Below are 50,202 nucleotides of genomic sequence, written 5' to 3' on the forward strand. Positions count from 1 at the left end.
TTTTCTGAGCATATTCCGCGCGTATTTAGGAAACGATTGGAAGCCATCGGCCGTGCTCTTGGACTTCCCGAAAGTTCCTGGGTTTGTCGAGGCAGAAGACACTTACGCTTGTCCTGTAATCTGGAACGCCACCCGCCTTGGGGTTGAGTTTGAAGCTTCGGCTTTGAGCTCCGAAGCCGCGCCCAAAAAACTTAGCGGAGGCTCGACAACTGTCGGAGATATTTCACGCGAACGATTGGGCGGCCCACCTCAAACACTTAGAGGACAAGTCGAGGAGGTGGTTTGGCAACAACTTCATCGGGAGGAAATGTCGATTGATGCCACCGCGCGTTCGCTCGATCTTGGCGTTCGCACACTACAACGGAAGTTAGCAAGCGAAGGGGTTCGTTTTCGCGAAATCGTCAACGATGTTAGGGTAGCAAGGGCCGAGGAACTCCTAACGGATACGCGCGAGGCAGTCTCCAGTATCTCCTCCATGCTAGGATATGAAACCGCAAACAATTTCAGCCGTGCATTTAGGAAGTTGACGGGACTGGCGCCCTCTGACTATCGCAAGATGAACTCCGACCATAGTTGACTTGTGGGTCGCGAGACCAGTCTTCGAATTCCTGCTTTGTCCGCATAGCAGTCATTTATGCCTTGTACAGCGATTGTCTACTTGAGCCCAAAGAGTCAAATGCTGCATCTTGCTTAAATGTCAGTTCCCAGGCGCAAAACCAAAGACGGGTTTGTCCTAGGTAGAAGCGACGCAAACAATCTGATCGAGGTTGATTTGACAGTAGAATTGCAGAACCTGATGCTAGGACAGCGAAATTAGGAGTGTTTGTATGTCCTTCAAACAACAGTGCCAGGAGGTGTTCGACCACTATGTCGCCTGCTACCGACAAGGGGACGCCAATGGATGCGCTTCCGTGTTTGCAGCGCAAGCAGAGATGTACTCTCCCTTCGGCCCACCTTCCATTGGAAGGCAAGCTATTGAAGACACACATGCAGAGTGGGTCGCGGAAGGTGGAGAAGACAAAAAAATCAATGTCTCTAGTGCAGGTCGAGACGGCGAACTCGGCTGGTGTCTTGCAGAATTTAGCGAAGGCACGACAGGTGAAGGCGTTTCGCTGAATGTGCTTGAGCGACAACCAGATGGTCGATGGCTAATCACCCTATGCAGCCTTAATGAGACGCATCCCTAGAATTTAAACAGCTTGCTGCCGTCTGTTCCCATGCGTCGAATTGCCGATGTTAAATAGTTTTTATCTAAACCAACCGAGCCGAGCTAAATTGAAAGGAATCTACCATAGCCTCGCAATTGAGTTGTTTTGTTCGGTTTTGGGTTGAATTGTTCCAAGAATAACGCACTTTTGGCTGAGTTATGGTGCGTTCAAGTTGATCAAGCCACTGTACGACAATCGACAATTGAGCGCGTATAGTGAACCGTGCAATCTTATGGGAAAATCGTGCAAACCTATGCGCAAATGCTGTGCAAAATTATGGGCGAAGACACCCAGATTTTCTGAATAAAATCAATGATAAGAATGCAGCGTTATGCGCGTCCCTACAATTTTTGTGTAGGATCGCCCAAATTCCTGTTTTGACCCAAAGCTCTGACTAAATTGCCCAAAGTTCTATTGGCGATGCAATCAAGAATTGAAATTTTTAGTTTCTTGAGTGCGAACTCAACTTTTAGGCGATAGCGAATGCGTGGCGGCTGCGGCATCCTCTGATTTGAAATCTCCAATAGGCCCACTGATCGCGGCAACAAATCACCGCGGCCAGTTGGGCACTGTACCTATCGAACCCTGAGGTGACCCTTTGGCAGTCAACGGTCGGCTTCGGATGACTGCACGACTTGGGTCTGATTTGGCAACTAGGTCCAATGCTATGGCTAAATTCTACCGTGCGCACCTGAAGCAGTTTGTGTCTGATAACATCGACGGATGGGCAGCACGCTTGGGCGTTGTACCCACGGAAACTAGGATTCTCAAAAGATGAAAACCCGGTGGGGAGCTGTAAACCTGCCACAGGCCGCATCCTACTGAACCTCGAACTTGCCAAGAAGCTGTCTAACCCCCATGTTGTGGGCCATTTCGGACTAGAGTTTCGGGGACTGGTGGGCTTTGTAAGGGTGGAGAGTTGCTTAAGTTTGACGCTGAAACAACGAAATTACTAGAAACCGCCTATCAGGGAGCCGAATTGACGCGGCGACGACAGGTGTCATTTGATGCGCTGTGCCCTTCTCCCGGTGAAACTATTTTGGACATCGGATGTGGCAACGGGCTGTTGACAGCAGAGTTGGCTCGCGCAGTTGGCTCGGATGGCTGTGTCATCGGGATCGACCCAAGCACTGACATGACAGCGGCCGCTAAAGAACGATGCAGCGACTACGCAAACGTGGAGTTTCGTGCTGGTGCTGCAAATAGCTTGCCCATTGAGGATGAGAGTGCTGACAAAGCGGTCTCGGTACAAGTCTTTGAGTACATCGAAGACGTAGACGGTGCGTTGGCTGACACGCTGCGGTGCGTCAAACCCGGCGGGCGGCTTGTCATCAGTGATCTGCACTTTGGTAGCTTGATTTGGTTCAGCGATGAGCCCGACAGAATGCAAAAGATGCTGACTTCCTGGAACCAGCACTTTGTGAGTGGTTCCCTCCCGGAAAGACTGCCCGCACTGATAAAGGCTCGCGGCGACCATGTGGAAGATGTCTTGTCGTTCACTATGACAGATCACCAGCTAAAGCCTGATGGCCTCGCAATCATGATGATGCACCTCATGAAGCAATACGCTGTCGCAAATGACTATGTTGATCCCGCAGTTGCGCAATCGTGGTTTGACGAACAGTTCAGCCTTGCAAAAGTTGGACGCTTCTTCTTTTCGATGACCCAATTTGTCGTCGTGGCGCGTAGAAAAGGGTGATCGAGCGAAGTAACTCGGCCTAGGTTCTTCCGCAGGCTTCCTGAAAGTCGCGGTTGAAGAGACCCCCATTGGTGTCACAGTCGCCCCAATTGGTGCTGCAAATCTTTTGTCCATACTTAATTGTCGTCGGTGATGCCCCAAGGAAGTGCCAGACGTGCAGGCATTGATCAGACGTTCGAACGACCGCAGCGATAGGTGTGATGACAGAAGGTCTCGTGTTGCTACTTACTCTATGGCGACAACACAGGTGCGTGGCTGTCACTTCCAGCTTGCAGCTGCATTTTGGTGCGATCTAATCGCCTTATTCGGCCGATTGTCACCAAGTGTTGTCAGAACTTTCCTGGATACAGGTTCATCATGTTCTGCACGTCAAGCTCACTCGAAAACGCATCGGGATTACTCCAGATCACGTCATTAATATAGTCGCGTTCCGCGTGAAGATCGTTGGCTGTAGGCCGCAGCTTCCGGGTTTCGGGGAAGGCTCTTTTGGTCCAACCGAACAGTCCACCAAATACGGCCCAGAGGCTGGGTGACATTGTATGGGAAGCCATCTCATGGTCCTTTCCGAGTTAATTGCGCTGTCGCAACAACAGTAACTGTTCTCCCGTTTTTCTGGTATCCGGCACAAAATTGTGCTGTTCTACAAAAATGAAGAACGGGTTCCGAAATTGGTCGGATATTCGTGTGTTCCTCTCTGTCTTCAGAGAAGGGTCGACGCTTGCGGCCTCTAGAAAGCTAAAGGTCTCCCAACCAACGGTTGCCCGACGCATTGATGTTCTCGAAAGAGAAACAGGCTTGACGCTTTTTGAGCGCGGTACGCACGGGTTCAAACCGACCCCAGAAGCCCTTCGCCTCGTTCCCCTCGCCGAAGCAATCGAGACTTCAGTCCTTGAATTTGCCGATTGCGCGAAAGAATTGACGTCGACACAACCCATCCGTATCACCGCTTACTCAGCAAACTTCTCTGCACGCATGATTGAAATCGTAAACGAGTTTTCCGCCGACAATCAGGATGTCGCATTCGAGTTTTTGTCCAGCGTTCGGGCGCTGGACCTGATGGCGGGCGAGGCCGACATTGCTTTGCGCCTTGCAAGAACTGAACCTGATCCTGACCTGATCTGTCGTAAGATCAGCACGGCCCGCTGGTCTTTGTTCGGCAGCAGAAATTACGCGGACAAATTTGGCTTACCGGGGTCAACGAATGATCTGGCCGGGCATCAGTTTGTTACCTTTCAGCGGGACGATGTACCAAATGTATTCCACGAATGGTTGACCAATCACGTGGAGCCGGACCAGATCGTCATGTCTTTCACTGAACTGGAGCTAATGCATGCGGCGATCAGGTCAGGGCAAGGCCTTGGGATCAGCAATGTCAAGCTGGTGGAAACAGACATGTCTTTTATCCGATGTTTCGACGAAATCCCCGAACTTGCGGTGCCGCACCTAATGCTCATTTCGCCGGAAGCCTATCGTCGGCCAGAGGTTAGAGCCTTCGTTAAGTTCTTCGCACCTCGCTATGCGGCAATCTACAAGTAGTTATTTAGGCAAAAAAGGATTGAGAACACGCGAACAAGCTAGTTTGCATGTACGCCACGACCGCAATTGCGAATAGAAGCCTTATGTGGCGAGCCCAAGGATACTTTTGAAGATGACAAAGGGAGGTCGAATTGATCGCCGCGCCCAAGTCGCTGTAAACCGCCTTAACTCCGACATGCCATCACGTGGTGCATGACCAGGTTAAGAACTTCAACATCGTTCTGGTTAAATGTCTGGTATCGGAATTTGACCGTTCCCCGGTCTGGCTTCGAACGTGATGGTGTAATTGCCTCAACCGTGACTCGCACGCTGATCGTGTCACCGGAATACACCGGAGCCAGCCACCGCACCTCGTCCATACCATGTCCACCCAGATTGGTGCCGGTAAGTACACCAGTGTCGCGGAACAACCTGAAAGTAAGCGCAATTGTCTGAAATCCACTGGCGATGAGACCGCCGAAAATCGACTCTGCGGCAGCCACTTTGTTAACGTGGAAGGGCTGCGGGTCATGAACCAGTGCGAAGTCAATAATCGCTCCCTCGGTCAGCGTAACGCCACCGGTTTCGAAGGTTCTGCCAACCGACAAATCGTCGATGTATTTTCCGCTGGCCATGGCAAAAGTATAGTTTGATGCACACTCAACCGTCAACGCGGAGCCACGGTCGGCAGCCACTAATGCCGCATTGTCATTCGACCATGGTAAAGATCGTAATTGAGAACTGAGCCAGTGGTCGTTGACCTATGCCGTGGCGACAAAAAGGTGCGCTTCTTGCGGTACGTGCAATACGCCTTCTTTGTCATATCTAGACAAAGCGTCTGCAACCTCTTCCACGACCTTGTTGGTGACGTCGGCACCTGCATCCCTAAGATCAGTTTCGATTGGCAGCGCCAGGATCTGCGCACGAAGATCAATAAATCTTCGCTCTAGTACCAACGGCTCGTGACGAGCTATCTTGAAGCCTGCATCGACCAACAAGTTCGATATGAGGTCCCCATCTCGAAACGAAAAAGGCGCTCTGGCCTTGACTGCGGCATCTGTTCCAACATGCCGTTCGAGAGCTTTTGAAAGCGCTCCATTGAAGGGCGACACAGCGCGCCAACATGTCAAAAATAGCTGACCGTCATTGCGCAAGATCCTATGAACTTCTTGCAACGCGGCGGATTTGTCAGGGAAGAACTGAAGCCCCTGTTGTATGAAGGCATAGTCAAACGTAGCCTTTCCAAAAGGTAACTCGGTAACATCTGCTGCATACCACTCGAGCACATGACGACAATCCGGCTGATTGGACTGCGCGACCTCAATCATGGTTTCGTTCAGATCTACGCCAACAACCCGGCCTTCGCCGGTCAGTTTCCTTGCTATCTCTCGCGTCAAAGCCCCGGTGCCGCATGCAATGTCGATGACACAAGCGCCGCTTCGAAGCTGAACCTTCTGCATGGTTGCTTCAGCCAATGGGCCAAACATCGCAGGCACGCTGTGGTTGTTGTACTTTTGCGCAGCTTCTTTGGTCAGCCGGAAATTGTCCGTCATCAAAAATATCCTCCTAGCAACGCGTCAATAATTGGATCACCCAAAGTGACCCAAAATCGTAGTCTCACGAGGTTTCAACCGGAAGGCTCTCATCGGCGCTCCATTCAGCCCAGGAACCATCATAGAGGCGCGACTTGTCGAACCCCATGTGGCGAAGCGCAAGGAGACCGCAAGAGGCGGCAATACCGCGACCGCAATACGCGATAACCTCGTCGTCGGTTTGAATTCCCTTGTCCTGATAGTGCTGAAGGAGGCGGAGGCGATCTGCCAACCTGAATGAGCCTCGTTCCTTTAGTTTCGCTGCCCGCTCAGCAATGGGTGTGTGTGCCAAATCCGGATCGATGTTCGATATCGCCGGTATGTTAACTGCACCGGGGATATGTCTCGAGCGACCTCCCCATGTGTGAACACCGTCGCCTCGGAAGAGGTCGTTTGGCAGAAAGTCCACAACTCTGACCTCAGGCATTCCTATCGCGTCCAGAACGTCAGTTTTGCTGGCAATCCAATTGCTCTGCACCTTGGGAGCGAAGTCGCCAGGCTCAACGGATGGATCGCCAGTTTCAGTGGGTCGACCTTCGAGTTTCCATTGCTGCAAGCCGCCGTCCAAGACCTGCACATTTTCATGGCCATAGTGCGAAAGTGCCCACCAAAGACGCGCTGAAGCCAACGGAAGCCCGGAATCATCGTAGACCAAGACATGACTGTCGTTGGAAACACCCAACTCGCGCATCTTTTTCCCAAAATCCTCTGGCCCGAGCATCATATCGGGAACGTTCTGATTGCTGTCTGCAAGCTCCGTCGACATGCCTACATACACGGCGCCGGGAATGTGCTCGGCTTGGAACTCGCTCCTATCGTCATAGGCCAAGCCTTTGCCGTTTTCCTCCCTAAACTTCCAGCGAACATCAATGATGCGTAGTTTCGGGTCAGTCAGGTTATCTGCCAACCAAGCCGTATCAATGAGCGGGCGAGTTTGGGTTGTCATACCTACGTTCTCCTCTAACCGGACGCGGGCCGGGCCGTATGGAATAATCCCCAAAATTGCTTTCGGAGTCCAATTTTAGGAAATTGGGATTTGATGAAGCAACTATGGTTTGAATGGCATTTCGATGATTTCATGAGACTTCTGAAAGAAACGGATGCTGAAATCAGGGCGCCTCGCAACGTCGATTTCCTTTGACTCGTTTATGGCTAGGCATGCTCATATAGCTCACTGACGGACAGGTTTGGTACAGATAGTGGAAGGTTTGGATGCTTGAAGATCGGTACGGAAGCCCGCTAACGACCACATCACAAGCTGCGCGAGACGCCTACGTTGAAGGCATCGACCGTTTTCTGGGTGCTTTTGATGATGTTGAAGAAGCTTACCGTTCTGCAATGCAGGCAGATGATAGTTTTGCCATGCCCCATGTTGGGCTTGCGCGATACCTTGTTACCGTCGGGCGTGGACAAGATGCAAAGCGTGAAATAGCCGTCGCAAAGGAACTGTCGCATGGCGTCAGCTCGCGCGAAGCCGCCCAGATCGACATTATCAGCGATCTCATTGAGGGGCGTGCACCGCAGGCTTACAGGCGCATCCGGGATCACGTCGCTGACCATCCACGAGATATTTTGCTTGCTCAGACCTGTACCAGCGTATTTGGCTTAATAGGGTTTTCAGGTCAGGCTGGACGCGAGGCGGAGCAGCTTGCGTACACGACCATGTTAAAGCCACACTATGGCGACGACTGGTGGTTTCTCTGTCAGCATGCATTTGCCCAGATGGAGGCCGGACAGATTGGCCCGGCCGCGGAAAACATCGAGTGCGCACTTGAGTTGAAGCCAGACAGCGCACACACTGCACATGTCAGGGCCCATCTCTACTATGAGAACGGTGAGACGGACGCTGGCTACGCTTATCTGCGCGAGTTTTGGCAAGACTATCCCTCCACAGCGTATCTGCACTGCCATCTCAGTTGGCACGTCGCTCTGTGGGCGCTTGAGAGCGGCGATGTGGCGGGTATGTGGAAGCTGTTCGATGATTATGTTTCCCCCGACCGACCTCCTGCGCCACCACTGAACGTTCTGACTGATAGTGTGGCAATTGTTCACCGCGCCTTTTTGGCTGGCGAGCAAATTCCCCAGGAGCGTTGGCAACAACTCAGCGACTATGCTGTTGAGTTCTTTCCTTCACCTGGCTTGGCTTTTGCGGATGTTCACGCTGCTCTTGCGCATGCGATGGCTGGAAACAGAGAGCGTCTGGAATCAACCATTGACGGCGCAAACGGACCCGCAGGCCCCACCGTTGTTTCTGTCGCAGGCGCATTCCGTGCGTTGGCGGATGGAAATGCGGATGAAGCGATTGAGAAATTCGTAAGTGTCATGTCTGAGCACGAACGCCTTGGTGGTAGCCGGGCGCAACGCGACATTATTGAGTTTTCATTGGCGCATGCGCTGGCAATTTCGGGACAATCGAATGAAGCTCAACGCATTCTCAACATGCATCGACCGCATACCTCTCACGACCATGCAGTTGCCACGCTAGAAGAATAGGGTCCCCCGTATTTTTGACGCCCGCAATGAGCGCAAATTACAGGTTTTCAACGCCACTTTGAACGTAAGCTGTGGCACGACGCTACTAGGTCCCAAAAGTGTTAGTTGGCGGAAAAGAACAATCTGACTGCTGACATCAGCTTTCTCAAATGCCCGTCTTAGGTGTGCAAGCGGTGATTGTGGTCTTGTCGGCGGGCTACTGTGGAGGGATTGGACCGCCCGTCACTCACGCGGCCGACAAGTTGATCAGTTGCCAAGAAGAGTGCTTCGATCAAATGGGGCTCATATAAGTCGGGTCTATGCCTTAGGTCGGCTTTGATGTCGCCAGTATCGAGAAACAGCCCATTGTGGTAAACTCCTCCCTTTAATTAGGGGGTTATTGTGATGGAATACTATGATCTCGGTCGCTACAGCCGAAAGATCACAACCTCGTCGGACGAAGCCCAGCTTTGGTTTGATCGTGGTTTGGCTTGGACTTACGCGTACAACCACGAAGAAGCGATTGTATGCTTTCAGAATGCCGTGGCTGCGGATCCAAATTGCGCAATGGCGCACTGGGGCATCGCATATTGTATTGGGCCGAACTACAACAAGCCCTGGGAAACATTCGAAGAAGACGAGAAGCCTGACTGTATCGCCTTGGCGAAAGCGTCAATCGAGGCTGCTGCCTCGTTAAAGGACCGGCTGACGCCTGTTGAACGCGCGCTAATCGATGCCATTCCAGCGCGTTATCCATCCTCGTCGGATATTGAGGATTTCAGCCCGTGGAATGACGCCTTCGCTGATGCGATGCGAAAGGTTCACACCGAATTCGATCAGGACCTGGACGTGTCTGCGATTCTGGCCGAGTCGCTCATGAACCGGACACCCTGGCAACTTTGGGATTTGCCGACCGGAAAGCCCGCCGAAGGGGCCGATACGCTCGAGGCAATATCCGTGCTCGAAAATGCGTTCGATACACTTTCCGGAGCATGGGAGCACGCAGGACTATTGCACATGTACATTCACCTTATGGAAATGTCGCCCCACCCCGAACGGGCACTGCGTCAGGGCGATGTGCTCAGCACGCTGGTGCCCGAGGCCGGGCATTTGTTGCACATGCCGACCCATATCGACGTGTTGTGCGGAGACTATATGAACGTGGTACTGCGCAATCACAAAGCCATATTGGCAGATCGCAAGTATCTGAAGCGCGAAGGCCCTGACAATTTCTATTCCGTCTATCGGTGCCACAACTATCACTTTAAAATATACGGTGCGATGTTCTTGGGGCAACCATCGGCAGCAATCGAAGCTGCCGATGAGCTGATCGACACCTTGCCGTCAGACACTCTTCAGCCGATGGCGGACTGGTTTGAAGGCTTCATTCCAATGAAGCAACATGTGCTGATCAGGTTTGGTCGCTGGCAGGATATTCTCAATCAGGATCTGCCAGAGGATGAAGAGCTTTACAGCGTGACCATTGCCATGATGCGGTATGCAAGGACGGTTGCCTTGGCCAACCTACACAGGGTCGCCGAAGCCGAGAGTGAAAAAGCCAAGTTCTATGATGCTCTGGCCAGAGTTCCTGAGACCCGAATGCTGTTCAACAACACATGCCGGGACATTTTGAAGGTCGCTGAGCAAATGATGCTGGGTGAGTTGGCCTATCACACAGGAGAGCACGAAACGGCCTTTGACCACCTGCGAAAGTCAGTCGAGATCGACGACAACTTACCATACGACGAGCCCTGGGGCTGGATGCAACCCACCCGTCATGCGCTGGGTGCTCTTCTTCTTGAACAAGGCCAGATGGAGGAAGCCGAATCTGTTTACCGTGCAGACCTTGGCCTGGATGCAACGCTTAGCCGGGCCTGTCAGCATCCGGGCAACGTCTGGAGCCTGCATGGTTTGCACGAATGTCTCACCCGGCGCGGTGAAACGGTCGAAGCCGCCCATATTAAGCTACAACTGGACAAGGCCGCTGCCCGCGCCGAGGTGCCGATAAAGGCGTCGTGTTATTGCAGGCAGAAGGCTTTGGCCGCCGAGTAATCTCGGATCAACAGCAATGGCTGGGGCATTTGCGAGGCCCGCTTCTGCCGTTGATCGGGACTTGTTTAACTTCGTTGATGGCAACCGTCTGGGCGACCAGAAGACTGCCAAGCATCGCTTGGATGCCGTTTTGCGGTAAATCAGCCGCATGGTAGCATAGCGTAAGATTTGCAGTCGGGGGGCAACATGGTCTTAACATTCGCACAAATGGAAGCTCAGGAAATATCCAAAGCAAATCCGATTTCAGCAACTGACGCGCTGGCAGTACTGATCGAAGACCCCAACGCACTTGTGGTGGACGTGAGGGATAGCGCTGAAACGGCGGCCACAGGTATCAGCCCCAGAGCCATTCCGGCTCCAGGTCGAGCCGTCGCTTGGATGGCAGTCCTTGAAAGTGAATACAGATCTCAAGAGTTACAGGATCGTGGAAGGCGAATTTTCACCACTTGTGGCGGAACTCCAAGCTACGGAGGCGCGGCAGCGGCAAATGTATTGGCTGCTATGGGTTTTCAAAACGTGCAGTTCATCGATGGAGGGATGGCGGCTCTGATCGCTGCCGGCTCCTCCACAGAGCAGCCTTAAGAAACGGCGAAACCAACGGTCTTGAGCAAACAGAGCAGGGGGGGGAATTAGATACGTCTCAGCTTCCAGAGTTGTGTCTCGATACGACTTGCGACTGAGATATAAGCCAGTTGACGAACACCTTAGCCTCGGGACGCTGAAATTCTGCTTGAGTCTGGATGTAATAGACGCCGAAGAGTGGCTCAGAGAACAACTCAATCATCCGACCAGATGACAGATCGTCCTCGAAAAAAGCTCGGGCAGAATACGTGATACCGTCACCCCGGCGAACCGCAGTCATGATCAGGTTCCCAGGCATGTGATTTATGGTCAATGGCTCGGGAGGTACGACCCCATGATAGGTGAGCCAGTCGGCCGCCTCGTTGGTGCCTAGTTCCTGCAACCAGGGCAGCTTCGTTAATGAGGCCGGGTCACGCAGATCTTGGCCTTCCACCAGTGAAGGTGCTCCGATCACGACCATGTCGGATACAAGGACAGTATCCTCTTCTTTTCTTGGCATGCGTCTATCGTGATACCGAATGGCGACATCGATACCACCTGGCTTAATCTGAACCAGTTCAGAAGTTGGGTTCAGCATCAAAGTGATCTCTGGATGTTGTTGTTGAAACTCTGCCATTCTCGGCAATAGCCACTCCACCGCGAATGCTGGTGACATGGTCACTTGAACGGGACGGTGTGCTGCATGTTCCGCCAGTCGTTCGACACCCCTTCCGATAATTTCAAAGCCGATACCCAGTTCACGTGAAAGAATGATGCCTGGCTCTGTCAATTCAATGCTGCGCCCACGTCTGGCAACGAGAGCTACACCCAAATGTCTTTCCAACGATTTCACCTGCTGGCTGACAGCCGCTTGGGTCACGTTCAAGCGTTCAGCCGCCACTGTGTAACTCCCTGCTTCCGCAACTGCTGAGAAAGCGCGCAAAGCGTTCATCGGGGGAAGGTGCAACCAATCCATACTGTAGATTTTCTATTGTTTAGTCAGACTATTTGAGTCGCATGATATCGGCATTCTTGACATTATTCACAGTGTAATCTGCGCTTCTATTATAAAATATTGGAGCGGATACTTTAGTGCCCATGTCAACCTAGCCGCATGCCAGGAGATTTTGATACGATGGAAAAACTTCAAGGTGGATGTTACTGTGGTGCTGTTCGATACCAGATCGCGACACCACCTGTCTGGTCGGGACATTGCCATTGTCGTTCATGCCAAATGGCCCTTGGTGGCGCCTTTGCAACTTGGGCTAAGGTAGCCGCCGAAGACTTCGCCGTTATCAAAGGCGAAATCCAACACATGGAGAAAACTCCGGGTATTCGTCGCGGGTTTTGTCGGGACTGTGGAACGACGTTGACCTATGCCGCCCTAAATGAAGTTGAGGGCCAAGACTGGAGCGCTGACGCTTGGTTTTCTGCTGTAACGTTGGACGACCCATCGATTGCGAAACCCAAGGCCCACGTCTTCGTGTCACATCAGCAGCCATGGATAAAACTCGACGACGGTCTGCCGACGTTTCTTGAGTTCTAACCAACTTTCCGAGCGCACGGAGGAGAAAGCGATGAACACTGCATACTCATATGCCTGCAAGGATTGCGAGGGCATGGAGGCCTGCCCAGGCAAAGTGGTTGCAGCGACTAAGGACGAAGTATGGAAACTCATGGAACTGCACGCGGTAGTCGCCCATGGAGAAGATCCTAGTTCGTGGGACGCCGATACTCGAGAATATCTGGAAACACTGATAAAGCCCGCGTGATCAAATAAATTAGGCTTCAAATTCCTGCGGATACGCGCCACAGCTCACATCGCCAGCAATTCCTGATGAATTGCGACCATTGCCCAGGTGTCGCGCGTGCAATACGCCACAAGATCAGCATATACCTTAGGGCTGCAGCCGGACGCACCTGCGGACTGCCGTTGAAGACAAGTATTCGGAGCGCCTTTAATGCCGAAAATAGGCAGTTATTTTAGGTGATTAACGACCGGATACGAGAAGATCAGAGGCTATTGAGCCGATGCTTTTCGAGTATCCCGCAAAGCATAGCCTGTGCTTGCAGCCTGTGTTCTCGATGACGTTCACGGGCGGCATCTGGACGACCTTCACTGATCGCTTGAAAAACAACCCGGTGATCTTCATTAGATTTAACGGGCAGGGGCCTGATGAACAACGTCGTTGCGCGCGCGCGACGTACCTGGTCGCTCATCATGGCGACAATCGCTTCGACTCGTTTGTTGCCGCCTAACCGAACGAGCTCCTGGTGAAACAACTCGTCGGCCTCGGCCCAGGCTTCAAGGTCTTCGGCTTCGATGGCTTGGTCCATCTTTGCAATTGATCCGGCAAGTACCGCCAGTTCATCTTCGCAGTAGCCCGCTTCGGCAGCGCGCTGTGCTGCGAGACTCTCGAGTTCCGTTAGGATGTCGTAGATTTCGCGCATATCATCTGATGAAACAGGCAGTATCCGAACGCCCTTTCGGGGCCGCATTTCAAGCAACCCTTTACTTTCCAACATCAGCGCAGCTTCCCGTATCGGGGTGCGGGACATGCCAAGGGTTTCGGCGAGTTCCGATTCCAGATGATCAGTTCCGGCCGCAAGTTCGCCGGACAGGATCATCTGTCGCAAATCCCTGACAGCGCGTTGCGTATTAGAAAGAGTTTTTGCGTCCTGATCCTTCACGGGGTCTCCAGGTTGATTTTTCGTCCTTCCGCAGCTGAGAGATAGATATTCTCTTCAATGCGGATCACATCCAAATATTCTCGGGCCGTGTTTTCCAGCGGCGTGCCCCGTAGAAGGCCCGAAATGACGTGACTTTGCAAGGCGTGGACGCAGTCTCCTCCAAATCCATCATGATCGCTTGGAGGTAGAATCTGCTGTCGCTCCTGTTTTCCAAAACCGCGGAGTTCTACTGAACCATCGCCATTAAGAACCAGTGATCCTTCCGTTCCTTCGATGAGCGCTTCGCCCATGGTCTGACGCAGGTTTTTGGCGCTGTGGTCAAGGCATCTGTTGCCATCGAACAGAGCATTCAAACCGTTGGGGTGGTCAAACAGGATGAAACCTGCATCCTCGCCCGCGATAACGGGGTTAATTTGGCGCAAGTCCGCATAAACGGCGCTTGGCGCATCGAATAGAAACCGGAACGTGTCTACCCAGTGAACCGCTGTTTCATGAACCAGGAAACGCGGCATTTCCTGAAAGTACGGCTGCCGGTCTAGGTAGGCTCGTGGTCCCTGTCCGTCGCCGGGCCGAAGCCGGAAAGTAGCTTGGAGAGGTGTACCAATTCGACCCTCGGTCATCGCCACCTTGATCGCACGATACCAGGGCTGAAAGCGAAAATTCTCATGCACGACAATAGTTGCACCTACCGCCTCAGCCTCTGAAACAATCTTCTCAGCTTCATCCAGAGATAAGCAAAATGGCTTTTGGCAGATCAGCCACTTGATACCAAACCGCAATGCCGAGCGGATTGCCTCGGCCTGCGCCACAGGCGGAAGGATGATGTCCACGAGATCTGGTTTTTCCGCCTCCAACATTCTTGACAGATCATCGTAAGCGGCCAGTCCTGTTTCTTTCGCCTTGTTGATATCACGGTTGCAGGATGCAATCGGAACCGCACCGGGCATTCGGGACCAGCTTTCGTAGTGGAACCTGCTGAAATACCCCGCACCCACACACGCGACACTGATGGCTTGTTGAGTATTCATGCCCGCATTGCTTCCAATACCGATGCGGCGGCACCCTTCGTTCCGGCCGTTCCACCTAGGTCACGGGTCAGGTTCTGTCCGTTCGCCGTCACCTTTTCCACGGCTTCACGCAATCGTTCGCCGTCGCTGGACAGGTCTGGATGATCATGGGTGAACCCCAACCATTCAAGCATCATTGCTGCGGACAGGATCATCGCAAAAGGGTTTGCAATACCCTGTCCCGCAATGTCCGGGGCGGAACCATGGCAGGGTTGGAATACAGCGTGATTCAACCCGATATCCGCTGATGGCGCCAGTCCTAGACCACCCATGAGACCCGCACCAAGGTCTGAGAGGATGTCTCCGAACATGTTCTCAGTGACCAAAACGTCAAATTCCCAAGGCTTTTGAACCATCCATAGAGCGGTGGCATCAACATAGGCATGGTCAGCTTTCAAATCGGGATGGCGTGCGGCCTCCATGTCAAAGATAGATCTGAAGAATGCAAAGGCCCTGAAAACATTGGCTTTGTCGACACATGTAACCCGTCCTTGGCCGCGACCGGATGCCTTGCGGTTCTTGGCGAGTTCAAACGCGAAACGGAACAGTTTTTCGGACACCTCACGAGTGATCAGCAGAGTTTCACGTGCTTCGTGTTCCGTTACTTCGCCAGCGCCTTGGGTGAAGAACAGTCCTTCTGTGCTTTCGCGTATCAAGACAAAGTCGATCTCTTTTCCGGGGGGCAGCGTCAAGGGGGTCATTTGTCCGCTGCTTACCTTTACTGGTCGTACACCAGCGAAAAGTCCCAGTTGCTTTCGCAGATCAATCTGAGGTGAAATCTCGGTTCCGTCAGGATATCGAACATCCGGCAAGCCCATTGCAGACAGCAGAATTGCGTCAGCATTACGTGCAGTTTCGAGTGATCCAGCCGGAAACGATTCTCCAGTTTTGGTGTAGTGGCCTGCGCCTGCTGGTGCGTCTGTAAACGCCAGCTCGTAGCTGGGATTGTTGCCCGAAAGCTGGCGCAGGATTTCAAGCGTAGGGGCCATAATTTCCGGGCCGATCCCGTCCCCGTGGAACACTGCAACATCGTACATCTTTTTCATCTTTGCCCATTTCCTTCCCGTTTCGCATTCATAGCGCGATAGCAGCTTCCACTACAGTACGTTGACAATGCATTCTTTAATGTATACGCAAATAAATGCAATAATAAACGCGAAGTAGTTTTGGGAGGACTTGGAAATGAAACTAAAGCTAGGGCGGTTGGCGGCCGCAGCCGTGGTGGCGACCGGGATTACAGGGGCAGCTATTGCGCAGGATTATCCCTATCGTGATATCACCACAGCTGTGGTCTGGGGGGCCGGTGGTGGCACGGACACGATCAACCGAATGATCATGGCCGAGATGGAAAAACACCTTCCGGTCTCGATCAATGTGATCAATCAAACAGGTGGTGTCGCAGGCTCCAACGGTATGGTTTACGTGATGAACCAACCAGACGATGGTTATACATTGGTCGGTTTGTCAGAGTCGAACGTCACCGCTGCTGTGCAGGGTGGTTGGGATAAGAAATTTGATTTTTGGTATCCGTTCATTGTTGGTGGATCACCTGATCTGATCTCGGTCCCGGCGGACAGCCCTTACAATACTCTGGAAGAACTGGTCGACGCTGCGAAAGCAGCTCCTGGCACTATTCCTGCGGCGGCTTCCGGCGCAGGTTCGATCCACCACTTGAATCTTCTGGCCATCGAAAAAGGGGCCGGTGCAGAATTCAAGTTTGTTCCATACAAAGGCTCAGCGCCCGGTCAGGAAGCTGCGATAGCGGGCGAAGTCGCGTTGGTTGTGACGTCACTGGCTGAACAGGCTCCGTTGATTGAAGGCGGTCAACTTAAACCGCTCGCGATGTTGACGCCCGAAGATGCGCAGATTGCAGGGGCAACAGTGCCTTCTGCCTTCGGCATCTATGACGGTCTCGATCAGTATTTGCCGCTCAAACAGGCCATCGGGTTTGCAGTTCACAGCTCAGCCGGGGACGATGTAAAGGCCGCGCTTGGTGATGCCTTCGAGCAAGCTATTGCCTCCGACACCGTCGCCGAATGGGCCTCTGCAAACAATTATGATGTCGGTGGTCAACACGGTGAAGAAGCTCAAGAACTGTTTGCGAACCTCGAGGCTACTTTTGCCTATACCTTGCAAGACCTTGGCGCTGCCACAGTGGACCCGGCCTCGCTGGGTATCGAGCAGCCCTAATCCGATCAATTTTGAAGGGGCGCGCATGATCGCGCCCTTTCCCTCAGGAGGCAGGCAATGGACAAACCTGACGAAACACTGGTCATGCGGTCGCGCGACTTTTGGGCAGCAATTGTTCTTATAACAGTGTCCGTCTTTTTTCTTTGGAAGACATCGGACATTCCACTTTGGGGCGAAAACCGCGCAGGTGTAAGTGGATCGGATTGGTACAACTCGGCTGCAATTGTACCGCTGTTCATCTTCGGTGGATTGCTTGGCTTGTCCTTCGTTTTGCTTGCTATTTCAATCCGCTCAGGTGGTGCCCAAAACGCGCTTAGTGCTTTGGGCATCGGATGGGATAAGTCGGAAGCCTATCGAGCTTCAACAATAGGCCTGATCCTTCTTGCATATGTCGTCGGACTGGTTCCCAGAGTGGACTTCATTCTGTGTTCTGGGTTGCTGATTACAGCTTCGACTTACGGCTACTACGGGGGTCATGCGCGGCGTGCTTTGGTGGCCTGTAGCGCGGTTGTCTCTGCCGGGCTATTTGCGTTTGCTGTTTTCCCCGCGCAGGCGGACTGGAACGCACTCAGTGACGATTGGTTTACACTGGCTCTATGGGTCTCGCTTACACTTTTGGTGTTGAGCAAGGCGGCTTCCGAACACGTTTTGCGGTTCGTTCCGTTGGTGGCAATACTTGCCCCGCTCATCCTCGTTTGTGCGATGGCCTTTGTTTTCCGACAGAACGTGCCCGCGCGCGGCGGGCTGATCTTCAAGCAAATCGAGTACCACTACTACGTGACGCTTCGTCCGCTATGGAAAGATTGACCGGATGGACTTTATCCTTTCGCAACTGGCTGGATTTGGGACCACATTCGTGGGCCTGGCAGTAGACCCGCTGACCTATCTGTATTTGATTGCATCCGTGTTCCTGGGTATAACGTTTGGCGCATTGCCCGGCCTGACCGCAACGCTGGCAGTGACGATCCTGACGGGTTTCTTCGGCAACAAGATCCCATTGGACTATTCGCTGATCGCTTTGCTCGGGGCCTATGTCGGCGCGATTTACGGCGGCTCTTATCCGTCAATCCTGCTGAACATTCCGGGCACGGCGGCCAGTGCGGCGACGGCCATGGATGGATACCCTCTGGCTAAAGCGGGTCGAGGGGGCGAAGCACTAGGGCTGACCACAACGGCCAGTTTCATTGGTACAGTTATCGGGACCATCACGCTTTTGATCTTTGTCTGGGCGTTGCTTTTGGTTTCAAAAAACATCGCAAGCCCGGAGAAAGCACTGCTGGCCCTGTTCGGCATTCTGCTTTCTGGCACTTTGATGAGCGAAGACCTGGTGATCAAGGGATGGATCGCCGGTCTGATCGGCCTTGCGATGTCCATGGTGGGGCTTGACCCTCTGTTGTCTGAACCGCGCTATACCTTCGGCTGGTCTTACTTGATGAGCGGGTTTCAGGTCGTGCCGGTTTTGATGGGGGCATTTGCCATTCCCCAAATCATCGACGGTTTAAGGCACGTTGAGGCCGGGAAAGCTCTGGCCCTGAAAGGTCGCATCCTTCCGAATCTACGCTCCATCCGACGCTACCTGCCCACCATTGGCCGGTCAGGGGTGATCGGGACAGGGGTAGGAGCACTTCCCGGCGTCGGCGAAGATGTCGCCGGTTGGGTCAGCTACGGTGTCGGTAAGACCGTATCTGCTGAGGGCGATAAGTTTGGAAAAGGGTCATTGGAAGGTCTGCTGTGCTCTGAAACGGCAAACAACGCCTGCATTGGGGGCGCACTAATCCCGCTTTTGGTGTTGGGCATTCCCGGTTCACCACCCGCCGCGGCTTTGATGGGGGCTTTCAAGATCAACAACGTGATCCCAGGTCCGACGATAGACCCCGAGATCATTCTGCGCGTGGTTGCAATACTTGTGTTGGCCTCCCTGACAATGTTCCTGATGGGCCTGTTCACTGCTCGGGTTTTCATCAGAATACTCGCCATCCCGCAGACTATCTTCTTGCCGGTTGTGATGGTTCTAACAACAATTGGGTCTTTCAGCGTCGGTGGTGGCATCAATGATCTTTACCTGATGCTTGGCGTCGGCGCCGTTGCCTATTTCATGAACCTGATGAAATACCCAATCGCGCCATTGGTTATCGGGGTTATTCTGGGCAGCCTGTTTGACGAAACCTTCCGCCGGTCGCTGTTCTTGTCGGACGGGGATCTTTCGGTCTTCTTTTCACGCCCGGGTGCGGCCATTCTGCTGGTGCTCAACATTGGCCTGATCCTCAGCCAACTGCCCGTTGCGAAGCGCGCTTTCTCACGTCTGAAAGGACTTTCCGTCTGATGTTTGTGGTTACTGTCACCTTCACTCTCAAGCCCGGTACGAGAGACACCTTTTTGCCGCTGATGGTCGAAAACGCTTCGACCTCTTTGTGTGAAGAAGCCGGATGCCAGCAGTTTGACGTTTGCCTCGGCGGCAATCCCGATACAGTTTTTCTCTATGAGGTTTATGATGACAGCGCTGCGTTCTCCGCCCACCTGGAAAGCGCGCATTTTCAGGCCTTCGATACGGCAGTGGCTGATATGATCGCTACCAAGGTAGTTCACCAGTACTCCGAGGTCATCCGATGAACGATTGGGAAATCCACGCCGTGAAATACGCGGATCGACATGCGCGGACGCGAGCAGATAGTTTCATCATCGATGATAATCACAGCGCGCCTCATGCGATGGATTACTTCGTTTGGGTGCTCAAACGCGGCAACAAAGTCATTCTGGTCGATACTGGCTACGACTCCGATGAGGCCGCCGCCCGTGGTCGTCCCATTGCGATGGATCCTCGCGAGGCTCTGCGGCCCCTAGGCATTTCACCGGAAGCGGTAACCGAGGTTATCGTGACCCATCTTCATTATGATCACGCGGGGGGGCTGCATATGTTCCCGAACGCGAAGTTGCATATGCAATCGGCGGAGATGGCCTTCGCCACAGGCCCCTGCATGTGCCACGACCATCTGCGCGCACCTTTCACGGCTAGCCATATTTGCGAGGTCGTAAAGCGTCTCTATTCAGGGAACGTCGTGTTCTACGATGGAGAAGCCGAGATTATAGATGGGGTCACGGTGCACTGCATTGGTGGGCATTCGCGAGGGTTGCAATGCGTTCGCGTAAGGACGGAAGCCGGGTGGATGGTGCTCGCCTCTGATGCCTCGCATTACTATGAGAATTTCATGGCGCGCAAAGCCTTTCCCATTGTCGTCGACCTACAGGACATGATGGATGGTTTCGAGACACTCGAGAGGTTGGCCTCGCATCCTCGACTTATCGTGCCCGGCCATGATCCACTTGTGCGTGAGGTTTTTCCAGTCGGTGCAGCGCCGCATATCTATAGGCTAGACCCAGGGCCGACGAGGGACATCGAACTATGAAAATAGGTGTCATAGCGGATGATTTTACTGGTGCGAGTGATATTGCGAACACCTTGGCGAAGGGCATGGAGCCAGAAGGTGGGATACGAACCGCGCAGTTTCCGGGTGTTCCTAATATCCCGGTCGACGAAGAGATCGAAGCGGGTGTGATCTCACTCAAAAGCCGCACTGCACCGGTTGAAGAAGCCATTGCAGACAGTCTGAGTGCTTTGCGGTGGCTCGCGGATCAAGGATGCCAGCAGTTCATCTTCAAGTATTGTTCGACCTTCGATTCCACGACGGAAGGAAATATCGGCCCAGTTGCGAAAGCGCTTGCCGACGAGCTGGACGCGCAAAAGGTGGTTTTCTGCCCGGCCTTTCCGACAACCGGGCGCACCGTCTATCACGGTCACCTATTTGTGCAAGGTAAGCTGTTGCACGAGTCGGGGATGGAAAATCACCCTCTTACTCCGATGACGGATGCTAACATCAGGCGATGGTTGCAGTATCAGACCCAAGAAGCGGTCGGGTTGGTGTCAATTGACGCCGTGGAGCAAGGATCAGAGGCGATTGCTGATGCTTTGCAGAAGGCCGGCGAACGATTTGTAATTGGCGATGCGATTTCGGATGAAGATTTGTTGGCCTGGGGAGAAGCTCTAAAGGATGCCAAGCTCATTACTGGGGGATCGGGTATAGCACTGGGACTACCAAGAAACTTCCTGAGAGAGACTTCATCCAAAAGTGCTGGCACTGTGTTCACTGGTATCGCAGGGCCTGCCGCGATCCTTGCGGGTTCTTGTTCAGGTGCGACCCGCAGGCAGATTGAAATTCACGCGAAGTCCCATCCGACTTTCGCAATTGATGTTTCGGGTGTTATGTTCGGGGATGTGACCACGCAAACGCTTCTGGATTTCTTTGAAGAGCATTCGGGTCAGGCGCCGCTCGCGTATTCATCGGGGAGCCCGGATGATGTGCGTGCGATCCAAGGTCAGTTTGGTCAGGAAGCCGTAGCGGAAAAGCTGGACAATCTCTTTGAAGATACCGCGCGAGAACTTGTCCAAAAGGGCTACAAGCGGTTGGTTGTAGCTGGAGGTGAGACGTCGGGAGCTGTCGCCCAGGCTGTCTCTGAGGCACTGGGGTCACCGGCTATGTCAATCGGGCCAGAGATTGACCCGGGCGTACCTGTCCTGAGCGTTGGAAAAACTGAACCCATCGCAATGGCTTTGAAATCCGGCAACTTTGGCGCTCCAGATTTCTTCTCGAAGGCACTGAGAATGATGGAGGCAGGCAAATGAGTTCTGAAGAACAGGCACTGCGACGGCAGATGTCCGAGCTGTGCGCCTCGCTGTTTGTGCGTGGCTTTTCCGTTGGCACCGCGGGCAATGTCTCTGCGCGTTTACCGGACGGGATTCTCATGACGCCAACGAATTCGACTTTGGGCAATGTTGACCCCGAGCGAATTGCCAAGATTGATTTGGATGGCAACCACCTGTCCGGTGACAAGCCGACCAAGGAGATCTTTCTGCACCAAGCCTTCTATGAGACGCGACCTGAAGTGGGCGCCGTGGTTCATCTGCACTCGACCTGGGCGACCGCGCTGTCGTGTCTGGAAGACACCGATCCCAATGACTGTATTCCGCCGCTTACACCATACGTGGTCATGCGCGTAGGCACGGTTAAACTGGTTCCATACATTAAGCCGGGTGATCCAAAATCCGGTGATTTGATCCGCGAACTGGGCGGCAAGTATAGTGCTGTTCTGCTGGCCAACCACGGTCCCGTCGTATCAGGAAAGGATCTCTTTTCAGCAGTCTGTGCAGCGGAAGAGTTGGAAGAAACAGCCAAGCTGCTCGTGGCACTGCAGGGTATGTCAACCCGGATGTTGGATGTAGAACAAGTCGCAGAACTCAAAGAGGCTTTCGGAAGGATGTAGTTGGACACAGATAGGGAGAGTGTGCAAACTTTTGGGTAAATCGTGCAAAATTATGCGCAAATACCACGCAAAGTTATGGGCAAGAACATCTGAATTTAATGATTGAAATCAATAGCAGAAGCGCAGCGTTATGCGCGTCCCTACAATTTTTGTTGGTGCGCCCATAGCTTTGCAACTCGCCCAAAACATTGGGCGCATTAACCTACAACTTTTTTGGTTTGAGGTTCGATATCTTCGGGTCTCATTCTTGGCTGGTTTCGCAGCATAATCGTAGTACCGGGGAAGATTTTCGGATAGCCGCTACTAGCCCGAAGCGGACATCCAAAACTAGTCTTTGCAGTTTCCGAGATGCGGACTTTTCTGCGGTTCGTGGCAATCTGCCGAACTGGTGTTTCGGCCCTTACCGGACATTCACCCTTCTATCGGAATGGTGCAGCGCGGCCCGTCGAAGCGAACAGCCAACTCACGCGGGGAAAGCTCACTTTCCTTCGGTTGATGTCGCAGCACGTGCCGTGTCGCCAGCCAAACGTTTCTTTCCGGCTTCCGGGAACTCCTTGGACCAGCTGAAATACAGGCTCTGAGCAATGCCTTCGCGACGACATAGCTCTGCAATGCTGTCCTCGCCCTTCAGGCCATCCAGAACGACCCTGATCTTCTCTTCGGCAGAATACTGTTTGTGCGTCGCGCGGCGGATGTCTTTAACAATCTTCTCGCCGTGGCTCTGCTTGGTTCCGGGTTTCTTTCCCATCTCCACTCCTTGGCGGTTACGATGAGCCAGAAACCCTCTCTTATCAAATCAACCTAAACTGTCCCATTGGCGCTGACGTCAGACACTCAGTTAAGTACGCTAAAGAGTGCTGCGTTGAGTGCCCTGATCTTGCTTTTCTTGCCGGTGGCAGAAAAAGCAGGGGAGTCACGAATTTGCCAGATGTTGTACGACGTATGAGTGACCAAAAGCTAAAACTAAGCTGCCATCAGACAACCAGCTTCGCCTGCGATATCGACTATGCAGTCATCGCCGGTCTGAATGCGAATTGCCGGGCTTTCCCCTCCGAGTTCCAATTTGGGTGAGGTTAACCAGAACGCGCATTGCCACGGCGTCATTTCACGTGGCAGGGCTTTCAACACTTTTTCCATCAAAGGAAGCGGGGTTCCATCCTCAGCAAACTGGAAAGATGGATAGGCGTTGGCCCCTTTGTAAGGCAAAGAAAGTACCTTCCCGGTTCTTGTCCAGATATCGGCTATCCGCGTGATTTGCCAGGAGCCATTTTGCCATTGTGCGTGCACTCCGGCATCGTCCAACAACGGATACTCAAGCGCAAAATCATCCATCCGGATGTCATTGACTGCGCTACAATGTCCCTCGAAACTATGCAAATACATCTACTTACTCACCGAACTCACTAACAACTCATGAAACGATACTGACAAGAAGTCGTTCTAGCCAAAGTTAAGAAGTTCACATTGGGCGAATTAAACTTCAGCTAACCTCGCTATTTTAACCTAGCGCGCTGAAATTATTGTTGGTTTGCTTACAACGGCCCGCCGTACTGATGCTCATAAAACCAGTTCTGAATTCGTGGCTTTGTTACTCATTGGGGTAGTAATCCTCACAATTTGAGGGCATTGGCCATGGATCTACCGAACCAATCTCTGGTTTGTGAGTGATCAACATCTAAGTATTGGACAAAGCCGCCAGTCACTCTGTCAAGTGTTGGAAACGAGTACCGAGCGTGGCCTCTCTTTTCTACGAACACGATCCTCTTCGTCTGACACTCCCGCAAGAAGACTAACAGTCCTGATCCTAAGATTAGCGTGACACAAAGCGCGCCGGGGAGGTTTTGCATTTCCACGGACCTAAATTCCTTTCTCTGGTCACAATACGGACTGACCATTCCAAAAATTCCCTACCGCCACCTTGAATTTCTGGGCCAACCATTCCACATCTTGCTCATGAGCAAAGAAACTCTCGCAGTTGGCGACATCAAATCACCCGCAGGCCCGGGTAGGCCTCGCGCCTTTGACGAAGCTGAGGCTTTGGAAAAAGCCTTGTGCGTTTTTTGGCACAAGGGCTACGAGACCGCATCTGTGGATGATCTGACCAAGGCCATGGGTTTGAGCCGGTCCAGCTTCTATGGAACGTTCGTCAACAAGCAGACTTTGTTTCACAAAGCCCTCAGGCACTATTCGAGGCGTGGTTTGAAAAATCTGCGTGACGTTGCAGATGCGGGCGGAAATGACCCCGTTGGTGCGATTATGGAAGCTTTGGCGAACCCGCAAGGCGGTCGTGACGGCTGCATGCTTATCAACTGCCTGACGGAACTTGCTCCGCAGGATGATGAAGTGGCGGCTCTCGGACGGCACCATTTGGAGAGTATTGACGAGATTATTGCGAGAGCGCTTGAGCCTTCGGATCCGGGACAGGTACTCGACAAGGCACGCGCCTTTGCCTCCCTTGCAATTGGCACGCTAGCCTTGCGCAAGGCGGGCATTCCCTCTGAGCAGATTTCGCAAACCCTGAAACAAGCCCGGTTGGTGATTTCGCCATAAGGCCTCCCGCCACAACAAGGAAATGAAACCTAACACAAACTCAATCAAGAGACAGTGACCCTAATATTGGACTAATTGGTCCAATAATATCTGAACGAAGTTTACCAAAGAAGGAAGCAGCAATGGCTGATGAAAAACTGTTCTCCGGCATCAAAGCTGGTGCAATCGAGCTGAAAAACCGCGTTGTCATGGCGCCACTGACCCGCAACCGGGCAAGAGCCGAAGATGACAGCGTCCATGAATTGCAGACCAAGTACTACGTGCAACGGGCGGGTGCTGGATTGATCATCACGGAAGCTTCGCAAATCTCGCCCCAAGGCAAAGGCTATGCCTGGACACCTGGCATTTATTCCGAAGCACAGATTGACGGCTGGAGAAAAGTGACTGAGGCCGTCCATGCTGAGGGCGGCAAGATCGTGATCCAGCTTTGGCATGTGGGCCGGATTTCGCATACCAGCTTACAGCCGGATGGTGGTGCCCCTGTTGCGCCATCTGCGATCGGCGCTAAGGCCAAGACCTTTGATGGTGAGCAGTTCGTCGAAACATCCGAGCCGCGGGCTCTGGCCGTCGAAGAAATTGCTGGCATTGTTGCTGACTACCGGAGGGCCGCGGAAAACGCCAAGGAGGCCGGTTTCGACGGTGTCGAGGTCCATGCAGCCAACGGATACCTTATCGATCAGTTCCTGCGGGACGAATCCAACAAGCGTGAAGACGAATACGGCGGTCCTGTCGAGAACAGAGCACGGTTTCTGAAAGAGGTCATGGACGCAGTTGTTGACGTGTGGGGCGCCGACCGTGTTGGTGTCCGCCTAAGCCCGTTCTCGGACGCCAACAACATCTCCGACAGCGACCCGCAGGGGACATTCACTCATGCGGTCAAATTGCTGAATGGGTATGGGCTGGCCTATCTCCATCTTGTGGAGGGGCAGACCGGCGGCCCCCGCGAAATTCCGGAAGGTGGCGATCTGAAGGCGCTCTATGAGTTGTTTGACGGTGCGAAAATGGGCAACAACGCTTATGACCGGGAAATGGCGGTTGAAGCTGTTGAAACCGGAGCCGTCGATCTGGTGGCCTTTGGCCGGCCGTTTATTTCCAACCCTGATCTCGTCAACCGGTTGGAGAAAGGCGCCGCTCTGAATGAGCTCGATCCAACCACGCTCTACGGCGGCAATGAAAAAGGGTACACCGACTACCCGGCACTGGAAGAGGAAGCTGTTGCAGCAGAGTGATACATCGCTCTTAACTCCGTAGTGACAAGCAATACCAAGCAAAGTGAGCGCGTCGGTTTGGGCGCGCTCACTTGGCAATTACGGAAATATCCATTCTCGAAGCGAGGATCTATCACAAGCCCTCGAAAGAACTGCTTCCCTATGATCAGGGTCGAATATTTCCAATAAGAATTTACTCTTGATTGAGAAACGCCCGGCTTTAGTTGAAGAAGATGTTTGGTGACTACCATCAATTGAGCGCGTTTCTCGAACCGCGCAATGTTATGGGCAAATCGTGCAAATTCATGCGCAAAAGTCTTCAATTTTTGTGAGTAAAATCGATGGCGGCGATGCAGCGTTATGAGAGCACCTACAGTTTTTATGGGTGCGCGCCAATTTGCAGTGTCAGAACCCCTGCGCCGCGTTTGCACGTGATACGTCACGGAACTGCGCGGTCTTGGCCCGCGACTGATCTCCATGTGTTTTGACCGGTTACTCTGACGTGGACGTCTGCGCGACGTAGTCTGCTATCGCAGCGCGGCTGCCATGTCTCCAGATCTTGGTCAGCCAAAAAGAAAAGTCCTGACCAAAGCGGGTATCACGGCCAATCTCGCCGTAATATTGATCCTGCTCGATCCACAGTTTCGGATCATCTCTGGACGCCAGCGCGATGTGCTGAAGAGTGTCCCAATGGGGGTCGTTTGGCGCAATTTCAGACCCATCCTCGCGCCTGCCTGCACACATCCGGCACCAGAATGCCTCGGCCAGGGCCAGCCCGCTGGGGGCAGGGTCCGAGGCAACTGCGTCACGCAGCGAAGGCAGCAAGAACCCGGGATGCCGTGAGGATCCGTCAAACGCGACGCGGCGCGTGGTGTCATGGATGGCGGTGTTTGCAAATCGCTTTTCGACCAGATCAAGATATTCACTTGGTTTAGCGCCGGGGACAGCAGCGACATGCGGGAGGATTTCTTCTGCCTGAATTTTAGCGAAAAACGCCAGGATATCAGAGTCCTGCATGCATCGTGAAATCGTCGGGACGTTCAGGATTTCTCCGACATTCGCAAGCAGCTGATGACCGCCGTTCAAAATACGCAGTTTCATCGTCTCATAGCTATGAACATCGTGGGTCAGTGTGACACCGACTTGTTCGAGCGGCGGACGCCCTGCGCAAAAATTGTCCTCGATCACCCATTGGCGAAAGTTTTCATGTGAGACAGGGACGCGGTCATCGATTCCAAGTCCGTGGCATTGCGAAACAACCTGCTCTGTCGTAGCAGGCACAATGCAATCCACCATCGAATTGGGAAATGCGCCATATTGGTCGATCCATGTGGCTAGATTCGGGTCAGACATACGCGCCAAACCAACAATGCAGTTTCGCAGGATCACCCCGTTGCCCTGAAGGTTGTCGCAGCTGAGCGTGGTAAAGGGTTTCAAACCCTCCTTCTTGCGCTGTCGAAGAGCTGCAACAATGGCGCCAAACGCGGTTCGCGGCTGGTCTGGATGGGCGGCATCGTATCGAATGTCTTCGTGATCGGCGTTGAACGCGCCGGTATTGGCGTCCAGAAAATAGCCGCCCTCGGTCACTGTAAGCGACACAATCCGGATGGACGGATCGGCCATCTGCCGGATCAGCGTCGCATTGCCCTCTTCGATTGGCAGGTAGTCGATCATGGCTCCGACAATTTCGGCGGATATTCCCTTTGGGTCCAGCTCGATCAGTGTTGTCAGACAGTCCTGCGCCAGCAACCTCTCTCGCATTTCGGCATCATAGCTGCGGACACCGGCCCCGATGATCGCCCAGTCCAGTGCTTGGCCCTGTTGCATCAACTGGTGGATATACCAGGCCTGATGCGCGCGGTGAAAATTGCCCAGCCCGATATGGACGATGCCGGGTTTCAGGTCTGTGGGCAGGTAATTCGGTGTCCTGACAGTCGCAGGCATATCTGCAAGGCTGTCGCGCCGCAGCCGCACCGGGGGATTTGCGTTTGCCAGAGGATCCATCAGCTCATCCAGTTCCCGCCGTCGACATTATAGGTTTGCGCGACGATATACTGCGCCTCGTCTGAGGCCAGAAACACGGCCATTCCGGTCAGGTCCTCGGCACGGCCCATCCGTCCGAGCGGCACCGCTGCGGCTACTTCGCGTTTCTTCTGCCCGGGCTCTTTACCCTCATGCTTTGCAAAAAAGGCGTCCACACCATCCCAGTGTTCGCCATCGACAACACCCGGAGCGATGGCATTCACGTTGATGCCGTGTTGGATCAGGTTCAGCCCTGCAGATTGGGTAAGCGAAATGATAGCGGCTTTGCTTGCGCAATAGACGGCGACCAGAGGCTCGCCCCGTCGTCCGGCTTGCGATGCCATGTTGATGATCCGGCCTTTGGTCCCGTGTTCGATCATGTGGCGCGCGACGGCCTGCATCGTGAACAGGGCGCCTGAGACATTGATGTCGAAAACTCGGTTGTAGTCGGTGCGCTCGATTTCGATGATGGGTGCTGCGGTAAAGATGGCAGCGTTATTGATCAGAATGTCGATGGGACCGAAATGTGAAGCCGTCTTTGCCACCGCGGCATCGATGCTCTGCTGGTTGGTCACATCCATCTCGATAGCCAAAGCGGCCTCACCGATTTCGGCGGCCGCGGCTTGCACGCGCGCGCCGTCAATGTCGGCCAGCGCGACACGGGCCCCTTCGGCAACATAGGCTTTGGCAAAGGCCAGTCCGATGCCACGCGCGGCCCCGGTGATCAGGGCGGTTTTACCGACCAGACGTGTCATTCGATCCGCAGGCCCTTTGCGTCAAACCGATGGATCACATCCGCGCGTGGCGTCAGATAGATACGGTCGCCGTGGTTGAAGCCAACTTCACCCCCCGCTCGTACGGTGATCGTGTCCGCAAGGCCGGTTTCGTGAATGTGGAAGAACGTGTCCGAGCCCAGATGTTCGGAAACCCCAACCACCCCGGACCAGGTGCCGGAACTGTCGGATACCTCCAGATGCTCGGGGCGGACCCCGATCGTATGGGCGTCATGTTTCGCGGCCTCTTCGCCCGCAATGAAGTTCATTTTGGGTGAGCCGATAAAGCCCGCGACAAACAGGTTTCGCGGAGTCTTATACAGCTCGAGCGGGCTGCCCACCTGTTCGATCACACCGGCCTGCAGCACGACGATCTTGTCGGCCATCGTCATCGCCTCGACCTGATCATGGGTCACATAGATCATCGTGGTTGCAAGACGCTTGTGTAGCTCGCTGATTTCAAGCCGCATTCCAACGCGCAAGGCGGCGTCGAGGTTCGAGAGTGGCTCGTCAAACAGAAACGCCGCAGGCTCACGTACGATGGCGCGGCCAATGGCAACGCGCTGGCGTTGACCGCCGGACAGTTGGCCCGGTCGGCGATCCAGGTAATCGGTCAGGTTCAGAACATCGGCAGCGCCCTCGACGCGGCGGTCAATCTCGGCCTGATCCAGTTTGGCCATACGCAGCGGAAAGGCGATGTTCTTGCGCACCGTCATATGCGGGTAGAGCGCGTAGGATTGGAACACCATGGCCAGACCGCGCTTTGCGGGCGGGACATCGGTGGCGTCCGCCCCGTCAATGTCGATATTGCCCGAGGTGATATCCTCCAGCCCGGCAATCAGCCGCAACAAGGTGGATTTACCACAGCCCGAGGGGCCGACGAAGACAGTGAACTCGCCATCTTGAATGGTCAGGTCCAGCGGCGGAATGACTTCAACGTCGCCAAATTTCTTGGTCACGGATTTGAGTTGAATGCGTCCCATGCGGAGTTTTCCTTATTTCACGGCGCCGAAGGTCAGGCCGCGGACAAGTTGTTTCTGGCTGAACCAGCCAAGGATCAGGATTGGTGCGATTGCCATGGTCGATGCCGCGCTTAGTTTGGCAAAGAACAGGCCCTCGGGGCTGGAGTAGCTGGCGATGAAGGCCGTCAGCGGTGCCGCGTCGACTGCGGTCAGGTTGAGGGTCCAGAACGCCTCGTTCCAGGCGAGGATAAAGTTCAACAGGATGGTCGAGGCGATACCGGGCACCGCCATCGGCGTCAGCACGTAAAGGATTTCTTCCTTCAGCGTTGCCCCGTCCATGCGGGCGGCTTCCAGGATCTCGCCGGGGATTTCGCGGAAATAGGTGTACAGCATCCAGACAATGATCGGCAGGTTGATCAGCATCAGAACCACCACCAGACCCGCGCGGCTGTCCAAAAGCCCAAGCCGGATGAACAGCAGGTAGATCGGGTATAGAACACCGACCGCAGGCAGCATCTTGGTGGACAGCATCCACAGCAGGATGTCCTTGGTGCGTTTTGATGGCACAAAGGCCATCGCCCAGGCGGCGGGCACCGCGATGATCACGCCCAATATGGTCGAACCGCCCGCGATGATGACCGAATTCCACAGGAACCGCATGTAATCCGAGCGTTCCTGAACGATGGCATAGTTTTCCAGCGTCCAGTCAAAGTTCAGAAACAGCGGCGGGCTGGCGATGGCCTGTGCTTCGGTCTTGAAGCTGGTCAGGATGGTCCAGAGGATCGGGAAAAAGATCAGCAGCCCAACGGCCCATGCCAGGGCGGTGTTAAGCGACTTGCGACGGGGTGTAACTGAGCGGCTCATATCGTTACCTCCTCACGCGTCCAGGTTCTTGCCGACGATGCGCATCAGGAAGATCGCAACGATATTGGCAAGGATGATTGCATAGACACCTCCGGCTGATCCAAGGCCGACGTTCTGGCCCTCTAGCACGCGCTGGAAGATCAAGTAGGTGAGTGTACGGGTGCCGAAGGCGCCGCCGGTGGTCACGAAGATTTCGGCGAAGATCGACAGCAGGAAAATGGTCTGGATCAGGATCACGATGGTGATCGCGCGGCTTAGATGCGGCAGGATGATATGGTAAAAGCGCTTGAGCGGTGGCGCGCCGTCCATTTCTGCGGCCTCCAACTGTTCACTGTCCAGCGACTGGATCGCAGTCAGCAGGATCAGCGTCGCAAACGGCAGCCATTGCCACGATACGATCATGATGATTGACGTCATCGACGCCTCGGATAGCCAGGAAACTGGCTCAGCCCCGAAAAAGCGCCAGAGATGGGCCAGCAGGCCATTGACCGGGTCCATGAACATGTTCTTCCAGACCAATGCGGAAACGGTCGGCATCACAAAGAACGGTGCGATCACTAGGATGCGGACAACGCCTTGGCCCCACATCGGCTGATCCAGCAGCATTGCCAGAAGGATGCCCAGAACAACCGTGATGGCAAGCACGCCGCCGACGATCATCAGCGTGGCCTGAACCGCGGGCCAGAAGGAACTGGAGGAGACGAACCGGACGTAGTTGTCCAAGCCGACCCATCCCAGATCACCGCCGCGCAGGGGCAGGTATTTCTTGAAGGAAAAATACAGCGTCATCGTCAGAGGCACGAGCATCCAGCCAAGAAGCAGGATCACTGCAGGTGCCATCATCAGGCGTGCAACTGATCGGGAATGTTGAGTAGCCATGACGCAAAACCTCTCTGTTCAGGCATAGCTCAGCCTGCGAGAAAAACGCGAGTTGTGGAAGGGTGAAGCGGGGGACAGACGTCTGTCCACCCGCTGGGAAGGAGGCCTTAGTAGCCTGCGGCTTCCATTTCTTCGGCAGTGAAGGCTTGCGCTTTGGCAAGAGCTTCTTCTACCGTTTGCTGCCCGGCATAAACTGCCGAGAACTCCTGGCTCACCTGCGTGGCGATACCTGCGAATTCCGGGATCGCTGCAAACTGAATACCAACGTAAGGCACTGGCTTTACAGTCGGATTGTTCGGATCAGCCGACAGGATCGAGTCCAACGTCATCTTGGCGAACGGAACCGCCTGATAGTCCGGATTTTCGTACAGCGACGTACGTGCGCCCGGAGGCACGTTGGCCCAGCCTTCGTTTTCGGCTACGAGTTCGATGTAGTCTTTGGATGTTGCCCACTCGATGAACTGTTTGGCCGAGTCTGCTTGTTCCGTACCAGCCGGAATTGCCAGAGCCCACGCCCACAACCAATTCGAGCGCTTGCCAAGCCCCGTGTCGGGTGCAAGTGCAAAGCCGACGCTATCCGCGACTGTCGAGTCGGTCGGGTTGGTCACGAAAGAGGCCGCAACCGTTGCGTCGATCCACATGCCGCATTTGCCCTGCTGGAACAACGACAGGTTTTCGTTAAATCCGTTAGTGGCGTAACCTGCGGGGCCGGACTCGTTCATCATACCCACGTAGAAGTTCAACGTGTCAGCCCATTCAGGCTGATCGAACTGCGGCTTCCAATCTTCATCAAACCAGCGCGCACCAAAGGAATTGGACATCGCTGTGATGAAAGCACCGCCTTCGCCCCAACCGGCCTTGCCGCGCAGGCAAATACCGTTGATATCAGCGTCGCGATCGGTCATCGCAGCAGCCGCTTCGCGGATGAACTCCCAAGTCGGAGCGTCCGGCATTTCCATACCCGCTTTTTCCATCAGGTCAGTGCGATACATGATCATCGAGCTTTCGCCGTAGAACGGAGCCGCGTAGAGCGTTCCATCATGGCTAAGGCCGCCTGACATGGCGGGCAGGATGTCACCTACGTCGTATTCATCCGACAGCCCGTCCAGGGGTACCAGCCAGCCGTTCGCGCCCCAGATCGGCGTCTCGTACATGCCGATGGTCATGATGTCGAATTGGCCACCTTTGGTCGTGATATCCGTTGTCACGCGCTGGCGCAGCACGTTTTCTTCCAACGTAACCCACTCGACATCGATGCCGGTCGCTTCGGTGAATTTATCGGTATAGCCCTGCATCCGGATCATGTCGCCGTTGTTCACGGTCGCTATTGTTAAGGTATCCGCTTGGGCTGCTGCCGTGGCGACGAAAGTCATTGCTGTCGCCGCACGAAGTGCGTTCTTGAGATACATCCTTGTCCTCCCTGAGCTTGGATGTTGTTTGGACAGGGTAAGGGGAAAATTGTCGCGGCGTCAATAAAAACTTTACGCGCGTTAATTTTTGATCATGCGGAGTCTCTCAAAACAAGTCGTGCAGGAAACAGTGTTTCCGTCCTCTCGTTAAATTTCCCTCCATTTTCAATGAGTTCAAAGAGAGTTTCGACGCTGCGCCCCGCTACATTGTCGTAGTCATGGGCGGCCGTTGTCAAAGACGGGCAGGTAAACCTTGAGAAGGGATGGTCATCGTTTGAAGCGACCCGCAACGCGCAGTCTTTCTTGCGACCGACCCGAATCCCTTGTTCGTAACATGCCGAAAGAAACCCGATTGCCAGGCGGTCGTTGCTGCATAAAACCGAATCCGTTTTCAGCTCTTGCCGCTCCAGAACTCCGGCGGCTCCATGTTTGCCAATCTCTTCAAATGCCCAACCCTGGCCGTCGATACTAATGACATGTGGTTCAAAGCCGAGCTGTTCCATCACTTCAATATAGGCGTGGCGCCGCTTATTAGCATTGGGGTTCGCTGGCGTTCGCATCTCAAAAAATGACGGCGGTTCGCCGGTGCGGGTCATGTATTCGACGGTTTGTGAGACGAAACTGAAATTGTCCGACCCGATAAAGGCCGCGCCCAGGCCTTCGAGATTACTGTCAAACAGGACGGTCGGCACATTGGCGCAAAACTTCTCGATCGCTGACCGATCCGAGGTGCGCCCCAAGGGCGCCAGCAGCACTCCAGCAGGCTTCATGGATTTCAACCCGTCGAGAATTTCGATTTCCAGCTTGGGATCACCATGCGAGCTGAACAGCGACGGGCGATACCCCGCAGCAATACAGCTTTGTTCCAGATAGCGCGCGATTTCGGCAAAGAACGGATCGGCAAGATAGGGAACCACGATGCCGATATTCTTGGTCAGCTTTCGGTTCTGGTTCACCGCATAGATGTTGGGGCGATAGTCGAAGCGCTCAAGCGCCTCTTCGATGCGGAGCCGTGTTGTGGGTCGAACGCTGTCCGGATCCTGAAAATACTTCGATACGGTGGGCCGAGAGATGCCGCTGAGGGCCGCAAACTCTTCCATGTTCCTGATCTTCGTCATGCCAGTCTGTTCGTCCGCCTTGATCTTATCATAATTTTACATATTCTTTGCGCGCGCAAAAAAAATCAATAGCCTGGCCGGTGATATCGGAATTATGCAAGGCAAGGGGTGTGAATGTATCTTGGGATCGACATCGGAACGTCAGCGGTCAAACTCCTCTGCGCGGATGCCGGCCGAATTCTTGCGACCTCGTCAGTCGGCATCGGGACGTCGTCGCCACAGCCCGGCTGGTCCGAGCAGAACCCGGAGATTTGGTGGCAGGCGACGCGCGATGCGTTGGGCCTGCTTGCTGGCGAAATCTCCCTGTCGGATGTGAAAGCAGTCGGATTGTCGGGGCAGATGCACGGGGCCGTGCTGTTGGACCGCGACCAATGCCCCATCCGTCCGGCGATTCTGTGGAATGACAGCCGCGCGGTCCGCGAATGCGACGACATTCGCGCGGCACAGCCGCAGGTTGGTCACATCGCAGGCGTCTTGCCCTTGCCCGGCTTTACGGCGCCCAAGATTGCTTGGCTGAAACGGCATGAACCGCACAATTTTGCCCGACTCTCCCATATCCTGCTACCCAAGGATTATGTCGGCCTACGCCTGCATGGAGAGCTGGCAACCGATACTTCCGATGCCGCAGGAACAATGTGGCTCGATCAGGCTTCACGCCGCTGGCATACCGGAATGGCGGAAGCCACGGATGTCGCTGTTGACTGGCTGCCGCAGGTGTTCGACGGCCACAATGTCGTTGGCACGGTAACAACGCAGGCTGCAGCTGAGACCGGATTGAACTCCGGCGTGCCCGTCGTGGCCGGAGGTGGGGATGCGGCAACCGGTGCGGTGTCATTGGGCGCAACCGAACCTGGACGTGGGTTTATCTCGTTGGGGACATCCGGTCAGTTGTTTGTTGCGGATCGTAAATACAAGCCCAACCCCGAACGCTATGTCCATGCGTTTGCGCATACATTGCCCGACCGCTGGTATCAAATGGCGGCGATGCTGAACGGGGCAAGGCCCATTTCGTGGATTGGTGACCAGCTGGGGCTTTCGGCTGCCGAGGTTGTCGGGCTTGCTGAAACCGTCAGCGGTGATCGCGTGCCCATATTTCTGCCCTACCTGACAGGTGAGCGCAGCCCCCTGGGGGACCCGCATATCCGAGCCTGTTTCTTTGGCCTTGAGGACGCCACAACGCGTGCCGAGATCTGCCGCTCGGTGGTCGAGGCAATCGCCTTTTGTTTTGCTGATGCTGCACAGAGTTTTGGCGACACCATTGACAGTTTGCCAGAGCTTGCAGCGATTGGCGGGGGCAGTCGATCTGATCTGTTGCTGGGTCTGATTTCAGCTGTAACCGAGAAGCCCATAGTGCGTTCAGTGGGGGCGGAATCCGGCCCGGCCTATGGCGCCGCCCGGCTGGCGGCCTGTGCTGACGGTGCGCTGACCATAGCTGATCTGGCCGAGCAACCTGCGACGACGGACAGGTTCGAGCCTGTAGAAATGCATGCGTTATTTGAACGGCTGGGGCGGTTTCGGCGGCTTTATACTGCCGTTAGCACCGTAGACTGATCGCCCTCTCAGCTAAGGTCTTTGAACATGAAGGTTGTTGGTTCCAGCCGATCATTTTCCGGGCTGCGGCAGTAGTTCGGAATCTCTCCGGCAATTTCAAACCCAAGGCTTTGATAGAGGAGGAGCGACGGGTCCGTGCTGCGCGTGTCCAGCACCAAAAGGGACCGCCCCAGTTCGCGTGCCCGCGCCTCAACCGTCGCCATAAGCGCCCGCCCAATGCCCCGCCGCCGCGCGCGGGGATGAACAAGCAGCTTGGACACGTCGGCGCGATGCGCTTGGTTGGGCATCGCGGCAGGCACCAGCTGTGCGGTGCCGACAATCCGTTCGCCATCACGATAGACGAATATCTCGGCCGCGCCGGTCTGGATGTTTGGCCAGACATGGGACTGCCAATAGCGCTGCGCGTCGTCCGACGGAAATGGCTGAATGAACCCGATACTCGCCCCGTCATGCACGCAGGCGTGCAGTATCTCTGTCAGGTCATCCAGAGCGTTGTTCAGGTCATTGGCTGTCAGTCGCGATATCATATCAGCACCATCAAATACCGCGCACCGCGCTCGGCGTGGGTTTCGAAACGTGTCGGGCCAGACAGGTGATAGCGCAGGCAATCCCCGCTGGTCAGATGATGCGCGGTTCCATCCACGGTCAGGGTCAGGCCACCGTCCAGCATGATCAGGTGATGCTCCTGCCCGTGTTTTGGCGGCGTGTCATAGGTGATCACAACGCCTGGGGGCAGATGGCCTTCCATGACCTCTCCGCCAAGACCCGCGGCCGGAGGGGAGACGGATCGCCGGGTAAAGCCTGTTTCGGGGTCGCGCCATTCGGGTTGATTTTCGAAGGGAACGCGGGGGGCGAAACTGTCCTCGACCATCATCAATAGACGCGACATCGGCAGCCCATAGGCCGCACATAACCGGCCCAGAGTTTCTGCGGTTGGGCTGACATCCCCCTTTTCCAAGCGCGACAGAGTGGCCCGGCTGACACCGCTGTGTTCCGCCAACTGATCCAGCGACCATCCCCGCGTTTGGCGAAGTTGATTCAGGTGGTTTGCAAGGCGGTCGGATAGGGTATCAGGCATAGTTCGTATATGGGAATCATTTTCATATATGAGATTATTGACCGGAAAACATAACTTCACAATAGAAAAGGGCGCAGAAAACTGCGCCCTTCTGCTCGATGGAATGAAAGATTACTTCCAGCCGGCCTCGTTAAAGATCTTCTGTGCCTCGGGGATGTTCTTGGCAACCTCGGACAGGTTGATCTCGTCGGCTTTGTACTCACCCAGGGCGGCAACGTTATCCGCAAGGGCGACGCCTTCGACCGCCGGGAATTCGTCATTTCCGTTCGAGAAATAGACCTGCGCCTGATCGCTGGCGAGGTATTCCAGGAACTTGATCGCGTTGTCCTTGTTCGGGGCATTTGCGGCCACGCCGGCACCGGACAGGTTCATGTGCGCGCCTTCGGCTTCTTGCGCCGGGAACTGGACGCCGATCATGTCAATCTCAGCGCTCAGGCCTTTGACGTCTTTACGCATTGCACGGGCAAAGTAGTAGGAGTTCGAAACGGCGATCTCGCATTCACCCGAAACAATGCCGCGCAGCTGGTCAGTGTCACCGCCCTGTGGTTCACGCGCCATGTTCGCGACCATGCCTTCGGCCCAGGTCTTGGCGGTTTCCGCACCGTGGTTTGTGATGATCGAGGCCAGCAGGGTCTGGTTATAGGTGTTACTGGACGACCGGATGCAGACCAAACCTTTGTATTCGGGCTTGGCCAGATCCAGATAAGACGCGGGCGGGTTGGCCACATCGGCCTTGTCAAAGAAGATGATCCGCGCGCGCTGCGAAAAGCCATACCACTGGTTGTCTTCGTCCTGCAGGTTGGCGGGAATACGTTCTTCCAGAACCGCGCTTTCGACCGGCTGCAGGATACCCGCGTTCTTGGCACGCGCCAGACGCGAGGTATCAACGGTCAGCAAGATATCTGCGGGTGAGTTCGCGCCCTCGGCTTCCATCCGGGCAATCAGCTCGTCCGCTTTGCCTTCGATGCGGTTGATGGTTATACCGGTGGCCTCTTCGAAATCGGAATAGAGGCGTTCGTCGGTGTCGTAGTGGCGCGAAGAATAAAGGTTCAGTTCGCCCTCGGCAGCGGCAGAGGTCGCGATCAGGGCCGTCAGGGCGGCGGCAACGCAGGTAGAGGATTTCAGCATCATGTGTCCCAACATTGAAAATCGGCGCGGGTAATAACCCGACTGAAATGGTCAATTAAACGATTCTCAGGGGGATGCAAGAAATTCCGACAAAATTAGTTGGTCAAATCACCGCCAACATGTCGCTGGCCCCGACCAAGTGGTACTGCACAGCGGGGCCTGAGGGTCGGCAAAGCCGATCCTGGCTACGCCGTCATGGCTGACCTAGTCGTGTTGATTTAAGAACTGAAAAATCGAGAGATGCTGCTTAGCGCTTTCTCTGTCTTTTTTCAGGTTCAGGTGGAGACGGGTCCGGGACAGGTGCGGGGGCCGGCTCAGGGTCTGGGTCGTCGGTCAACACCGGTTCTTTTTTCAGCATGACCTGTGTGACAGCTTCCATATATTTCTGCAGCAAGACCGGCGGATCGGCCGGGGCCAGTTTGATGGTCAGCCTGCTTGCGCCTTCTTGGCTGTACGCATAGCGCGAGGAATAGCTGGCATTGACTTGCGCTGCGACAGGGCCCCAACCACCTTTGACCGAAGCGCTGCCCGCTTTTTCGGTTTGCTTGGTCATTGAGATCGCCATTTTGACCTCAATTTCGGCTTCTTGCACCGCGTAGAATGCGGGTAGAAAGCCCATGGAAACCAAACTGAATTCTTTGGGGGGGCCATTGGGATTGGACAAGTCCGGAAGCTGGATCTTCTGATCGGCCATATATTTGGCGACATCTGTAGAATGTCGATCCAACTCGGTCTGCGACTCGGCAACGGAAAGCGCAAGCTTTTGAACCATTTCCGCAAACGGGACGTTTAGCAGTTCCTGCCCGATACTCATTTCCAATCTCCTCTGTTAATTCAGTCTTTCTCAATAATTTGCGTGGCGGTCCGCCTCCTGACGGAAAAAGTGACTTTGGATGCGTTCTGGCTGATCGCCTGCTTTCGGGCATTCGTCGCGATTTGGGCTTTGGTGCCGTCCTGACCCAACCCAACAACCGCTTCGACTTTGACGTTGTCGATGGTGAAATCACTGCTGCCATCAGACCCGGCGAGGATCTGTTCACCCAGGGCTTGCGAGAATTCCTGCGCGTTGACGACCTGTGTGTCAGGATCGTCCGCTCCCATTGCCGCGCGGCCCTCGGCCATCGGGTTCATCACCGGGTTACCCGCGCCCATCAACATGCCGCCGCTGCCTTCTTCCAGATCGTCGATCCGTTCTTGGAGGTCGTTGATCGTCTCGAGCAGCGCGACTTCGCGCGCCTCCATTGCCGTCATGCGGTTTTCAAGTGACTGAAGCAGAGTGGTGAATGCCTCGGGCATCTCGGTGACGCGGACATCTATGGGCGCTCTTTTGGGGGCTTTGACTTTCTTAGTTGCCATCATTGCCATCCAAAGATCTGCTCTCATCTACGGGACCGGGCGCGAAACGCATTCGCATCGTGGACGCGCTTTTGGAATCGAGCGTGTCTGTCTGAGTCAGCTTCGGGCCAAAAATAAAGGTGCCAATCCTGCTGCGTTGGCCTTCTTCGGTTGAACTGCTCATCTCCATGACGACCTTCAGTTCCACATCGACATCCTGCATGTGATAAAAGACCGGCGGGATGCCAAGATCGCGCAGTTCCTGGGGGTAGTTCTTCAGCGCTTTCAGCTGATCAATGCTAAGCTGTTCGGCCGCCTGGGCCACACTGCGGCCTATATCGGCTACCATGTCGGTCAGAGTTGTTCCGAATATCTTGTCCAGATCATCGTTGGCCAATCCGACCTCCCGTCATAAAATCACGGAAAGCGTAGCACGAGATCGTCCTATCACAACGTTGAATCTCAGAACCGAACTTTCTGAGCGAATTCCTGCAGTTCCGTCCGCATTACATCTGGTTGAAATGCCGGACAAAAAAACCGCACCCGAAGGCGCGGTTCTTTGAATTCAGTATGTGCAGTTCTTAGCCCTGACGAGCTTTGAACCGACGCTGCGTCTTGTTGATCACGTAGACGCGGCCTTTGCGACGCACAACCCGGCAATCACGGTGCCGGTTCTTGAGCGAGCGGAGCGAGTTCTTGACCTTCATGGGTCTGTCTCCAATCTGCGGCGCCTTCATCAAGGACGTGGCCAGCGCCTGGGTTTGCGGGTGCCCCGGAAATCCGAAGCAGTGAGTTCATGGTGGGCGGTACAAGGATCGAACTTGTGACCCCTTCGATGTCAACGAAGTGCTCTACCGCTGAGCTAACCGCCCATGAAACCGTCGCGTGGCCAACCCCATAACGAAATGGGGCGCGGAACCCCGCGCCGGTAGCGGGGTCTATAAAAGGAGTCGCAAAAGGGTTCAAGGGGTTTGGTAGAACTATTTTCCGGTCTATGTTTGGTGCGAACAAGGAGTCGCCATGCAAAACGCTGCTTACCTACTGGATATGCCTGACAAGCGCACGTCCTGTGTGGTTTTTTCCTCTCCGCATAGCGGTCGAAACTATCCAAATGGGCTGATGAAGCGATCGATTCTCAGCCAAGATGTGATTCGTTCTTCCGAGGATGCTTTTGTGGATCAGTTGTTTTCATCAGCGGCGGACCATGGTGCGCCACTGATTTCGGCGATGATGCCACGCGCCTATGTCGATCTGAACCGCAGCGCAGAAGAGCTGGATCCAGCCCTTATTCAGGGCGCGCGCCGCCAAGGCCATAACCCGCGGGTAGCGTCCGGGCTGGGGGTGATTCCGCGTGTGGTCGCCAATGGTCGAGAAATCTATCGCGGTAAGCTGACCATGGATGAGGCGCGTCTGCGAATCGATACCTGTTGGCGTCCCTATCATGCCCGGATCAAATCGTTGCTGGCAGAATCGCATCAGGAATTCGGGCAGGCGATTCTGATCGACTGTCATTCGATGCCGCACGAAGCCGTGGCGCTTGCGTCCACAGTCAATTCCAGACGTCCCGAGATCGTGCTGGGGGATCGGTTCGGTGCCTCTGCAGCGCCAGAGGTCGTCGAACAGATAGAGGGCGCTTTCGTCTCGGCGGGTCTGAGCGTGGCCCGAAATACGCCGTTTGCCGGGGCCTATGTGACCCAGACCTATGGACGCCCCAGCCGCCACCAGCATGCTGTACAGATCGAGATCGACAGATCCCTGTATATGGATGAAAGCAGGATCGAGCCGAATGACAATTTCGCTGCCTTCAAAGAGACCCTGGGCGAAATCATCATGGATATTGCGCGGATCGGGCCTGAGCCGCTGCAGCTTGCAGCCGAATAACCTCAGCGCAGGGCACGTCCTTTGACGATGGCATCCGTCCCAAAGCGGCGGCGAATCTCATCCGTGGCGCGTTCGGCCTGCGACCTGCGCGAGGCATCCGGATCCAGCAGATCCCCTGAAATATCCGCCTGATCCTCGGGGCACAGATCCGACAGGCCACACCCCAACAGCCGATAGGGGCCCTGATCACCAACCTGATCGAACAGCGCCCGTGCTGTGCGATAGATCCGATCGGCAATCTGTGTGGCATCGCGAAGAGAAACGCGTCGCGTAATGAGTTTGTGATTGGCCCGTTTCAGTTTGAGCGTCACAACCCGCCCGGCCAGCCCCTTGGCCTTGGCCCGATCCGAGACTTTTTCCGCCATCCGCCAAAGGTGCCCATCCAGAATGTCGGCATTGGCCGTATCCTCAAAAAAGGTCGTTTCGTTGCTGATGGACTTCATCGGTTCATGTGCCGAAACCCGGCGCTTGTCCTGACCGCGGGCCAGATGCCACAGCCGGTAGCCCATGGAGCCAAACCGCGCGGTCAGATCCTCTTGGTCCCAGCGCAACAGGTCCGAGAACAGGCGTATGCCTGCGCGGTCCAGCGATTCCTGCGCCGCAGGGCCTATGCCCCAGATCAGGCGCACTGGCTTGTCGTTCAGAAACGCGGATGTCTCTTCCTTGCCGATCACCGAGAAACCGCGTGGCTTGTCCAGATCGGATGCGACCTTGGCCAGAAACTTGTTATGTGACAGCCCGATTGACCCGGTCAGCCCCAACTCGTCCTTCATCCGCTTGACCAATCTTGCAAGCATGACGGCGGGTGGAGCGCCGTGCAGACGTTGCGTGCCGGATAGGTCCATGAACGCTTCGTCCAGGGACAGCGGTTCAACAATCGGCGTCAGCTCGTCCATCATCGACCTGATTTGGCGCGAAGCCTCGGCATAGACCGACATGCGCGGTTTGATCACGACAGCGTTGGGGCATAGTTGCAACGCTTTGAACATCGGCATTGCCGAACGGACGCCGCGAATCCGGGCTACATAACAAGCCGTAGAAACAACACCGCGCTTGCCGCCCCCGATAATGACGGGTTTGTCGGCCAGCTCCGGATTGTCCCGTTTTTCGACAGAGGCGTAGAAGGCATCGCAATCCATATGTGCGATGGACAGGTCAAACAATTCAGGATGCGTTTTGACGCGCGGGCTGCCGCAGACCGGGCAGCGGCGTTCCTTGGTCAGTTCTGTCAGGCAATCTCGGCAGAGGCCGGGCATTTTCTTTTCCCGTCTTCCATGCGGTCCGTAAGGTTCGGTGACTATATCATTCGCATGCCACGGGCAAAACCCGCACAGTGAGGGTAGGAACCAGATCTGCCAAAAGAAGGCCCCCCGCAAAGTGGCGGGGGGAGGTGACGGACCTCAGGAAGAGATGGTCCGCGGGGAGTATCACCTACTTAGATTCTCTCAAAATCGAATTTTTCGATAGAACCCAGTTCACACAGTGGAAACTCGTGTTTTGCATGTGTGTTTTGGGGCACAGGGACGATTTGGCGCGGATCGGGTGAAAAGTGACCTAAGGTCAACTGTTTGCGGGTTGTTCTTGCGAAAATTTAGCCTGATTTAGCCGGATTGCCCTAGTGTCGGGATAAGGAATTTAACTCTGCAAGCACCGCCTCTGCGGCGGCTTTAGGGTCTTGCGCCTGATAGATTGGGCGCCCGACGACGATGTGATCGGCACCATCACCGATGGCATTTGCCGGGGTTGCGACCCGTTTCTGATCTCCCAGAGCGGCACCGGCGGGCCGAACACCGGGTGTCACGATCAAGCGGTTTTCGGCTTGGGGCAGGGCACGGATCAGCGCGGCCTCTTGCGGGCTGGCGATGACGCCATCGGCACCCGCCTCCAACGCTTTGGCCGCGCGTTCGACAACCAGGTCCTGGACATCGCCCGACTTCAGCAGGCTGGCATCCAGATCATCCCGGTTCAACGAGGTCAGGATGGTTACGGCCAGGATCTTGAGGTCTTTGCCAGACGCGCCCTCTTTGGCGGCCCGCACCACGTGCGGGTCACCATGAACGGTCAGGAAATCCAAATCGAACTGTGCCAGACCACGCACCGCATTTTCCACCGTATTACCGATGTCGAACAGTTTCATGTCCAGAAAGATGCGCTTGCCCTGATCCTGCTTTAACTCGTTCGCCAGGGCTAGCCCGCCCCCTGTCAGCATTCCCAGGCCGATCTTGTAGAATGAGACACTGTCCCCCAGCCGCTCGGCCAAGGCCAGACCGTCGAGGGCGTTGGGGACATCAAGGGCTACAATCAGGCGGTCATCGGACATTGGGGGCTCCTTTTTGGCAAACGTCTGCGTCCTAACGGTTTCGTGCGCTTCTGTCCATGCGCGCCTTACGTGATTCAGATCACGGCAGAGGTTTCCGACTGTGCTATTATCGCGTTGTGCAACTGGGACGGAATTCGGAATGAGACAGTTTACGAAACCCACTATCGCAATCTGCGCGGGGCTGATGCTGGCCGGGTGTCAGGACATGGCGCTGGAAAAAGAGGCTGCTGATACAGTCCTGAGGTCTCCGACAAACGACAACCTCCGGCTGATTGGCGGTTATCGTTCGATGGATGATGACTGTCAGGTTACAGGGGAATCCGCCTTTACCGTGGATTTTCTGGATGACGCCGCCGATCTGGTTTCCTGCCCGACGGGCAGCGATGCAGCGCAATCGCTTGTCGATATGTACGGTGCGCGTTCTGTGGCGAAAACTGGGGGGTATACAGTTTATTCTGTGCCGCGTCGGTAGGTTGGATTCTGTTGGCAGACCCCTTGAACCGCGCAAGATATTTCCCAGATTGAATGTGAGGCCCAGACCGACGCGCGCTGCCAGGCGGGCGCGTCAAAACCGGGCGCTTAGAGAAGGAGCAAAATATGGACTTGAACAAGTTCACCGAGCGGGCACGAGGTTTCGTGCAGGCAGCGCAAACGATTGCGATGCGCGAGGGGCACCAGAGGTTGACCCCTGAACATATACTCAAAGCCTTGATGGACGATGATCAGGGGCTGGCCAGCAATCTGATCACCCGCGCAGGCGGAGCGCCCAGCCGTGTCGTTAACGCACTGGATGCGTCCATGGCCAAAATTCCCAAGGTCAGCGGCGATGCGGGCCAGGTTTATCTGGATGGTCAGACCGCCAAAGTTCTGGATGAAGCTGAAAAGATCGCCACCAAGGCAGGCGATAGTTTCGTGCCGGTTGAACGTATTCTGATGGCGCTGTGCATGGTGAAATCCAAAGCCAAGGATGCTTTGGAAGATGGCGCGGTGACGGCGCAGAAACTGAACGAAGCCATCAATGACATCCGCAAAGGGCGCACCGCTGACACCGCCTCGGCAGAAGAGGGCTATGATGCGCTCAAGAAATACGCGCGTGACCTGACCGAAGCGGCGGCTGAGGGCAAGATCGACCCGATTATCGGGCGGGATGAGGAAATCCGCCGCTCGATGCAGGTTCTGTCGCGCCGCACCAAGAACAACCCCGTTCTGATCGGCGAGCCCGGCGTGGGTAAAACAGCGATTGCCGAAGGTATGGCCCTGCGCATCATCAATGGGGATGTGCCGGAATCGCTAAAGGATAAAAAGCTGCTCGCGCTCGACATGGGTGCGCTGATCGCAGGTGCGAAATACCGTGGTGAGTTCGAAGAACGCCTCAAGGCGGTTTTGACCGAAGTGACTGAAGCCGCCGGTGAAATCATTTTGTTCATTGATGAGATGCACACGCTGGTTGGCGCGGGCAAATCCGACGGCGCGATGGATGCTGCCAACCTGATCAAGCCTGCGCTTGCCCGGGGTGAGCTGCATTGTATCGGTGCCACCACGCTGGATGAGTATCGTAAATACGTGGAAAAAGACGCGGCTTTGGCGCGCCGGTTCCAGCCGGTTGTGGTTCAGGAACCGACTGTCGAGGACACGATCAGCATCCTGCGCGGTATCAAGGAAAAGTACGAGTTGCACCATGGTGTGCGTATCTCGGACTCGGCTTTGGTGTCGGCAGCGACCCTGTCGCATCGCTACATCACTGATCGCTTCCTGCCCGATAAAGCTATCGACCTTGTCGATGAAGCGTCGGCTCGCTTGCGGATGGAAGTGGACAGCAAGCCCGAAGAACTCGATCAGCTGGATCGTCAGATTCTGCAGATGCAGATCGAGGAGCAGGCGCTGAAGCTCGAAGATGATGCGGCATCGAAGGATCGTCTGGAAACCTTGCAAAAGGATCTGGCCGATCTGCAGGAGCAATCCGCCGAGATGACTGCACAGTGGCAAGCCGAACGTGACAAGCTGGCTGGTGCGCGCGATCTGAAGGAACAGCTCGACAAGGCACGGGCCGATCTGGAAATCGCCAAACGCGAAGGCAACCTCGCCAAGGCGGGTGAGCTGTCCTATGGCGTCATCCCCGAGCTTGAGAAAAAGCTGACCGAGGCCGAAAACGCCGAAAGCAGCCAGATGATGGCCGAGGAAACGGTGCGTCCGGAACAGATCGCTTCGGTGGTCGAACGCTGGACCGGTATCCCGACCTCGAAAATGCTGGAAGGCGAGCGCGAAAAGCTGCTGCGGATGGAAGACGATCTGCATTCCCGCGTCATTGGTCAGGATGCGGCGGTCACGGCTGTCTCAAATGCCGTGCGCCGTGCTCGTGCAGGTTTGAACGACGAAGGCCGTCCGCTGGGTTCGTTCCTGTTCCTCGGACCAACCGGCGTGGGAAAAACCGAGCTGACCAAGGCGGTGGCGAACTTCCTGTTCGACGACGACAACGCGATGGTGCGCATCGACATGTCCGAGTTCATGGAGAAACACGCGGTTGCCCGTCTGATCGGCGCCCCTCCGGGCTATGTCGGCTATGACGAAGGCGGTGTGCTGACCGAAGCCGTGCGGCGCAGGCCCTATCAAGTCGTGCTGTTCGATGAGGTCGAAAAGGCGCATCCGGATGTGTTCAACGTGCTGTTGCAGGTACTGGATGATGGTGTGCTGACCGATGGTCAGGGCCGTACCGTGGACTTCAAGCAGACGCTGATCATCCTGACCTCGAACCTCGGCTCTCAGGCGCTCAGCCAGTTGCCCGACGGTGCCGACAGTGCACAAGCGCGGCGGGATGTGATGGATGCGGTCCGGGCGCATTTCCGGCCCGAATTCCTGAACCGTCTGGACGAAACGATCATCTTCGACCGCCTGAAACGGGGTGATATGGATGGCATTGTCGATATCCAAATGGCACGCCTGCAAAAACGCCTGGCCGCGCGGAAGATCGAGCTGGTTCTGGACGACGGGGCTAAGGAATGGCTGGCCAACGAGGGCTATGACCCGGTCTTCGGTGCTCGCCCACTGAAACGCGTGATCCAACGCGCCTTGCAGAACCCGCTGGCCGAGGCGCTGCTGGCGGGTGAGATCAAGGATGGCGAGTCTATTCCGGTCACCGCCGGGGCCGAGGGCCTGATCATAGGCGATCGGCTGGGCACGTCTGAGCGACCACGACCGGATGATGCCGTGGTGCATTGAACCTAAACTGATTGTTGAATGGACCCGCTTGACTGGTGGGTCCATTCTTGAATTTACCCGCGTTTTTTTGCGACTAACCCCCGGCTTGTCCGAGAGGGTGGGCCAGATGGGAAAGAATAGACCGTTTCGCAATCAAAACCTGCTTCATCTAGCAGCTCTAAGATCTCCGCGCGCTGAAACGTTCTATGTCGCCATTGCAACCAGATGATGGCGTTACACCAATGTGGCTTTGATACCACCAAAAACAGGCGACCCCCCTGGCGCAGCAGTCTGTGAATGTCTTGCAAGGCTTGGGACGGATCTGCGCAATGTTCAATCACATGGGCCGCAAGAGCTACGCCCACCGGGTCTAGATTGACATTGCCTAGCACCCCTTGGGCTAGTTCTGGTTCGACCCCCCGCGCCCGCAGAGCCTTTTGGCCTTGCCTGATCATCCCCGCGCTGGGTTCAAGTAAGGTTAACCTGGCCGGTTTTCCGTGGACCGCTACCCAGGCCTCGGCGAAGGACGCAGTGCCAGCCCCAATATCGACCACATGTGTCGCTTCGTCAGCGACAGGCAATCCCGAGGTCAGGAATTCTAGGTAGCCATCATAGTACCCAAGCGCGCGCATCTTGTCCCGCCACCGGGGCGCGGCTGTATCGTAACGATGCGTGATTTCGGCAATGGGTTTGGGCATCGGTCCGTGCTTTGAAGGTATGCTGCATCACTAGTGCATCGTGGCTTTAGACCAACGCGAATATCCGTGCCGGACCTCCGGTGCCGCCAGCATGTTTCGGTGCGCCGATGACCAGCGTGGCCCCCGCGGCCGGAACCCGATCCAGGCCCGCAAGGCATTCGATGCCAAACCGGCCCGAGGGCAGCCAGGCATAGTGGGTGGCGAAATCAGCAGACATGCCGTGATCCAGCGACAGGGTATCCACCGCAATCGACCGCGCGCCGGTGTCTTCCATTAACATCTGCGCCGCTTCGACGTGAAACCCGGGATAGTGCTGCGCCTCACCGTCGAAATTGCGGAACCCGTCCGTGGCGGTCTTGCCGGACCAACCGGAATGCATCGCTACGCAAGCGCCGTCGGGGATGTCTCCGTTGGCCGCAATCCACGCCTTCAGATCGTCCGGGGTAACGCGGGTGTCGGCGTCTTCGGCCGCGCGGGCGGCGATATTGACGACACAAAGCGGCGCGACCAGATCGGTCACCGGGATCTCATCAACCGACATGCCATCTGCGGAGAAATGCAGGGGCGCATCTATATGCGTGCCGGTATGTTCGTTGATCGACAGATTGAACAGGTTAAAGCCGTGATCCGCGAAGTTGAACGCCTGTTCGGCCGAAATGCCGGGTTCGCCTCCCCAAGTCGGAAAGTCGGGGCTGAGCGTATGGGTCATGTCCTCGACCCCGCCATGACCTGCGGCCAGCGCTGCTGGTGCAATCGCTCCGGTGGTCGCAGCCGCAACGCTCGTGGCGGCCGCAGCTTTGAAGAAACTCCGCCGCGACAGCATTCGATCTTTGACGGCATTCATAACGCAGATGTCACACATTCTTCTTCTCCCACTGGTGGATTTCAATCGTTGGATGGGTCGTCCATCTTTTCCCTTGTTGGTAATACCTGCGGCCCAGCCTGCATTTTTGAGGCCTGCGTTGTAAAGGTGGTGACCACAGGTGGTGCCGCGACAACAGCCTCACCCCCCCCCTGATACGTTACAAACTGGTCGCTCAATCGTGAGGCCTGTTTCCTTGGCTCTGTGCTATCAGCGGACTACCTCACCTCAGAGGATGTATGAAGACGGAGACTTAGATGGCGCATCGCTGGACCAACACATTGACACATGTCGACGTCACCCCCCGGGCGGCGTTTCTGAACCGGCGCCAGATGATGGCCGGGATTGCGGGTGTCGGATTGGCAGGGCTGGCGCAGGGGGCAGCCGCGCAAGAGGCGCTGGAGCCGAATACCTGGGAAGAGATCACCGGTTATAACAATTATTACGAGTTTGGTACTCGGAAAGAAGATCCTGCAAAATACGCCTATACTCTTGTTACTGAGCCGTGGAGCATCAAGATTGACGGTCTGGTGGACAAGCCCGGCGATTACAATTTCAAGGACATCCTGTCCGAAATGACCGTCGAAGAACGGATATACCGGTTTCGCTGTGTCGAGGCATGGTCGATGGTGATCCCTTGGAACGGGTTTGAACTGGCCGACCTGCTGAACATGGCCGGTGTTCAGGAAGGCGCCAAATACGTTGCCTTTGAAACCGCTTATCGTCCAGATGAAATGCCGGGTGTTCAGTATCCGGTTCTGGACTGGCCGTACCGTGAAGGTCTGCGGCTGGACGAAGCAATGCACCCGCTGACCCTGATGGCCACTGGTATTTATGGCCGGCCGATCCCGAACCAGAACGGCGCACCGTTGCGTCTGGTGGTTCCGTGGAAATACGGGTTCAAATCCATCAAGTCGATCGTGCGCATTACGGTGTCAGATGTTGAGCCGCCGACAAGCTGGAACATGGCCGGTCCGCGCGAATATGGTTTCTATAGTAACGTGAACCCCAACGTGGATCACCCGCGCTGGTCGCAGGCCTCGGAGCGTCAAATCGGCGGTGGGCTGTTTGCCAAGCGCATCCCGACGCTCATGTTCAATGGCTACGAGGACGAGGTCGCCGGGCTTTACGAAGGCATGGATCTGTCCAAGCATTATTGAGAGTATGAGCGCGCTGAACCAGATATTCCGTCGGATCCCTGTTTGGGCCGTCTATTTGCTGGGGGTCCTGCCGGCACCCTGGCTGTTCTATCAAGGGCTGACCGGAGGTTTGGGTGCCGACCCGATTGAGGCTCTTGAGCATAAGTACGGCAAACTGGCATTGCAGTTTTTGATTGTTGTTCTGGCTATATCGCCCCTGCGCAGGTTTGTCGGCGTGAACCTGATCAAGTTCAGGCGGGCGCTGGGCGTTTTGACATTTATATATATCAGTCTGCATCTTTTGGTTTGGCTGGTATTGGATGTGCAGGCCCCCGGGCAGATCTGGGCGGACATCCTGAAGCGCCCCTATATAACTGTGGGTATGGCGGCATTTGTTCTGACGCTGCCACTGGCCGTGACGTCGAACAACTTTTCAGTACGGCAGCTTGGCCCGGGCTGGCGCGCGCTTCAGCGTTTGGTCTATCCGGCAGCAGTTCTGGGGGGCGTGCATTATGTAATGCAGGCCAAAGGATTTCAGATCGAACCCTTGATCTATTTGTCCGTGATTTTGGCTTTGCTTGCTTTGCGCCTACCGATCTCGACCCTGATGAGCCGATTCCGAGGTGCGATTCCGCCCGACTCGGCCTGAGTCTGCCAGCAAGCCTGTGCGAAACACAATTTTCCGTACGCATCTTGGCGGTTGGTCGCCGTATTTGGGCGCGGTTCTATTTGTAAGCATTTGTTTTATTTCAGTAAATAATTGTTTTGAAGATTTTCGAGAGTTTCGGGAATTTTCTGCTTGCGGTGTATGTTTGTAATGCTTAGAACCCCCTTCACCGGCGCTGCTGAGGCGCTTGTGACACACTG

The 50,202-nt window shown here is 55.2% G+C and carries 51 protein-coding genes, 1 tRNA gene and 1 pseudogene (1 of these 53 running past the window's edge); 24 read left to right on the forward strand and 29 right to left on the reverse strand.

The window, feature by feature from the left end; translation table 11 throughout:
* The 3 genes from AC2FIM_RS12260 to AC2FIM_RS12270 form a co-directional block, all read left to right on the forward strand.
* On the forward strand, nucleotides 1-577 hold the 3' portion of the coding sequence (locus tag AC2FIM_RS12260; RefSeq protein WP_496732038.1) for a helix-turn-helix domain-containing protein. Its footprint begins 431 nt before the window's first position; only the last 577 of its 1,008 coding nucleotides appear in the window; the start codon falls outside the window, past its left edge; its stop codon occupies nucleotides 575-577.
* A 250-nt stretch (nucleotides 578-827) separates the two neighbouring features.
* Complete coding sequence (locus AC2FIM_RS12265; protein ID WP_271951931.1) at nucleotides 828-1,187, forward strand: YybH family protein; 360 nt, start codon at nucleotides 828-830, stop codon at nucleotides 1,185-1,187.
* 940 nt (nucleotides 1,188-2,127) lie between these two features.
* Nucleotides 2,128-2,907, forward strand: coding sequence for a methyltransferase domain-containing protein (locus tag AC2FIM_RS12270; protein ID WP_271951929.1), 780 nt, complete (start codon nucleotides 2,128-2,130; stop codon nucleotides 2,905-2,907).
* Between the two features lie 329 nt (nucleotides 2,908-3,236).
* Here the strand turns inward: AC2FIM_RS12270 and AC2FIM_RS12275 are convergent, their stop codons facing one another.
* A complete protein-coding gene (locus AC2FIM_RS12275; RefSeq protein WP_271951927.1) occupies nucleotides 3,237-3,458 on the reverse strand; it encodes a hypothetical protein in 222 nt (73 codons plus the stop codon).
* Between the two features lie 22 nt (nucleotides 3,459-3,480).
* Here AC2FIM_RS12275 and AC2FIM_RS12280 point away from each other — a divergent pair, with 22 nt between their 5' ends.
* A complete protein-coding gene (locus AC2FIM_RS12280) occupies nucleotides 3,481-4,443 on the forward strand; it encodes a LysR family transcriptional regulator (RefSeq protein ID WP_142639591.1) in 963 nt (320 codons plus the stop codon).
* A gap of 164 nt (nucleotides 4,444-4,607) precedes the next feature.
* Here AC2FIM_RS12280 and AC2FIM_RS12285 read toward each other — a convergent pair whose 3' ends face one another.
* From AC2FIM_RS12285 to AC2FIM_RS12295, 3 genes are all read right to left on the reverse strand, one after another.
* The gene (locus AC2FIM_RS12285; protein WP_496708326.1) at nucleotides 4,608-5,117 is read right to left on the reverse strand and encodes a MaoC family dehydratase; all 510 of its coding nucleotides are present in this window, start codon (nucleotides 5,115-5,117) and stop codon (nucleotides 4,608-4,610) included.
* Nucleotides 5,118-5,183: 66 nt separating this feature from the next.
* Nucleotides 5,184-5,975, reverse strand: a complete 792-nt coding sequence (locus AC2FIM_RS12290) for a class I SAM-dependent methyltransferase (protein WP_271951922.1) — start codon at nucleotides 5,973-5,975, stop codon at nucleotides 5,184-5,186.
* A 64-nt stretch (nucleotides 5,976-6,039) separates the two neighbouring features.
* Entirely contained in the window at nucleotides 6,040-6,921 is an 882-nt protein-coding gene (locus AC2FIM_RS12295; RefSeq protein WP_496732040.1) for a sulfurtransferase, read from the reverse strand.
* Between the two features lie 305 nt (nucleotides 6,922-7,226).
* Between AC2FIM_RS12295 and AC2FIM_RS12300 the strand changes: the two genes are divergently transcribed.
* From AC2FIM_RS12300 to AC2FIM_RS12310, 3 genes are all read left to right on the forward strand, one after another.
* Complete coding sequence (locus AC2FIM_RS12300) at nucleotides 7,227-8,507, forward strand: tetratricopeptide repeat protein (RefSeq protein WP_271951920.1); 1,281 nt, start codon at nucleotides 7,227-7,229, stop codon at nucleotides 8,505-8,507.
* A 384-nt stretch (nucleotides 8,508-8,891) separates the two neighbouring features.
* Nucleotides 8,892-10,538, forward strand: a complete 1,647-nt coding sequence (locus AC2FIM_RS12305) for a hypothetical protein (RefSeq protein WP_496679674.1) — start codon at nucleotides 8,892-8,894, stop codon at nucleotides 10,536-10,538.
* Nucleotides 10,539-10,724: 186 nt separating this feature from the next.
* The gene (locus AC2FIM_RS12310) at nucleotides 10,725-11,120 is read left to right on the forward strand and encodes a rhodanese-like domain-containing protein (RefSeq protein WP_496679671.1); all 396 of its coding nucleotides are present in this window, start codon (nucleotides 10,725-10,727) and stop codon (nucleotides 11,118-11,120) included.
* 58 nt (nucleotides 11,121-11,178) lie between these two features.
* Here AC2FIM_RS12310 and AC2FIM_RS12315 read toward each other — a convergent pair whose 3' ends face one another.
* Nucleotides 11,179-12,051, reverse strand: coding sequence for a LysR family transcriptional regulator (locus tag AC2FIM_RS12315; RefSeq protein ID WP_185956738.1), 873 nt, complete (start codon nucleotides 12,049-12,051; stop codon nucleotides 11,179-11,181).
* A gap of 183 nt (nucleotides 12,052-12,234) precedes the next feature.
* Between AC2FIM_RS12315 and AC2FIM_RS12320 the strand changes: the two genes are divergently transcribed.
* Nucleotides 12,235-12,645 carry a GFA family protein gene (locus tag AC2FIM_RS12320; protein ID WP_281286294.1) on the forward strand — a complete coding sequence of 137 codons (411 nt, stop codon included), beginning with the start codon at nucleotides 12,235-12,237 and terminating at the stop codon, nucleotides 12,643-12,645.
* A 31-nt stretch (nucleotides 12,646-12,676) separates the two neighbouring features.
* Nucleotides 12,677-12,871 carry a DUF1059 domain-containing protein gene (locus AC2FIM_RS12325; RefSeq protein ID WP_282170805.1) on the forward strand — a complete coding sequence of 65 codons (195 nt, stop codon included), beginning with the start codon at nucleotides 12,677-12,679 and terminating at the stop codon, nucleotides 12,869-12,871.
* 241 nt (nucleotides 12,872-13,112) lie between these two features.
* Here AC2FIM_RS12325 and AC2FIM_RS12330 read toward each other — a convergent pair whose 3' ends face one another.
* Genes AC2FIM_RS12330 through AC2FIM_RS12340 form a run of 3 tightly spaced genes read right to left on the reverse strand, consistent with a single transcriptional unit; the run spans nucleotide 13,113 to nucleotide 15,903 of the window.
* Nucleotides 13,113-13,790: a GntR family transcriptional regulator gene (locus AC2FIM_RS12330; protein ID WP_142639574.1), complete on the reverse strand. Its 678-nt coding sequence runs from the start codon at nucleotides 13,788-13,790 to the stop codon at nucleotides 13,113-13,115.
* Complete coding sequence (locus AC2FIM_RS12335; protein ID WP_142639572.1) at nucleotides 13,787-14,818, reverse strand: Gfo/Idh/MocA family protein; 1,032 nt, start codon at nucleotides 14,816-14,818, stop codon at nucleotides 13,787-13,789. Before AC2FIM_RS12335 ends, AC2FIM_RS12330 begins: the two co-directional genes overlap by 4 nt.
* Nucleotides 14,815-15,903 (reverse strand): isocitrate/isopropylmalate dehydrogenase family protein, encoded by a 1,089-nt coding sequence (locus AC2FIM_RS12340; protein ID WP_496679667.1) that lies wholly within the window; start codon nucleotides 15,901-15,903, stop codon nucleotides 14,815-14,817. Before AC2FIM_RS12340 ends, AC2FIM_RS12335 begins: the two co-directional genes overlap by 4 nt.
* A gap of 136 nt (nucleotides 15,904-16,039) precedes the next feature.
* Here AC2FIM_RS12340 and AC2FIM_RS12345 point away from each other — a divergent pair, with 136 nt between their 5' ends.
* Genes AC2FIM_RS12345 through otnC form a run of 7 tightly spaced genes read left to right on the forward strand, consistent with a single transcriptional unit; the run spans nucleotide 16,040 to nucleotide 22,363 of the window.
* Nucleotides 16,040-17,047, forward strand: a complete 1,008-nt coding sequence (locus tag AC2FIM_RS12345) for a Bug family tripartite tricarboxylate transporter substrate binding protein (RefSeq protein ID WP_271951906.1) — start codon at nucleotides 16,040-16,042, stop codon at nucleotides 17,045-17,047.
* Nucleotides 17,048-17,104: 57 nt separating this feature from the next.
* On the forward strand, nucleotides 17,105-17,854 hold the full coding sequence (locus AC2FIM_RS12350) for a hypothetical protein (protein ID WP_496679665.1): 750 nt from the start codon (nucleotides 17,105-17,107) through the stop codon (nucleotides 17,852-17,854).
* 4 nt (nucleotides 17,855-17,858) lie between these two features.
* Nucleotides 17,859-19,370 carry a tripartite tricarboxylate transporter permease gene (locus AC2FIM_RS12355; RefSeq protein WP_271951903.1) on the forward strand — a complete coding sequence of 504 codons (1,512 nt, stop codon included), beginning with the start codon at nucleotides 17,859-17,861 and terminating at the stop codon, nucleotides 19,368-19,370.
* Complete coding sequence (locus tag AC2FIM_RS12360) at nucleotides 19,370-19,657, forward strand: putative quinol monooxygenase (RefSeq protein WP_142639562.1); 288 nt, start codon at nucleotides 19,370-19,372, stop codon at nucleotides 19,655-19,657. The genes AC2FIM_RS12355 and AC2FIM_RS12360 overlap by 1 nt, the downstream gene beginning before the upstream one ends.
* The gene (locus AC2FIM_RS12365; RefSeq protein WP_271951901.1) at nucleotides 19,654-20,451 is read left to right on the forward strand and encodes an N-acyl homoserine lactonase family protein; all 798 of its coding nucleotides are present in this window, start codon (nucleotides 19,654-19,656) and stop codon (nucleotides 20,449-20,451) included. The genes AC2FIM_RS12360 and AC2FIM_RS12365 overlap by 4 nt, the downstream gene beginning before the upstream one ends.
* Complete coding sequence (otnK, locus tag AC2FIM_RS12370) at nucleotides 20,448-21,725, forward strand: 3-oxo-tetronate kinase (RefSeq protein WP_271951899.1); 1,278 nt, start codon at nucleotides 20,448-20,450, stop codon at nucleotides 21,723-21,725. The genes AC2FIM_RS12365 and otnK overlap by 4 nt, the downstream gene beginning before the upstream one ends.
* On the forward strand, nucleotides 21,722-22,363 hold the full coding sequence (gene otnC / locus AC2FIM_RS12375; RefSeq protein ID WP_271951897.1) for a 3-oxo-tetronate 4-phosphate decarboxylase: 642 nt from the start codon (nucleotides 21,722-21,724) through the stop codon (nucleotides 22,361-22,363). Before otnK ends, otnC begins: the two co-directional genes overlap by 4 nt.
* A gap of 481 nt (nucleotides 22,364-22,844) precedes the next feature.
* Here otnC and AC2FIM_RS12380 read toward each other — a convergent pair.
* Both AC2FIM_RS12380 and AC2FIM_RS12385 read right to left on the reverse strand, forming a co-directional pair.
* Nucleotides 22,845-23,111 (reverse strand): annotated as a pseudogene (locus AC2FIM_RS12380) (transposase); the annotation flags it as partial.
* A gap of 215 nt (nucleotides 23,112-23,326) precedes the next feature.
* Nucleotides 23,327-23,695 carry a hypothetical protein gene (locus tag AC2FIM_RS12385; protein ID WP_142639554.1) on the reverse strand — a complete coding sequence of 123 codons (369 nt, stop codon included), beginning with the start codon at nucleotides 23,693-23,695 and terminating at the stop codon, nucleotides 23,327-23,329.
* A 483-nt stretch (nucleotides 23,696-24,178) separates the two neighbouring features.
* Between AC2FIM_RS12385 and AC2FIM_RS12390 the strand changes: the two genes are divergently transcribed.
* Nucleotides 24,179-24,913, forward strand: coding sequence for a TetR/AcrR family transcriptional regulator (locus AC2FIM_RS12390; protein ID WP_271951895.1), 735 nt, complete (start codon nucleotides 24,179-24,181; stop codon nucleotides 24,911-24,913).
* Between the two features lie 122 nt (nucleotides 24,914-25,035).
* Nucleotides 25,036-26,142 (forward strand): alkene reductase, encoded by a 1,107-nt coding sequence (locus AC2FIM_RS12395; RefSeq protein WP_496679659.1) that lies wholly within the window; start codon nucleotides 25,036-25,038, stop codon nucleotides 26,140-26,142.
* A 471-nt stretch (nucleotides 26,143-26,613) separates the two neighbouring features.
* On the opposite strand, the gene AC2FIM_RS12400 is transcribed toward AC2FIM_RS12395, so the two are convergent.
* The 7 genes from AC2FIM_RS12400 to AC2FIM_RS12430 all read right to left on the reverse strand — a co-directional run bounded on the left by AC2FIM_RS12400 (nucleotide 26,614) and on the right by AC2FIM_RS12430 (nucleotide 34,148).
* Entirely contained in the window at nucleotides 26,614-28,125 is a 1,512-nt protein-coding gene (locus AC2FIM_RS12400) for a mannitol dehydrogenase family protein (protein ID WP_496708330.1), read from the reverse strand.
* Nucleotides 28,125-28,898 carry an L-iditol 2-dehydrogenase gene (locus tag AC2FIM_RS12405; RefSeq protein WP_282027850.1) on the reverse strand — a complete coding sequence of 258 codons (774 nt, stop codon included), beginning with the start codon at nucleotides 28,896-28,898 and terminating at the stop codon, nucleotides 28,125-28,127. The genes AC2FIM_RS12400 and AC2FIM_RS12405 overlap by 1 nt, the downstream gene beginning before the upstream one ends.
* Nucleotides 28,895-29,899 carry an ABC transporter ATP-binding protein gene (locus AC2FIM_RS12410; protein WP_142639543.1) on the reverse strand — a complete coding sequence of 335 codons (1,005 nt, stop codon included), beginning with the start codon at nucleotides 29,897-29,899 and terminating at the stop codon, nucleotides 28,895-28,897. The genes AC2FIM_RS12405 and AC2FIM_RS12410 overlap by 4 nt, the downstream gene beginning before the upstream one ends.
* 12 nt (nucleotides 29,900-29,911) lie before the next feature.
* Nucleotides 29,912-30,742 carry a carbohydrate ABC transporter permease gene (locus tag AC2FIM_RS12415; RefSeq protein ID WP_142639541.1) on the reverse strand — a complete coding sequence of 277 codons (831 nt, stop codon included), beginning with the start codon at nucleotides 30,740-30,742 and terminating at the stop codon, nucleotides 29,912-29,914.
* 12 nt (nucleotides 30,743-30,754) lie between these two features.
* On the reverse strand, nucleotides 30,755-31,621 hold the full coding sequence (locus tag AC2FIM_RS12420; RefSeq protein WP_142639539.1) for a carbohydrate ABC transporter permease: 867 nt from the start codon (nucleotides 31,619-31,621) through the stop codon (nucleotides 30,755-30,757).
* 107 nt (nucleotides 31,622-31,728) lie between these two features.
* A complete protein-coding gene (locus tag AC2FIM_RS12425) occupies nucleotides 31,729-33,030 on the reverse strand; it encodes an ABC transporter substrate-binding protein (RefSeq protein WP_271951885.1) in 1,302 nt (433 codons plus the stop codon).
* 92 nt (nucleotides 33,031-33,122) lie between these two features.
* Complete coding sequence (locus tag AC2FIM_RS12430) at nucleotides 33,123-34,148, reverse strand: LacI family DNA-binding transcriptional regulator (protein ID WP_271951883.1); 1,026 nt, start codon at nucleotides 34,146-34,148, stop codon at nucleotides 33,123-33,125.
* Nucleotides 34,149-34,262: 114 nt separating this feature from the next.
* On the opposite strand from AC2FIM_RS12430, the gene xylB reads away from it, so the two are divergent.
* Nucleotides 34,263-35,699 (forward strand): xylulokinase, encoded by a 1,437-nt coding sequence (gene xylB, locus AC2FIM_RS12435; protein WP_496679652.1) that lies wholly within the window; start codon nucleotides 34,263-34,265, stop codon nucleotides 35,697-35,699.
* 8 nt (nucleotides 35,700-35,707) lie between these two features.
* Here xylB and AC2FIM_RS12440 read toward each other — a convergent pair whose 3' ends face one another.
* The 8 genes from AC2FIM_RS12440 to AC2FIM_RS12475 form a co-directional block, all read right to left on the reverse strand.
* Nucleotides 35,708-36,226, reverse strand: a complete 519-nt coding sequence (locus tag AC2FIM_RS12440; RefSeq protein ID WP_496679650.1) for a GNAT family N-acetyltransferase — start codon at nucleotides 36,224-36,226, stop codon at nucleotides 35,708-35,710.
* Nucleotides 36,223-36,777, reverse strand: coding sequence for a helix-turn-helix domain-containing protein (locus AC2FIM_RS12445; RefSeq protein ID WP_496679648.1), 555 nt, complete (start codon nucleotides 36,775-36,777; stop codon nucleotides 36,223-36,225). The genes AC2FIM_RS12440 and AC2FIM_RS12445 overlap by 4 nt, the downstream gene beginning before the upstream one ends.
* 111 nt (nucleotides 36,778-36,888) lie before the next feature.
* Nucleotides 36,889-37,905, reverse strand: coding sequence for an extracellular solute-binding protein (locus AC2FIM_RS12450; RefSeq protein WP_496679645.1), 1,017 nt, complete (start codon nucleotides 37,903-37,905; stop codon nucleotides 36,889-36,891).
* A gap of 247 nt (nucleotides 37,906-38,152) precedes the next feature.
* The gene (locus AC2FIM_RS12455) at nucleotides 38,153-38,719 is read right to left on the reverse strand and encodes a hypothetical protein (RefSeq protein WP_271951874.1); all 567 of its coding nucleotides are present in this window, start codon (nucleotides 38,717-38,719) and stop codon (nucleotides 38,153-38,155) included.
* 20 nt (nucleotides 38,720-38,739) lie between these two features.
* Entirely contained in the window at nucleotides 38,740-39,261 is a 522-nt protein-coding gene (locus tag AC2FIM_RS12460; RefSeq protein WP_142639525.1) for a hypothetical protein, read from the reverse strand.
* Nucleotides 39,251-39,637, reverse strand: a complete 387-nt coding sequence (locus AC2FIM_RS12465; RefSeq protein WP_271951870.1) for a hypothetical protein — start codon at nucleotides 39,635-39,637, stop codon at nucleotides 39,251-39,253. Before AC2FIM_RS12465 ends, AC2FIM_RS12460 begins: the two co-directional genes overlap by 11 nt.
* Before the next feature lie 184 nt (nucleotides 39,638-39,821).
* Nucleotides 39,822-39,947, reverse strand: a complete 126-nt coding sequence (gene ykgO / locus AC2FIM_RS12470) for a type B 50S ribosomal protein L36 (RefSeq protein ID WP_008562923.1) — start codon at nucleotides 39,945-39,947, stop codon at nucleotides 39,822-39,824.
* Nucleotides 39,948-40,037: 90 nt separating this feature from the next.
* Nucleotides 40,038-40,112, reverse strand: a tRNA-Val gene (locus tag AC2FIM_RS12475).
* A 148-nt stretch (nucleotides 40,113-40,260) separates the two neighbouring features.
* Between AC2FIM_RS12475 and AC2FIM_RS12480 the strand changes: the two genes are divergently transcribed.
* Nucleotides 40,261-41,121 (forward strand): N-formylglutamate amidohydrolase, encoded by an 861-nt coding sequence (locus AC2FIM_RS12480; protein ID WP_271951868.1) that lies wholly within the window; start codon nucleotides 40,261-40,263, stop codon nucleotides 41,119-41,121.
* 2 nt (nucleotides 41,122-41,123) lie between these two features.
* Here the strand turns inward: AC2FIM_RS12480 and AC2FIM_RS12485 are convergent, their stop codons facing one another.
* Together AC2FIM_RS12485 and pyrF are read right to left on the reverse strand one after the other, a co-directional pair.
* On the reverse strand, nucleotides 41,124-42,377 hold the full coding sequence (locus AC2FIM_RS12485) for a DNA polymerase IV (RefSeq protein ID WP_496679637.1): 1,254 nt from the start codon (nucleotides 42,375-42,377) through the stop codon (nucleotides 41,124-41,126).
* A gap of 359 nt (nucleotides 42,378-42,736) precedes the next feature.
* The gene (pyrF, locus tag AC2FIM_RS12490) at nucleotides 42,737-43,441 is read right to left on the reverse strand and encodes an orotidine-5'-phosphate decarboxylase (RefSeq protein WP_281973698.1); all 705 of its coding nucleotides are present in this window, start codon (nucleotides 43,439-43,441) and stop codon (nucleotides 42,737-42,739) included.
* A gap of 139 nt (nucleotides 43,442-43,580) precedes the next feature.
* On the opposite strand from pyrF, the gene AC2FIM_RS12495 reads away from it, so the two are divergent.
* Together AC2FIM_RS12495 and clpB are read left to right on the forward strand one after the other, a co-directional pair.
* A complete protein-coding gene (locus AC2FIM_RS12495) occupies nucleotides 43,581-43,913 on the forward strand; it encodes a hypothetical protein (RefSeq protein WP_142639515.1) in 333 nt (110 codons plus the stop codon).
* 125 nt (nucleotides 43,914-44,038) lie between these two features.
* On the forward strand, nucleotides 44,039-46,657 hold the full coding sequence (clpB, locus tag AC2FIM_RS12500) for an ATP-dependent chaperone ClpB (RefSeq protein WP_142639513.1): 2,619 nt from the start codon (nucleotides 44,039-44,041) through the stop codon (nucleotides 46,655-46,657).
* Between the two features lie 53 nt (nucleotides 46,658-46,710).
* Here clpB and AC2FIM_RS12505 read toward each other — a convergent pair whose 3' ends face one another.
* Nucleotides 46,711-47,334, reverse strand: a complete 624-nt coding sequence (locus AC2FIM_RS12505; protein ID WP_271951863.1) for a class I SAM-dependent methyltransferase — start codon at nucleotides 47,332-47,334, stop codon at nucleotides 46,711-46,713.
* Nucleotides 47,335-47,380: 46 nt separating this feature from the next.
* Nucleotides 47,381-48,196 carry a cyclase family protein gene (locus tag AC2FIM_RS12510; RefSeq protein ID WP_271951861.1) on the reverse strand — a complete coding sequence of 272 codons (816 nt, stop codon included), beginning with the start codon at nucleotides 48,194-48,196 and terminating at the stop codon, nucleotides 47,381-47,383.
* A gap of 257 nt (nucleotides 48,197-48,453) precedes the next feature.
* Here AC2FIM_RS12510 and msrP point away from each other — a divergent pair, with 257 nt between their 5' ends.
* Nucleotides 48,454-49,356: a protein-methionine-sulfoxide reductase catalytic subunit MsrP gene (gene msrP, locus AC2FIM_RS12515; protein WP_271951859.1), complete on the forward strand. Its 903-nt coding sequence runs from the start codon at nucleotides 48,454-48,456 to the stop codon at nucleotides 49,354-49,356.
* 4 nt (nucleotides 49,357-49,360) lie between these two features.
* Nucleotides 49,361-49,984 carry a protein-methionine-sulfoxide reductase heme-binding subunit MsrQ gene (gene msrQ, locus AC2FIM_RS12520; protein WP_271951856.1) on the forward strand — a complete coding sequence of 208 codons (624 nt, stop codon included), beginning with the start codon at nucleotides 49,361-49,363 and terminating at the stop codon, nucleotides 49,982-49,984.
* Nucleotides 49,985-50,202: the final 218 nt, after the last annotated feature.

This window comes from Ruegeria sp. CDSC052, from assembly GCF_059610685.1.

What these genes read in the sequence shown, in the direction of transcription:
- AC2FIM_RS12360 (WP_142639562.1), top strand. Translation starts at nt 19,370, where the DNA reads ATGTTTGTGGTTACTGTCACCTTCACTCTCAAGCCCGGTACGAGAGAC.
- msrP (WP_271951859.1), top strand. Translation starts at nt 48,454, where the DNA reads ATGGCGCATCGCTGGACCAACACATTGACACATGTCGACGTCACCCCC.
- AC2FIM_RS12400 (WP_496708330.1), bottom strand. Translation starts at nt 28,125, where the DNA reads ATGGATCCTCTGGCAAACGCAAATCCCCCGGTGCGGCTGCGGCGCGAC.
- AC2FIM_RS12430 (WP_271951883.1), bottom strand. Translation starts at nt 34,148, where the DNA reads ATGACGAAGATCAGGAACATGGAAGAGTTTGCGGCCCTCAGCGGCATC.
- AC2FIM_RS12420 (WP_142639539.1), bottom strand. Translation starts at nt 31,621, where the DNA reads ATGGCTACTCAACATTCCCGATCAGTTGCACGCCTGATGATGGCACCT.
- AC2FIM_RS12340 (WP_496679667.1), bottom strand. Translation starts at nt 15,903, where the DNA reads ATGAAAAAGATGTACGATGTTGCAGTGTTCCACGGGGACGGGATCGGC.
- AC2FIM_RS12290 (WP_271951922.1), bottom strand. Translation starts at nt 5,975, where the DNA reads ATGACGGACAATTTCCGGCTGACCAAAGAAGCTGCGCAAAAGTACAAC.
- msrQ (WP_271951856.1), top strand. Translation starts at nt 49,361, where the DNA reads ATGAGCGCGCTGAACCAGATATTCCGTCGGATCCCTGTTTGGGCCGTC.
- AC2FIM_RS12275 (WP_271951927.1), bottom strand. Translation starts at nt 3,458, where the DNA reads ATGGCTTCCCATACAATGTCACCCAGCCTCTGGGCCGTATTTGGTGGA.
- xylB (WP_496679652.1), top strand. Translation starts at nt 34,263, where the DNA reads ATGTATCTTGGGATCGACATCGGAACGTCAGCGGTCAAACTCCTCTGC.
- otnC (WP_271951897.1), top strand. Translation starts at nt 21,722, where the DNA reads ATGAGTTCTGAAGAACAGGCACTGCGACGGCAGATGTCCGAGCTGTGC.
- AC2FIM_RS12510 (WP_271951861.1), bottom strand. Translation starts at nt 48,196, where the DNA reads ATGTGTGACATCTGCGTTATGAATGCCGTCAAAGATCGAATGCTGTCG.
- ykgO (WP_008562923.1), bottom strand. Translation starts at nt 39,947, where the DNA reads ATGAAGGTCAAGAACTCGCTCCGCTCGCTCAAGAACCGGCACCGTGAT.
- AC2FIM_RS12505 (WP_271951863.1), bottom strand. Translation starts at nt 47,334, where the DNA reads ATGCCCAAACCCATTGCCGAAATCACGCATCGTTACGATACAGCCGCG.
- AC2FIM_RS12310 (WP_496679671.1), top strand. Translation starts at nt 10,725, where the DNA reads ATGGTCTTAACATTCGCACAAATGGAAGCTCAGGAAATATCCAAAGCA.
- clpB (WP_142639513.1), top strand. Translation starts at nt 44,039, where the DNA reads ATGGACTTGAACAAGTTCACCGAGCGGGCACGAGGTTTCGTGCAGGCA.
- AC2FIM_RS12315 (WP_185956738.1), bottom strand. Translation starts at nt 12,051, where the DNA reads ATGAACGCTTTGCGCGCTTTCTCAGCAGTTGCGGAAGCAGGGAGTTAC.
- AC2FIM_RS12265 (WP_271951931.1), top strand. Translation starts at nt 828, where the DNA reads ATGTCCTTCAAACAACAGTGCCAGGAGGTGTTCGACCACTATGTCGCC.
- AC2FIM_RS12385 (WP_142639554.1), bottom strand. Translation starts at nt 23,695, where the DNA reads ATGGATGATTTTGCGCTTGAGTATCCGTTGTTGGACGATGCCGGAGTG.
- AC2FIM_RS12445 (WP_496679648.1), bottom strand. Translation starts at nt 36,777, where the DNA reads ATGCCTGATACCCTATCCGACCGCCTTGCAAACCACCTGAATCAACTT.
- AC2FIM_RS12345 (WP_271951906.1), top strand. Translation starts at nt 16,040, where the DNA reads ATGAAACTAAAGCTAGGGCGGTTGGCGGCCGCAGCCGTGGTGGCGACC.
- AC2FIM_RS12395 (WP_496679659.1), top strand. Translation starts at nt 25,036, where the DNA reads ATGGCTGATGAAAAACTGTTCTCCGGCATCAAAGCTGGTGCAATCGAG.
- AC2FIM_RS12455 (WP_271951874.1), bottom strand. Translation starts at nt 38,719, where the DNA reads ATGAGTATCGGGCAGGAACTGCTAAACGTCCCGTTTGCGGAAATGGTT.
- AC2FIM_RS12350 (WP_496679665.1), top strand. Translation starts at nt 17,105, where the DNA reads ATGGACAAACCTGACGAAACACTGGTCATGCGGTCGCGCGACTTTTGG.
- AC2FIM_RS12410 (WP_142639543.1), bottom strand. Translation starts at nt 29,899, where the DNA reads ATGGGACGCATTCAACTCAAATCCGTGACCAAGAAATTTGGCGACGTT.
- AC2FIM_RS12450 (WP_496679645.1), bottom strand. Translation starts at nt 37,905, where the DNA reads ATGCTGAAATCCTCTACCTGCGTTGCCGCCGCCCTGACGGCCCTGATC.
- AC2FIM_RS12480 (WP_271951868.1), top strand. Translation starts at nt 40,261, where the DNA reads ATGCAAAACGCTGCTTACCTACTGGATATGCCTGACAAGCGCACGTCC.
- AC2FIM_RS12335 (WP_142639572.1), bottom strand. Translation starts at nt 14,818, where the DNA reads ATGAATACTCAACAAGCCATCAGTGTCGCGTGTGTGGGTGCGGGGTAT.
- AC2FIM_RS12325 (WP_282170805.1), top strand. Translation starts at nt 12,677, where the DNA reads ATGAACACTGCATACTCATATGCCTGCAAGGATTGCGAGGGCATGGAG.
- AC2FIM_RS12355 (WP_271951903.1), top strand. Translation starts at nt 17,859, where the DNA reads ATGGACTTTATCCTTTCGCAACTGGCTGGATTTGGGACCACATTCGTG.
- AC2FIM_RS12485 (WP_496679637.1), bottom strand. Translation starts at nt 42,377, where the DNA reads ATGCCCGGCCTCTGCCGAGATTGCCTGACAGAACTGACCAAGGAACGC.
- AC2FIM_RS12425 (WP_271951885.1), bottom strand. Translation starts at nt 33,030, where the DNA reads ATGTATCTCAAGAACGCACTTCGTGCGGCGACAGCAATGACTTTCGTC.
- otnK (WP_271951899.1), top strand. Translation starts at nt 20,448, where the DNA reads ATGAAAATAGGTGTCATAGCGGATGATTTTACTGGTGCGAGTGATATT.
- AC2FIM_RS12495 (WP_142639515.1), top strand. Translation starts at nt 43,581, where the DNA reads ATGAGACAGTTTACGAAACCCACTATCGCAATCTGCGCGGGGCTGATG.
- pyrF (WP_281973698.1), bottom strand. Translation starts at nt 43,441, where the DNA reads ATGTCCGATGACCGCCTGATTGTAGCCCTTGATGTCCCCAACGCCCTC.
- AC2FIM_RS12320 (WP_281286294.1), top strand. Translation starts at nt 12,235, where the DNA reads ATGGAAAAACTTCAAGGTGGATGTTACTGTGGTGCTGTTCGATACCAG.
- AC2FIM_RS12440 (WP_496679650.1), bottom strand. Translation starts at nt 36,226, where the DNA reads ATGATATCGCGACTGACAGCCAATGACCTGAACAACGCTCTGGATGAC.
- AC2FIM_RS12405 (WP_282027850.1), bottom strand. Translation starts at nt 28,898, where the DNA reads ATGACACGTCTGGTCGGTAAAACCGCCCTGATCACCGGGGCCGCGCGT.
- AC2FIM_RS12300 (WP_271951920.1), top strand. Translation starts at nt 7,227, where the DNA reads ATGCTTGAAGATCGGTACGGAAGCCCGCTAACGACCACATCACAAGCT.
- AC2FIM_RS12365 (WP_271951901.1), top strand. Translation starts at nt 19,654, where the DNA reads ATGAACGATTGGGAAATCCACGCCGTGAAATACGCGGATCGACATGCG.
- AC2FIM_RS12415 (WP_142639541.1), bottom strand. Translation starts at nt 30,742, where the DNA reads ATGAGCCGCTCAGTTACACCCCGTCGCAAGTCGCTTAACACCGCCCTG.
- AC2FIM_RS12305 (WP_496679674.1), top strand. Translation starts at nt 8,892, where the DNA reads ATGGAATACTATGATCTCGGTCGCTACAGCCGAAAGATCACAACCTCG.
- AC2FIM_RS12460 (WP_142639525.1), bottom strand. Translation starts at nt 39,261, where the DNA reads ATGGCAACTAAGAAAGTCAAAGCCCCCAAAAGAGCGCCCATAGATGTC.